Genomic DNA, 57,671 nt, shown 5'->3' on the forward strand with positions numbered 1-57,671 from the left:
AAGAGTGGGATTGGACAATAGAAAGTTCGAGATGATCAAATTTCGAACCATGGTCGTTCAGGCAAAGAGTCAATCCGAAACGACTTGGACGGTTCAAAACGATCCTAGAGTCACGAGCGTGGGAAAAATTCTTCGAAAACTTTCCTTAGATGAAACTCCTCAGTTTTTCAACGTACTTTTCGGAGATATGTCCGTTGTGGGGCCGAGACCGGAACGTCCTCATTTTGTGGAAAAGTTTAAAAACGATCACAGACATTATATGAGAAGACATGCCGTTAAAGCCGGAATAACGGGGCTTGCTCAGATAAAAGGACTTCGAGGGGACACTTCGATCGACGATCGGATTGCGGCCGACATCTATTACATAGAAAACTGGTCTCTTTGGCTCGACCTCAAGATTATTCTACTGACTCCTTTTAAAGGAATCATGGACAAAAACGCATACTAAAACAACTTTGGACGCAAGGGGAGAATCATGAACCTGAACGAAGATTCTTTGCAAAAAATCGCCGAACTCTCGCGTTTGAAAATCCGCCCTGAGGAAAAAGAAGCAACTCTTCGGGACTTCAACAAGATTTTGGAATACGTGGATCAAGTAAAAGGCCTGGACGTAAGTTCGATCGGAGACGACGAGATTTACTTTCGGCATGAGAATGCGATTCGTCCGGATCTTACGGGTCAACATCTTTCCCGGGAAGAAATCGAAAAGTTCGCGCCTTCCTTTCAAAACGGATATTTCGTCGTCCCTAAGGTGATCGAAACATGAACGAAATATTAAAAAAATCTTATACTGAGCTCAAATCCTCCTTAAGCTCGGGAAAAATTTCCGCGACTGAACTTGCAAAGGCTTGTATCGAAAGAATTAAGGAAGTGGACGGGTCCGTAAAAGCTTTTCTTTCTTTGGACGAAAAAAAATTCTGGATGCCGCTTCGGAAAGCGACGCGCGCAGAAAGTCGGGTAAATCTCTTTCCGAATTCGACGGAATGCCGGTCGCGATCAAAGACAATATTTGTATTCAAGACTCGATCACTTCCTGCGCCTCAAAAATATTAGAAAATTATAAATCTCCGTTTCATGCGACCGTGATCGAAAAACTGATCGCAAAGGGATTCGTGCTGATTCCGAGAGCGAATATGGACGAGTTCGCGATGGGAAGTTCCACGGAAAATTCCGCGTTTCAGACGACTCGAAATCCTTTCGACTTGGAGAGAATTCCGGGCGGTTCAAGCGGCGGCTCGGCGGCGGCAGTTGCGGCTTCGATGGTTCCATTGGCTCTCGGTTCCGACACGGGAGGATCGGTTCGTCAACCAGCTTCTCTTTGCGGACTATACGGTCTTAAACCTACTTATGGAACCGTTTCCCGTTACGGATTGGTAGCCTATGCTTCCAGTCTCGATCAGATCGGACCTTTTTCGAAAGAGCTACAAGGTTGCATCGATCTGTATTCGGTGATTTCCGGAAAAGACGAAAGAGATTCTACATCTCTTGGCCGTCCAGGTTTTTCCGTTTCCGAGGTTCTGGCACCCGATTTCAAAGGATTAAAAATCGGTATGATCAAAATGACTCCGGAGATACAACCCGAAGTCGCAAAGGCTTATGAAAAAGTCCTAAATCAATTGAAGGAGAAGGGGGCTACGTTAGTTGAACTTGATTTTTCCAAATTCGATTTTGCGATTCCGATCTATTACATCATTGCTACGGCGGAATGTTCTTCCAATCTTTCCCGTTTTGACGGGATTCGTTTCGGATCTAGAAAAGACAAAACCGGAAAACTCGAAGACCTTTTTGTGGATTCTAGAACGACAGGATTTGGTTCTGAAGTAAAACGAAGAATTTTACTCGGGACCTTTTCCCTTTCCGCGGGCTACTACGACGCGTATTACGGAACCGCGCAAAAGGCGAGGGTACTCATTCGTAAAGAATACGACTCGTTTTTCTCCAAAGTCGATTTTATCTTACAACCTACTTCTCCGACGACTGCTTTTAAGGTAGGAGAAAAAACGAAAGACCCGATTCAAATGTATAAGGCGGATATCTGGACCACGAGCGTGAATCTGGCGGGAATTCCCGCGATCAGTGTTCCGATGGGAACTGACGAGAAGGGACTTCCGATCGGACTGCAGATCACCGCTCCTCATTTCCAAGAAGGAAAACTTTTCGGAGCGGCTCAGGCTGTTAGCACATTGGAAAATTTGAATATTCAATTTCCGGAAAATATTGGATGAGCAATTTAACGGCAAGAGTTATCCCCTGTCTGGACATCAAGGATGGACGGGTAGTAAAGGGGGTGAACTTTGTCAACCTTGTGGATGCAGGTGATCCGGTGGAATCCGCTGCGATCTACGAGGAGAACTTAGCAGACGAACTCTGTTTTTTGGATATCACTGCCTCTTCCGACCGAAGAGAGATTCTACTGCATCTTGTGGAAAGAATCGCCGAAAAAATTTTTATTCCTTTTACGGTAGGAGGCGGAATCCGATCCGTAGCCGATGTCAAAGCTGTTTTGGAAAAAGGAGCGGATAAGGTTTCGATCAACACCGCTGCTTTTCAGAATCCGGAACTTCTAACGTATTCGTCCGAAATATATGGATCCCAATGTATCGTCTGCGCGATCGATGTGAAGTTTCGGAAAGAAAGGGATCGATACGAGATCTTCTTGCACGGAGGAAGAACGGAAACCGGAAGAGAGGCACTTGATTGGGCTCGGGAAGCTGTCGAAAGAGGAGCTGGTGAAATTTTACTTACGTCTATGGATCGGGACGGAACTAGAAACGGATTCGATATCAATCTTCTGAAAAGTTTTTCCTCGTCCCTTGAAATACCAATCATCGCTTCCGGTGGAGCGGGAAATCCGGAACACATGGTGGAAGCGATCTTAAGAGGAAAGGCAGACGCGGTTCTTGCGGCTTCCATATTTCATTTCGGAGAATATTCCATCCGCGAAACAAAAAGAGCCATGCAGGAAATGGGAATTTCCGTACGACTGGATTGAAGGAATGTTTATTTATCATTAAAAATTCATACTTTGAAAGTAACTTTTCAGTTGTGTCTCTTTTGAACGTATCTTTTTCAAGTACAAATGAGTTCCTACAATTTTAGAAAATTCGAATATTCCTGTTTTGTTTGTTATAAAGCGTTAATGACTGTTAGAACCTCTTCGAAGTATGCGTTTCTGGAAGCTGTGCTTGGGTGACTGCTAAACGATAGTTGGTAGTGATCCAAATCCTTAACGAGTTGTCTCTCGGCCGGTAATTTTGAAGACATCTTTGCACTTGTGGTAGTTACCATTCCGTCGTTTTTGCCCGCAAAACTAGGATTTCCGCTTTTCAAAAGATCGCAACCGATGATGAACACCGATCCCGAACCCGGATGTCCTTTACAAACACTCATTTCTCCGTAAAATGCGGTGATTCGCGAATCCTTAGAAGATTCTGCAAGAAGTTGTTCTAAATATGAGTTTGAAGCACCCACGATAATTTCGTTATCCGGGACCTGATACGATGTGCCTAACGCGTTTGTGTAAGCAAGATCCCTTCCACCCGCGGTTCCGGTCACAAAACCGATTAATTCCCCTAACGTTCCAAATTCTCCCTGATAACTAGAAGAGGCAAAAGGAGAACCCAAATACGGAGCGCCTAGGCTGACCATGAAATCGATCACGTCATTCGTGTTTTTGGGATGATAAAGGGCAGATCTACCGACAAGCCCACCCATGGAATGGGCGAGCAGAATTACCTTGTCGTCCGGAGTAAACACGGCGTTTAGTTTTTCAAGAAGTCTTCTGGCGTTATTTCCCACGTAGTCCGAGGTTCGATACGTGAAAACATAAAGTTCGTAAGAGGTTTGAACTCCGGAAATATTTTGAGAATACATTTCCAAGGCGTCGTCCCAAATTTTTCTGATATTTTCAACTTTCTTAGCTTTGCTTGTTGGGGGTTGAAAATTTCTTTCCTCGAAGTCCCAGCCGTGGATCAAAATGATTTTAGGCTTGTCTATTTTTAAATGCGGAGCGGCAATCACGAATTGATCCAACGTGAAACTACTTCTCGAAACAATTGAAGAGATCGAAACGAATTTGTAGAGTTCGTGATTCAGTTCGTCCCAAAACACGATTCCAAAATTTTTCAAAAATTCCTGCGTCGCTTTTTTTCCTTCGGTCTGATTTTTACAGAAGAAGAACTGGCCGAAACAAAGAAGAATCAAAAAAAGTCTACAAAAGAGTCGAGTTGGTTTCATATTCTTCTCACGATAAAACGAAGAGAAATGAGAAATGCAAGTGAAAATTTCTGAAATCAATCTGATTTTGGAAATTTAATTTGAATATAAGGTTCTATACTTAAGTATATTATGATTATTATATGTATTACTTAAGTTATTTTCGAAAGGAATTTGATTCGAAAGGGCATGCGATTACATTTGGCGAAGAGGGATTCTTTTTATATTTTATGTTCAGATGTTTTGGAAATATTAACTGTATAGGTTGTATCCGTATTGTTCAGCCCTGCAAAAGAAGGCTATTCTTTCTTGAAGTATAATCTATTATCATTTCTATTTCTAATTTGATACTTATTTTTGTTGAAGTGAGTGATTCTGAAAAACGTTTCGAATTCTTTTTTTGTCTTTAAAATGTTTTATCGACTACAATCCGACCTCGAATCCTGGAACTCTATGTTGAAATTGCAAGTTTAAAGATTCTTGGGAGAAGAGAGAATTTAGATAGAAAGATTATTTCCTTTTTTCTTGGAAGTTTTCTTTTTGGGGCGCGCCTGAGAAACTCAGGCACAACGCTTCCTTATCTTTATCGTTCCCAGGAAAAAATGATCTTTCAAGATCGCGATTCTTAAGAAAAACAAGAGCGTGTTCGATCAGGTCGTCGAGTTCCTCCGTTTCTTTGTCGGATTCGATATAATCGAAAGAAAGATGGGCAAGTTCGCAGCGTAGATAGTTCGTTAGCTTTTCTTGAGAGGTGTCCCGAAGAGAGAATTCGTGTAACCAATCTTTGAGGATCTTTTCTCCGGATTTGAAATTTATTTCCGGCTGAGCCGATTTTTCTATTCTACTGATTTCTTCGTCGAGTTTCCGGAGAACAAATGAATCATCTTCTTTGAAATTTCCATCGAGAATATTGTCTTCGATACGCCTTGCGTCCAATTTTTGGAAAAGAACAAAAGTCGCTCATATTGTTAGAATCTCCTGAAATTATGGAATAGAAATTGGTTATAATTTGTTGCAAGGATTCTTCCTGCAAGAAAAAGCTAAAATCCCCGAGTCGAGTGATTCAGCCACAATGCTATTCGGATAAAATCGACAAGATCAAATTTTTGAATTCGATACTTTCTCACATAAATAACGTGAGCAGGGTCGTAAGAAATCCATGATTTATCTTTCTGTAGGAAATTGGAATCTGAACTTTGTAAATCTATTCTTAAAATGTGGAACTACAACAAATCGTGATTTTACGAACAAATTCTAAAAGTAGGGATTTCTACTTTTAGAAAATTCTTTCTCATTTTTCTTACGCCGAACTCATGTTAAATAGAAAAAGTTGGTGGAATTCTTTAGAAAATCCTGTTAAAGATTGTGGAACAGAACGAAATTGAAGGATCTTAGAATATTATAAAAATTGAAACTATAGAACGAATGAGACTGCCGTTGTAAACATTTCTACTGCGTGTTGATGACGGTCAAAACCTCGCTGAAATAGGCATTCCTGGAAATCGTATTCACATGATTTCGGAACGAAAGTTGCGCATGATCAAAATCCTTAGAGAATTGTTTTGTTACCGGTAATTTGGAGGACATCTTAGCACTTGTAGAACTTACGATTCCATCGCTTTTGTTCGCAAAACTCGGATTTCCGTCCGATAAAAAACCGCAACCGATTGTATAAATTGCGTCCGAGCCTGGATGGTTGTTACAAACGCTCATTTCGCCGTAAAAGGCGATCACTTTCGAATCTTTGGAAGATTCCTGAAGGAGTCGTTCCAGATACGGATTAGAAGCTCCGTTTATGTACTCGTTCGGAATTGGGACCTGATACGATGTGCCTAACGCATTTGTATAAGCGAGATCTTTTCCACCTTCGCTTCCGGTCATAAACGCGATTAGGTCGCCTAACTTTCCGAAGCTGCCTTGGTAACTGCGGGAGGCGAAAGGAGAGCCCAAATAAGGAGTTCCCAGAGTTACGATCAGGTCGATCACGTCATTCGTGTTGTTTGTATGGTAAAGGGCGGATCTACCGACAAGTCCACCCATGGAATGAGCGAGCAAAATCACCTTGTCGTCCGGAGTAAACACTGCGTTTAGTTTATCGATGAGTCTTTTTCCATTGTTTTCCACGTAGTCTGAAGTTCGATACGTAAAAACATAAAGTTCATGAGAGGTTTGAACCCCGGAAATATTCTGAGAATACATTTCCAAAACGTCGTCCCAGGTTTCTCTCAGATTCGTTACCTTTTTGAATTTATCCGTAGGGGCTTGGGTATTATTTTCTTTAAAATCCCAGCCGTGGATCAAAATGATTTTGGGTTTGTTTTCTTTCAACTCGGGAGTTCCGATCGCGAACTGGTCCGCATTGAATTGACTTTTTAAAGTGAAAAAAGGAATCGGAACGAACTTATAGAGTTCATGATTGAATTCTCCCCAAAATAAGAAGGTCAAAGTTTGCAGGATTTCTTCCGATATATTTTTCTTTTTGGTTAGGTTCAGTTTTTCCTTGAGTTTATTCCAAGATAAATTGGCGCACGAAGTGAATAAGCTAAGGCAAAGAAAGAGTCCGAAAAATTTAGGGAGGATTTGAAATAATTTCATATCCTTCAAAGAAAAACGAAAGATTGAAAAATGCAAGAGATAATTCTTAAAGGATCAAAAGAGATTACGGAAGGAAAACGGGAAACGAAGTTTCAAAAAATCGAATGCTTCATTTACGATTTACGATTCGATCCAAAACGATTCCAGTTGCAACCGTGACGTTTAAGGAGGAAAGATTTCCGTGCATGGGAATTCGAAGGACAAAGTCCGATTTTTCCAACAGGATTCTTTTGACTCCTTCTCCTTCGTTACCCATGAGGATTACAAGCTCTTTGAGTTCCGGAAGTTTGGACCAGTTTTCTGTTCCTCGGTCGCTCGTGGACACGATCCAATAGCCGTTTTCTTTTAAGAGTTCCAGAGTGTTCGCAAGATTTTTAACCGTGAAAATTTTTAGAAACGAAAGTGCGCCCGAAGAAACTTTCTCTACTACAGGAGTGATCCCCGCCGATTCCCTTTCGGGGAGAATGATGTTCGTAATTCCGAAACACTCTGCGGTTCTCAGAATATTTCCTAAGTTTCCCGGATCTTGGATCCGATCCAAAATGAGAAAGGCTCCCGGTTTTTCAGAGAGATATTCTTCCAGATTTTTTTTGTCGGAAATTTGTTGTCTGGAAAAACTTTTGAGAGCGACTACTCCTTGGTGATTTTTTCCCGGAACGAGTGAGTCCAGTTTTGAACCGGAAATCCTATGAACTTTTACAAAGGAAGGAAGTCGGTTTAATATTTTTTCGACGATATCTGTTCCCGGATTTTCTTTTACATACAAATCGGTAAAGGGAAAAGAATGTTCCTTTCCTATATGGGCCTCCGTAAGTTCGATAAGAGTCCGTTTTCCAAAGATGTATTCCGGTCTGGCTATTTTCTCCTCCAGCGGATTCCGTCTTTCGTGTCCTCAATCAGAATTCCTTGGGCTAAAAGTTGATCTCGAATCGCGTCGGAACGCGCAAAGTTCTTATTCTTTCTTGCCGTTTGTCTTTCTTCGATAAGGGAATCTATTTCTGAATCGATTAGAAGATTCTTTGGGGATTCGAAGTTTAGAATTCCGAAAATACGATTATAATATGCAAGAATTTGAATGAATTCGATTCTTTGTTTGGAATCCGTTCGATTTGTATCGAGTAAAGAATTGATCTGCTTCAGGGATTCAAAGACGACCGCCAAGGCCTTGGAAATGTTTAGGTCGTCGGCCAAAGATTCCTCGAATTCTTTTTTCCAAGCTTGAGTAAGTGAAAAGGTGAATGCGAAAATAGAATCGATTTTCACATCCGGTTCCAAATCCAAAAGACGATCCAAACAATTCTGAATTTTGCGGATGTTTGCGGAAGCTTCTGCGATTCGGTCGGTGGAAAAATTCAGCTTAGAACGATAATGGGCCGAAATCAAAAGAAAACGAATGGCTTTCGGATCCAGGCCTTGTTGGACGAGATCCCGTAATGTGTAAAAGTTTCCTTTGCTCTTGGACATCTTTTGTCCTTCTACCAGCAGATGTTCGGAGTGAAGCCAGGTTCTCACAAAAGATTCTTCAGGAAAGGCCCCTTCGGATTGTGCCACTTCGTTTTCGTGGTGCGGAAACAAAAGATCGACTCCGCCCGTATGAATGTCCACTCCGCTTCCGTAAATCTTGCGGATCATCGCGGAACATTCCAAATGCCAGCCCGGTCTGCCGGTACCGACTGACGTTTTCCAAGAGGCTTCCCCTTTCAGTTTTGGGCTTTTCCAAAGAACGAAGTCTCTCACATCTTCCTTTTCATATTCGTCTGTGTCGTAGCGGGTTCCGGTTTTCATTCCGGACGTATCGATCTTGCTGAGTTTTCCGTAGCCTTTGAACTTTTGGATGGAGAAATAAAGGTTCCCGTCTTTTTCATAAACGAGTCCTTGATTCTGCAATCTTTGGATGATCTCGATCATCTCCGGAATCGAATCCGTGGCTTTGGGGTAATGTTCTAAAAATTCGGCGGAAACGGTTTTTAGATCTTCGAAGAAGGCTTCCGTCCAAGGGGTCGTAAATTCTTGGATGCTTTTTTGAGAGGAGATGGAATCGCGGATGATCTTGTCGTCGATATCCGTGATGTTCATCGTCATATCCACGCCGTATCCCAAAAGTTTGAGGGATCTACGCAGGACGTCTACGAAAAGAAACGCGCGTAGGTTTCCTATATGTGCGAAATTATAAACCGTAGGACCGCAGGAATAAACGGTCACTCGGTGTGGATTTGCGGGGGAGAATTTTTCTTTTTTACCCGAAAGGGAATTGTAAAACTGGACCTCTATCATTCGGGAAAGAAAATTTCCCTCACAAATTCTAGATTAGCTCCGTTCTGTTTATCATCTTTTAAGCCGGCTTCGTTCCCTTCTGTGGGATAAACTTGCATTCTTTTGTCGCAACTCAGATGATTGAAGAATGCGAATACGGATTTGGGATGTGAGATCTTATCGTCCATCCCGACGGAAACCAGGGTCGGAACCTTAATCTTTTTGGAGAAGTTTATACTATCATAATATGCTAAACTTTTCTTCATCGCTGTTTTTTTGGTTTTGGAGCTGTTCAGTTGGGCGGTCAGCTCCTTCATCCAACTTCTTTCGAGTTTGAGTTGAAGATCGTCTATATGACAGAAGTTAGGAGTTTCTAAGATCAAACCTTTGATCCGGTTCGTATAAGCCGCGCCGAAAACGGCAAGAGAGGCTCCCATGGATTTTCCGAAGAGAATGATCTTATCTCCGTCGATTCCGTCGGTGAGTCTTAAAAATTCAATAGTGCGAATCACGTCCAAATACAATCCTTTCATGTAGAAAGAATCCTTTCCGTCCAAACCTTTGGTGAAATAACCGGGAGTCCAATCCGGGTCGGGGATTTCCCCTTCTTTGAGCGGAGGGCGAACCAATTGAGAACCATGGCCTCTGAGATTGAGGATGAGCTGAGCGACTCCGTTTTCAGTAAGTCCTTTGATAATTGCGGGTCTGTCTATTCCGTAGTCGTGAAAATAAACTACCACTGGAAGATCTCCTCGTTTTCGAGGGATTACGAGAGTTCCGGTCAAGGTCGCATTCTGCCAGGATTGAAAGGAAATATCATAGATGGTTTCCTTGATAATCGAGCCTTTGAGGAGAGCTTTGGATTGTTTTTTAATTGGAAAGTTTTTTAAATCCCGGATTGCCTCGGACCAAAATTCGTCGAGGTTGGTAGGGCTGTGAAGCTCCGGATAAGTTTGAAAGCATTCGTCAAAACTGATCGCCATCTGGAAACATCGTTTTCACTTAACCGGTGGTGTAAAGTGTTCTTTTGAGGAATAAAGGGTTTGTAAGAGAAGTACCGCAATTGTCATCGGACCAACTCCTCCCGGAACCGGAGTGTAAAAGGAGGAATGATTTTTTGCCTTGGAAATTTCAATATCTCCCACGTTCCCTGGGTTGTAACCCGCATCCAAAAGAACCGCACCTTTGGAAATCCAATCGGCCTTGATGAACTCCGGTTTACCGACTGCTCCGACGACGATGTCCGCCTTACGAACGATCTCCGGAAGATTTTGGGTTTTGGAATGACAAAGTGTGACGGTCGCGTTCATTTCCGTGAGGAGCATTGCCATCGGTTTTCCCAAAATTGGAGAACGTCCTACGACAACCGCATTTTTTCCCGAAACATTGATGCCGTGTTCTTTCAGTAAAAGAACCATACCGTAGGGAGTACAAGGAAGATAGGTTTCCACTCCCATAGAAAGTTTTCCGAAAGAAAGAGTGGTGACTCCGTCCACGTCTTTGCGAAAAGAAATCCGGTCAAACGCTGCTCTTTCGTCGATTTGAGAGGGAGAAGGATGTTGGAGTAGGATCCCGTCAATGTTCGGGTCTGCGTTGAGTTTGTCTATGACTGAGAGCAATTCTTCCGTCGTGGTTTGTTCTCCCAATCGGATCATTTCCGAACCCATCCCCACGCCATGGCAGGCTTTGATTTTCATCGAAACATAGGTTTCGGAAGCGGGGTTGTTACCGACTAAGATCGTCGCGAGTTTTGGAATTCTAAGATTTTTTGTTTTTCGCTCTTCGATTTCACAGCGAATTTCATTTCTGATTTTTTCGGAGAGTTTTTTTCCATCTAAGAGAACCGGAGTCATACTTCTCAGGATTTAAGGAACCTCTTCTCTGTCAGGTAAAAAATATCCTTTTCGGTGAAACCGAAAGCGTAAAATGAGTCCATGTCTGAAACACCAATCGTCAGTAATCATGATTTAGAAAAACACGTAGATCGTAAAGTTGTCGTCCAAGGTTGGGTGCACGGAATCAGAGGAAGCAACGCGAGGCAGTTCATCTCGCTTAGAAACAGTGGAAGAATTTTACAGGTTCTCGCGGAAAAGGAAATATTAGGTGAAGAAGTTTTTCAAACTGTAAAACATCTCCGTCAGGAAACTTCCGTATCGGTCGAGGGAGCTTTGGTGAAAAACGAAAAATCACCGATCGGATTCGAACTTGTAATGGATCAGATTCGAATTATCGGGGAATCCGAAAATTATCCGATCACTCCGAAAGAACACGGGATCGATTTTCTAATCTCTCAGAGACATCTCTGGTTGCGTTCTTCCAAACAATTGGCTATCCTTCGGGTAAGAGACAATCTTTCCTTTGCGATCCGTAAATACTTCCACGAACGGGATTTTCTTTTGATCGATACACCGATTCTTACCGGGTCCGTAGGAGAAAGTGCCGGAACCTTATTTTCCACGGAATACTTCGATCTTGGAAATGCGTATCTCGCTCAGACGGGACAGCTCTATTTGGAAACGGCGATTTTTGCGCATAACAAAGTATTTTGTTACGGGCCGACTTTCCGAGCGGAAAAGAGTAAAACGAGAAGACATCTGACCGAGTTCTGGATGGTGGAAGCGGAGGTTGCATTTGCCGCTCATGCTGACAATTTAAAACTGCAGGAAGACTTCGTGAAAACCGTCATCAAGGAAACCGTACAGAATTCTTTACAAGATTTGAAAGTGTTGGAAAGAGATCCGACTCCATTGCTTGCGTACCTGGAAAAGGATTTTCCAGTGATCGATTATACAAAGGCGTTAGAAATTTTGAAACTTAAGGGAGAGGATATCGTTTGGGGAGATGATATCAATTCCGAAAGGGAGCAGATGCTTACAATGGAATTCGGAGGTCCGATTTTCATCCAAAAATATCCGAGAGAAGCAAAGGCGTTTTATATGAAGGTGAACCCGGATAATCCAAAGACAGTTTTAAACGCGGACTTAATCGCGCCTGACGGAGTGGGGGAGATTATCGGAGGATCGGAAAGGGAGGAGAATTACGAGAACATCATTCATAGACTCAAGGAGGAAAAACTTCCCGTGGAATCTTATGATTGGTATTTGGATTTGAGAAAATACGGTTCGGTTCCTCATTCCGGTTTTGGACTCGGTTCGGAAAGGATGATCGCATGGATCTGCGGACTTCAACACGTTCGAGAGTGTATCCCGTTTCCAAGGATGATGGAAAGATTGTATCCCTGATTTTTTTCAAGTATTTTCTTTTGGCCCATCCGATAAGAAAAAGAGAGGTATCGTATGGGCCAGAATTTAGCAGTATCCAATCCGTCTTCCATTGAAGAAACCGCTTGGGAATTATTCGAAACGGGTTCTTACGAGGAAGTGATCGAGATCGCAAAAAAGAATCCGAATCACGCTTTTTTAAATCATCTGAGTGGGATTGCCGGATTTGAATCTGGTTCGGACTGCGAAATAAATTATTTTCTCAAAGGCTCTTCTGTGTTAACTCCGCTGTTGGAAGCTTATCTTCTCAAGGAAGCGGGAAAGCTAAGAGAGGCCGCAAAAAAGTTTCATTCATATTTTAAATCTTCTTCCGTTCCAATTGCGTATTCAACGCTTAGAACCGGGATTTTCGTAAGCGAAAGCGCAGTGGATTTCAAAACGGTCTTGGATTTAATTTCCATTTACAAGACCCGTTTCTCGGACGATTTCTTTTGTAAGGCGGAGTTCTTTTCCAACTATCATCTTAGAAATTACAAAGAAGCAATTCAAGTTTTTGCGGAGAATGCAAAGCGTCTTTCTGAGGAAAGAGACGTTATGGGTGCATTGGGACTTGCTCTTGTTTATATTGGAAAATTCGACGAAGCGAAATCTGTTCTAGAGAAAATTCCCGGATATGAGGAACTTCCTACTTTTGACGAAAAGAAAAAAGAATTCTCCGAAAGGATAGCGAATATTCCCAAAATGGAAGCGAAACGAAAATCCCTTTCTATGCAGGAATTGATCGATTTAGGATTTGCTTATCTTTTTTCGGAAAACTTTCAGAAGGCGGAAGAAGTTTTCAGAGAATTGGTTGCCGTTCACGGTTAAACGGTCTTCTTTCCTTTTTTATTCATCTCTACATAATAGAGTGTCTAAAATTCTGCGTCTAAACGTGGAATTTGCGTTCAAATTAACGGTACTCTATTTTACAAAGATCGGTAAGAATCTTGGAGCGTGTCAGCGTGGGGCTGAAGTAAGAAAAAAGTTCTCCGCTTCGCGTCTACTTCAAGTTCACGGAATCTCGTTTTCATTTTGCAACTTGCGGAAAGCGAAACGTTTAATGACAACGCGCCACTCGCGGGAAATGATTTTACATCTCTGAAAGAATCCCCAATTTTAGAATATGAATGTTCGAGTCTTTCGATTTAAGTTGTTGTATTTGATCTTTTCCCTTTTTTCGGTGGAATCGTATTATTTTTTTTGAATGCTTTCCTGTTTGTGCGAAAAGGCGTGCTCGCATCCTATAAACAATCTTTGTTTCAGAGAAACAAAATAGATTGGCCCTCCGATTGTGAATACTCGGCTCGTTCGAAGGATCTTGTTGCCGAGAAAACAAAACTTCCCGCGGAGGTTTGTACGGACGCGATCGATTCTCTACAAAACGAATCGCCTAAGGATTGCGAATACAACAATGTCGCGTTGGGTGAGGACGGTAAAATCGATTTGTATCGCTATCGGGATTTTTTGGGTAGGGCGCCGATTCGATTTTTTTCGCCGGGGAAGGGGGAGTTCTTAGGTGAATTGTTATGCGACACTACGCTTATAATGAAAATCGAATCTACTTTTTATATGACGAACGCACGATTCCCGCTAAAACGAAACTTTTAAAATTTATCGCGTATGAGTTTTTATCGAACCGAAACGGCGAAGTTTCGGAGAAAATTCGGATGAAACGGTTGAGAAGCGATCGCTGGATTCGGTATTATAAACCGGAAACGAAAGAATGGATTGCGTTTTTCAAGTTTCGAGGAATGGGTGATTGCGGAACGTATTTTCGGTATCAACCATCGGAGCAAAATCTTCCCGTTCTTGTCGAAATTCGCGCAAAATTGGAATGTGATGGAACTGAAGCCTATTCCGCGGACGAGGTTCCGACTACATGGAAACAATATGAAGTTCCGTTCGATTGAAAAGAGTGATAAGAAAGCGAATTCGGCGTAAGAAAACGAAAAAGAATTTTCTAAAGTAGAAATTCCTACAATTTCAGAATTTGTTCGTAAAATCGCGATTTGTTGTAGCTCCCACATTTTAAAAATAAATTTACAAAGTTCAAATTCCAACTTCCTACAGAAAAATAAATCATGGATTTCTTACGACCCTGCTTATTGTTACATTAAGAAGTTGAATCGGATTATAGGGACAATCTAAATTTTGTCGTAGTTCCTGATTCATAGCTTCGTTTCGCAATAAAGAATCATGAGAACTTCTTCGCCGTATTAACGAAGAACAAAAATAAGTCGGTCACTTATGGCAAACATGAGTGTTTACAGAATCGATTTGTATAAAATAACCTAAATCTTATCGTAAGACAGTGTTCGCAACTCGGGCGTTTATCAATGCTCCTTACCAATGATCGAACTTACGACGTTGAAATTGGTAAGGAGGCCTGCACGTTCGTACAGTTCTTGAGTTTAGGCGTATGTCAATTGAGATTGACGATTCTCAATTGTAATCCGATTGGAGAGAAGGATTGCCTTGGATTCCAAGTTATATTCTTTGGCGAGAATTTCCTTTTTTTCTTTGGCTTCTCCTTTTAGTCTCGAAGCGCCTCTTTCTAAAAGAAATCCGATTAAAACCCGCGCGGTGGACTGAACCACCTCGAAGGCGATCTCGTCTCTTGTGGAGGAATTTTCGATAGCGGAATAGGATTCTACGATTTTTTCAAGAGTTTCTCTATTTTCGTTTAACAAGGGGGAAACACTGATTTTGGAGAATTCCTCCTCGAAATACTGACGTAAGTGTCCTTTCGCAGACATGCCGGATACGATCCCACCAATGGCCGCTACGATTTGGAGTTGTGTGGTTCCTTCGTAGATATTTGTGATTCTCACGTCTCTGTAGATTCTGGAAATGTCGTAGTCGTAGGTAAATCCCGCCCCTCCGTGGATCTGAAGGCCGTCATACGCGATCTTATTTGCAGCTTCTGTAATATAATATTTCGATAGTGGAGTGAAAAGATTTGCCAGCTTTTCCCATTTGCGAATCGTTTCGTCCTTTTTGATATCACGTTCGTTGATACCTTTTTCCTTCATTCTTTCCGACTTCCAGTGATAAAGGTCGATGGAACGGGATGCTTCCAGCAGAACGGCTCTCATTCCCGCGATTTCGCGATCCATAAAAGAAAGCATTCTACGAACGGCGGGGATATTTTGGATTGTCTTTCCGAACTGTTCTCTTTCGGAAGCGTATTTCTTCGCTTCCATATAAGCCGCTGTCGCGATTCCCATTGCTTGAGAGGCGATCGAAAGTCTTGCACCGTTCATCATCGCCATGGAATAACGAATCAAGCCGTAACCTTCTTCTCCGATGAGAATTCCCGGAGAATTTTCATAGACTACTTCGCAAGTCGGAGAACAATGAAGTCCCATCTTCTTTTCGATTCCTGCGATAAAGACGTCGGAACTTTTTACCAAGAAGAAGGAAAGACCGCGGGCTCCGCTCGTGGGTGTTCCGGTTCTTGCGAGAGTTAGAATTGCCGCCGGAATATCGCCGAATCCGCAACCGTGTGTGATAAAACGTTTGGCCCCTGTGAGTCTCCAGACTCCGTTTTCATCTTTTACTGCTTTGGTTTGAAGATTTGGGAGATCCGATCCGTAGTTTGGTTCGGTCAAGGCCATTGCTCCGAAAATTTCTCCGTTTGCCATTTTAGGAACGTATTCTTTCACCATTTCTTTGGAACCGAAACGTTCTATGGTTTCTGCGAGATTGAGACATCCTAGAGCGATTGCAAAGGAGCCGTCCGCTCTGGAAAATACTTCCATCATCATGGTTTGAACGGTTGCAGGAATTCCGAGTCCTCCGTGTTTTCTTCCGATGCTGTAGGGGAGAATTCCAGCGTCTTTGACTTGATTGATTCCTTTGGCCATCGAATTTGGAAACGTGACCTTTCCGGAAGAATATTTCAAACCTTCTATATCCATATCCTTCGCAAGAGGTGCGATTTGTTTGCCCGCGATATCCCCTCCGGACTCTAAAATAGATTTATAATATTCTAATGCGTCTTCGTAAGATCCGGGCGCCATCGAGAGAGATTCTTTTCCGGTTTTTTGATATTCTTTATGATCCTCAAAATCCCCTTCGAAACCGTCTATAATTTCCTTCCAGTTTACGATGGATTGGAAGTTTTCCTGTAAGTCTTGATTTTCTAAAAAGTAATTATTCTCGATCATTTCAAATCCTTTATGAATTTTTATTCAAATGCGTTTTGGTTTCTTTACCACTCAGGATTTGCGTTGTGCTCATGGAAATCGAAATTCTTTTATCGAACGGCGTTTGGATAATCGAAATCGATTTATTTTTGAATTTTTTATCCGTAGGAAGTCTTCGACAGGGATTTCGATTTTGAGAGGTGAAACCTCTTCTTATTTTACTCCACAAATTCGGTTTCTTGCAAGAAGAATCGGTATGTTCGAATGGAAGATTCTCTATAAAAAAAGTAGCTGAAAGGATGCGATTGTTTGAAAAGTTTCAGCCGACAGGGGTATTGATCAATGAGGTTAAAAAAAGTCTTTCTAAGAGACTTTCAAAATGGCAGGGTTTTTTCTTTCAATTCTTAAGGGGCGCTCGATAAAACTCAGTGTTTTGCTTCCTATCATAACCTTACCCCAGAAATTAAGAAGGTTTTTGGGATCATAAGGATCAAAAACTGATATTTTTCAAGGGTTTAGTGATTAGAGGTTAGATTTTAGTGGATAGAACTTTACATATAATAAAACGCAAGTGTTCAGACAAGAATCCTATTTTTTACTTGCAAAAAGTATGATTTTCTGATAGAGAAAAATCTCCCGAGTCTTCCCGCCTATTTCGCGACCCGTAGAAAGCGAAATTGCCAGCGAACAGCGGAGCATTACCGAGCGATCCCTAGAGAGCGAGGTTGAGTTTTGTAAGCGGCTCTCAACGAAGTTGAGAAAGAAAGCGAAATAGAGTTATTCTCCCCTCCACCCAAAAATCAGGGGAAACTCAGGCACAACGCTTCCTGAACTCAGCAAACACCTTCCTATGGGTCGGTGTTTAGGGCGCGTTGAAGAAACTCAGCAGAACGCTTCCCATGGGGCGCGTTCTGGGACGATCGTTTCACAGAAGATTGTCGTAATTCCGACAGATTTATCTTTAGATTCAAGTACTTGTGGTGCCCTTAGAAAGTGCGACACTTTAGTTTCTTATTCGCCCAAACTTCCTTAGGCCGAACTCATGTTAAGTTAATGTTTTTTGAATATTCAAAAAACATATTTCTCAGGAATCGGCGGTTTAAGCAAAGATAAAGTATTTTTGAGATAGCTTCTAATATCAATCCACTCGTTCAAGCAGTCGAAACACCAAAAAAATCAGAGACTATTCCTATTCCGGAAAGGATTCAAAACAAAGAGTACGCTCTTTCATAAAAGAATGAAATTGTCTATGAGCGACACAATCGTCTTCCGTACTGACAAAGTAGTCGTATCCCCCTCCCGTCATCTTGATTCTACAACATCCTTGAGCAGGCGGCTTGGAGGAAATTTCAGAGTTTCCTTTCAATTCTTTTTCTTTCACTTCCTTCGCAAACGAAGTTCCGCAAAAAAAAATTAAAACTATCAAAAACGACATAGACCTTTTGAATTCAAACCTTCTTTTTTTCATCGCAATCATAACCCGTAAAACCAAAACAATCTCATTTCAAGCTGTTTTTACCCTTTTTTAAGATGAAGTAACGTGCCGCTACCCCCTATGCTTTTTCCCATCACAAGATTTTCGAGCAAATAAAATCGATTGAATTCGGAAATAAATTGCAATTCTCATTTTTTTACTAATACTGAAGCATTAATTTAAATTCTCAGGAACCTTATTCTTATGAAAATTTTTACCCATTCTTTATGGAACTTGACGCAGTCTAAAATTCTTTTTTTATTTTTTATTCTTCTATCACCTAGTTGGATTTTCGCAGAAACGATCCTTTTCAAATCAGGAGAACGGGCCTATGCGACCGTAATTGATCAAGACGCGGAAACGGTAACCATCATTCGGGACGGGAAAAGGGGAAAATTAGGGAAATCTAAAATCCTTAAGATCATCTTCAAGGAAATTAAAGACGAGCAGGAAATCGCCAAAATCATCGAAACAGAAAAAAAGAAACTGAACAAAGAGGGCAAAAAAAGCGATAAGGAAGAACAACTCGATACCATTTATCTCGAACAGATGATTAAAGAGAATAGTTATAAAATTGTTCAGAAACGTCTGTTGTTATTGGAAAAATATCTGGAGGAAAGAGACGGAGATTGGGAAAATTATATTACGGCGAAAAGAAATCCGTGGGAACCCGTTTGGAAATCCGCGATTCTTCCCGGCTGGGGTCATAACGCGATGAAACGAAGCGGATGGGGCACGACGTATTCCACTTTGTTTTTCGTTTCTTTCCTTTCTTACTTCGGGTTGGACGCAGCTGAAAAAGATAGGGCGAAAGCTTACGATAAGAAGATCGAAAAGATCATAGAACAACAATTTACGACTGATCTCCTCCTCGGTTCCAACTCTTCTTCGACTTCCGTTTCCAGTTCGAATTTAAATTTGATCTTTCAATTCAACACCTTCAAAAGCTCTAATTCACTTAACTCGATCCGTTCGGACGAGGGAGATTATAAAAATGCAAAACATACGGCCGCCGCAGTCACAATCGGAATCTATCTCATTCAGCTAACACATGCTTATTTTACCGGAAAAACCTGGGCACAAAACAATCTAATTCAAACTCCTACGGGTGAAACCGTTTCAGAAGGTTTTGGAATCCGAGGAAATCCCATGGTTTCTAAGGAAATTGCAGGCGGAATGAGAAGTATCGATATCGGCGGTCAAATCCTTTATACACTCTCTTACTAGGATCGTTTAGAGAAACTCATACTCGCGCATTTCCTAAGGATCGTTCGGACGGTCTTCGAAAAAAAAACGATTTTGAATTTTATAATTTTCATATATTCAGAAAATATTATTCATTTTTTCCCTCTTCGAAACCAGGCCGTAGCTCCGATCGATCCACTGAGAATGATTCTTTTAAAAAAATGCAGATTTGCAATGATCGACCTCGCTTTGATGGGATTGCAATTTCAATTCTCAACTTGTGAAGTTGGCTATGAACCTTGTATTTCAAAAATAGAATTGCTGAAAAATTAATTCTCCATCCGTTTCTGTTTCATAAAAGCGGTCAATTGAAACAGTTTTGCTAATCGGAACTATAGAATCGTTCAACAACTCTAATGAAAATCTCCAAAAAAAATCAAGATTTACGGATAAAGTTCCTTTGTTTCGAAAGAATTACAAATTCAAAACTTAGGAACGGAATAACCTTTCGACACCAACCATTCCGGATTAAAAATTCGAGACTGGTATCTAGCTCCGGAATCGCATAATACAGTAACAATAGTATGACCGGGTCCGAGTTCTTTGGCGAGTTGTACTGCGGCGGCCACGTTGATTCCAGACGAACCTCCTAAAAAAAGTCCATCCTTATAAAGAAGCTGATAAACAACTTTCAGACACTCCTCATCCGTGATTCGAACCGCATCGTCCATAGGTGCCCCTTTCATGTTTTCGGTAATCCTTCCGTTTCCAATTCCCTCGGTAAAGGAACTACCTTCCGCAAAAACCTCACCCTTCTTTACGAAATTATAAATTCCCGATCCGTACGGATCGGCAACCACGGTTTTGATTTTGGAATTTTTTTCCTTTAAAAATAAGGAAACTCCCGCGTAAGTTCCCCCAGTTCCAAGAGAAGTGATCCACGCATCCAACTTTCCTTCTGTTTGTTTCCAAATCTCTGGGCCTGTGGTTTTATAATGCGCTTCCCGATTGGCAAGATTATCGAATTGATTGGCCCAAACCGCGTTGTCCATTTCTTGGGCGATCCTGCCCGAAACCTTTACGTAGTTATTCGGATCTTTATAAGGAACGGCTGGGACGGTTTTCACTTCTGCACCCAAGGTCCGTAAGAGATCGATTTTTTCCCGAGACTGTGTATCCGGAATGATAATTAATGTTTTATAACCCTTCGAGTTGCAAATATGAGTCAGTCCAATTCCTGTATTTCCTGCGGTTCCCTCTACCACCGTTCCACCGGCCTTCAAAAGCCCTTTTCTTTCGGAGTCTTCCACGATAAAAAGAGCGGCTCGATCCTTAACGGAACCTCCCGGATTTAAGAACTCCGCTTTTCCATAGATGTTACAACCGGTTTCCTCGCTGAAACTACGAAGTAAAATGAGCGGTGTATTTCCTACCGCATCGGAAAAATCTTTTTTAATGTTCATAACATTTACTTCCCATCCTGTAAATTTTATACCATCAAGTTTTAAAGCGTGAAGTTCAAAAAACGGACAGCCCTGCCCTTGCAAACAAAAACCGGATTAGACAAACGAATTGATCGCCACAAGTTCTAAATCAAATAGATTATCACTTATCGTCACTCTGTTCTTTGTAAGTGATAACAAAAACGTTTGCCTTCGAATAAAAATCCGATCTTAAAGTCTGTCCCAAAACTTTAGAACGTGAAAACTCCCTCAGGAATTGAACAAAAATAAAAACTCAGGCGCCTCACTTCTTCTATGTTTCTTGTGTCAAGCCCTTCCGTTATTTTTTTTACATAAGACCATATTGAGCTAATTTTCGATTCAGTAAAATGACAGAGACGGAAGGGCTTAACAAAGTCCGGTGATAAACCAGCACTCCTATCGAACGACCTAAACACCGACCCCATAGGAAGGCATAACCAACCCCACAAGTAATGGGATCTCAAGATCAATTTGTCGGAATTACGACAAAATCCCCCGTGAAACTTAGTTCCCACCCTTATTTTTGGGTGGGGGTGGAGGCGGAAAGACTCGGGAGATTTTTCTTTACCAGAAAATCATACTTTTTGCAAGTAAAAAGCCTCATTCTTGTCGGAACACTTGCATTTTATTGTATGTAAAGTTCTATCCACTAACCCTTTAATCACTAACACGTCGGAACACTTGAAAAATCTGCGTTTTTGATCCTTCTTATTCCAAAATCCTCCTTAACTTGTGGGGTTGGTTATGGCTATGACAGATAACGCGTTAGGCATCAGTTCAACAAAACGATTGTAACTTACAGCTTTTGGAAATTCGGATTTTAAATTCTTTTTTATTTCTATCAGATAATAATTTTTAAATTCTCTATAATGAGAAAGATGAAAATAGACAACAATCGTTGCTACTTCACTCAGGCTTAACTGAAATTTTCGGTTTCTTTTTCGAACCACCGGACAAAAGTATTTTCACGTTCCAGTTTATTTTTTGTTGTGTACAATAATCGTCTATCGCACAAAATATCTCTGTCAGATCCATATTTAACCCTTTTCTTGCTGGAAAATTTTGGTTCAATATGGATCTGGCGTTTTGAGTACAAGATCTTTCTCTGTTTTCCTTCTTACGACCCTGCTCACGTTAGAATAAATACTCAACCTTTCAAAGTGAAATCGAAAGGTTGAGTTACAACAAAGATTCTTTATATTAAACTTATCTTATGGAAAGAATCCCACTAAACGTCGCTCCCCCTCCTGGTAGTGGAAGTACAAGTGGCTCTGTCATTCCAACGAAGAAACCATCGTTTGGTATGTTCGGTAAATGACACCATGTATCTGTGTTTGGATTATAACGAAGTGTAGTTTGTACGAGTCCAGTATTTCTTCCAGTCGCAATCACTACGGAACCGTCTCCTTCTAGATAAGCCCCGTGTTCTGTTCGTGGTCCGGGCATAGATAACATTGTCCAATTATTTGTGTTGGGATTATAAATCTCAATCGTTTGTCTATAGACCCCATTCGAATCCCCTCCCACAACCAATAAACGACCGTCCTGTAGTAGGGTTGCCGTATGTGCGTTTCGAGATTGGTTTAAAGACGGACCGTCCACCCATTGATCGGTCTGAGGATTATAAATTAAAGTAGAGCTGAAACTGGAACTGTCCGTACCTGTGTTACCAAGCCCGCCGACAACCATCACTCGACCATCATTCAAACGAGTTGCTGTATGGTAAATTCTTGCCGGTTGAATCGGTCCCGTTTCGGTCCATTGTCCAGTAGCAGGATTATAAATTTCTGATCTTGTATCTCCTATAAAAAGAGTCCCTCCACTTGCAAGAAGCCTACCATCTGCAAGCACAGTCAATATATGTCCGCCTCGGGGCGTATTCATGGAATTCGCATTTATATGCCGAGTATCGCTAATGAGTTCTCCGGTTACGGGATCAAAAGTCTGTACTCCCGCAGTATCTAGAATTTCCGTAGTGTCCATTTCATACTCACTTAAATCAAATCCTCCTGAAATCAAAACCCTAGTGGGAGAAATTGCCGCAGCGGCCGGTTTATATCTATTCAGATTTAATCGAGGCCCAAAACTCCACGCCGCTCCATTTGCTATTGGAAAAAAATAGCTCAGTATGTCTGTAGTGGATACGACTATACCATTGTCTAACGCGGTAAGAGTTTGAGATGAGGTGGGAAATTCATTTCTGGACCATTCGCGTAAATTCGTTGTACAAGCACTAGTAGCCGATTCTGTAGCTGGAGTTTCCACAGGAGGAAGACTTGGTAGACTATTTTCTGGCTGTCCAGCGGCTGACTGGCCTCCTTTAGAGTTATCCGTAGAAGTTGTTGTAGTTTGTTGATTAAGAAATGGTAATAAGTTATCTTTTCCAGCTTCATGTTTACAATTCAAAATAATTGTAACTAATAAAAATATAATAAATATTTTTCTTTGTATCATAATCATTCCTTAGCAAGTGATACTTTATCTACGGTTGCATATTTCGTTTTATGCCACTTTAGTAATGAAATTGGTGTAATTTTTATAGTCAAGGTAACTTTTTTAAAAGCCCGTTTAAATGTAACATAAGTCAAAGTAGTAAGTCCTAACTCTGATATGTATGTAGTCGTCCCTGAAAAAGTGATCTCCTAATTAAAATGGTTGCACCAAAGAGAAATTTGAAAAAGGCGCACGCGAAAAAGAGCAATTTGATCCAGAAACAAAAAGAAAGCTCGGAATAGCTTTCTGAAATTACAACCGGCAGCGGATAGGATGGCATTGATACGATCTCCTTCTTGACCTTTCAGAAAGTTCCGATCCATCTTGTGACCCTGTTTCAAATGAGAAATGATCGGTTCAATGGCGGCTCTTCTGTTCATCCATTTCCTTTGCCAACGAGACATTTTCTTTCTGCTTTTATTGGAAAGGTGAACTTCCACATCGACCGGATGATGATCGTTTCCTTTGTAACCTTGATCCACATAACACTCCTTAGGTCGAAAGCCGGTTATCTTTTCCATCTGGTTGATGGCATTCTTCAAAGTATGACCGTCATACGGATTACCGTGCAAGGCTTGAACGCCAACAATCCAATTGGATTTACTGGTAGTAACTAAACTTGTCTTACAACCGAATTTCATACTTCTTATGAATTTTACCTTTAGAGATACACTCCACTTCCGGAGCATGAACGCTGTAGATTTTACCTTTACTATTTTTTTCTTGCGTTAGAATCTTCTCGGAAATTTCTAAAAGAGATTGAAGTCGTTTATTAGGATTTTCTACTTTTCGCTCTATGTCGCGTTTTACTCGAGCTAAATACGTTTTTAAACGTTTCGTTTCTTTCTTGGCCCGTTTACTTTGTTTTGCATGTGAATAACGTCCTTGTTTAATGAGTGCTAATTTACTCTTTCGTTTATAACTTTGTCTTAGTTTGATGCCTTCTTTTACGGCTTATTCAACTAACGTGTGTCTGGCTTTATGATACAGCTTCGCATCCGTTGGAAAAGTGATCGCTTTCTCCTGAACCGTCGTATCTACATTCACTCTCGTAAATTCTTGATGCGTTATCTGACCTTCTCGTTGTCCTAACAAGATTGTCTCTTCTAAGAATTTCTCTACACCTTCACTGCCGATTCGTTTTCTCCATTTTACTAAACTCGTCGGATCACAAGGAAAATCGTGTTCGAAATATTCATTCCCGCAGAAATATTGCCAATAGGGATTCTCTAAATATTTTTCTACTACACCTTCATCCGATACGTTATACGCGTATTTCAAGTAATGCAGGCCGACTAACAAGCGAATCGGCAATCCAGGTCGACCCGTTTTCTCTGTGTAGTGCTTCCCAAATTCTTTCTCAAATTTTCCCCAGTCTATCTTCTTCGCTAATTGATACAACGGATGTTTATGATCGAGTATCTGGTCTAATCTATTTCGAAAAAGTTCACTTTGATTCTGGCGTTGCGAGGTTGTTTCTGGTTTCATTTTCACCGGGTTTTGGATGCGCTTCTGCTTCTTTCCGGTGATTTTGTTTTTTATTCTTTCCCTTTGGATAGCGTTTTATTCACGTTATTCGTATTTTTAACCCTTTTTCAGGGACGACTATGTAGTTGGTAAAAATAATTTAAAGATTGGATATTTTAGGATAATCAGTGTTATTTTGCTGGGAAAATAGAGTTTTTAACGTGAGTTCGGCGTAAGAAATCCATGATTCATTTTTTCTATTGAAATTTGAACTTTAAATCTATTCTTAAAATGTGGGAACTACGACAAATCGCGATTTTACGAACGAATTTTAAAAGTAGGGACTCCTACTTTTAGAAAGTTCTTTCTGATTTTCTTATACCGAATTCACGTTAATTTAGAGAAAGAATCTAATTCGAATCAGAAAACCGTTTTCTCTTTCTATTTTCAATTCTCCCCGTAGTTGAAAACAAAGCGCTTCGATGAGACTCATTCCGAGAGAATCCCCGTTTAGAGATTCTTTTATCTCGGATTTGTTGCCGATGCCGTTATCTCCGACCTCTAAGATTAAATATCCCGAATCGGATTTTCGAAACAAGATCGTAATTTTGCCTTCTCGATTTTCTGGAAATGCATGTTTGAAGGAATTGGAAAATACTTCGTTTATGATAAGTCCACAGGGAATCGCCTTTTCGATGGGAAGTAAGATCTCTTCTACATTACAATCGAATTGAATACTTCTGTCGTTCGGACCGTAAGATAGAAAAAGGTGATTCACTAAAGAATTGATATAGTCCTTTGCGTAGATGAATTTGTAAGAATTTTTCAGAAATAAATAATCCTGAACTATTCCCATCGCCTGAATCCGATTCATCGCGGATTCGATCGCTTTTTTAGCCGATTCCGACTTTGTCTTTTGTTGTTCTAAGTTCATCATTCCAAGAATCAACTGGATATTATTTTTCACCCTATGCTGAATTTCTCGAAATAGAGTTTCCTTCTCGTTCAAAGACTTCGTAAGTTCTGCTTCGGTAGCCGTGCGAATTGCGATCTCATTCTGAAGCTTTTTATTCGTCTTCTTTTGGAGAAGAATGAGTTCTTTTTGTTTTTTAATTCCATATCCGAGTTTTTTAAAAATCGTTATCACCAAAAACGTAAAAACTCCGCATAAGAAAGTGAAGTTGGAGCCAATTACAAAAATCTGAAAGGGAGTTACGGACGGTTCGGTCCAGATTTGATAATGAGCGAAAAAAATGCCCGAAAAAACGCAGATCGACACGGCACCCCAACCCCAAAACGCAAAAGTCTGGCTTAAAAGAATTCCACAAAAAGCCGGAACTAAAAATAACCAAAGAATTCCTCCACTTCCTAATCCTATCTTTGTGTAAAGTAAACAGCCTATGGTAAAAACCAAGGACAAGAAAAAATAAGACTTAGGTCTGTAGAATCGATTAGGCAATAATAAAAGAAACCATACGAGAAGAAGTGCAAGAGTATCTAAAATAACCACTTCTCCGAGCTTTTGTTGCCAGGCTAAATACACGCTCGGGATATAGATTAAAAAACCAAAACAGGAAGCGAAAATCAAAAGAACATGAATGATGTTTCTCTTCCAGGCGTTCGGATGTGTGGAATTGGGAGAAGGGAGTTTGAAGAATTCTTTCAAAGGGGAAACAAAGCTCCTAGTTGTTTCATATGATTCTTGAAGATTCGTATCTTTTCGATTGTAAGATAATAAATGTTCCAATTCGGCTTTGGAAAAGTCATTCTCATCTTATTTTTATCTTGAGTTTTTTTAGAATATGCGAGCATATGCTCATTATTTCGAGAAGAAAGGGTTATAGATCGAGAAGATTTATTTTTACCGTACATCTTTCCGGATCGGTCGCAAATATGTAATCCTATTCAGAACAATCCTCCGATCCAGTATACAATAAAATTCCGAAGAACCCGGGGAGTTCATCAAAAATGAAAGAGTCAGGTTTCGAAATCAAAAAAGTTTCCTGTTTGTTTACCTTGCTTCTGTTTGGAATTTCAATAGGGATCTTTATTTCCGCTTGTTCTGGGGAAAAAAAAGATGAGGTCGAAGGTTTCGCTCACGTATTGATGATTGATAACTCCTTTTCTCCGCCGATGCAAAAAATTCCAGTCGGAGGAGTCATTGAGTTTGTTAATTCGGGAAACAACCCGCATAACGCGATCGCTGTGGATAAAAATTGGTCCACGGAAAAATCCTTCGGAAGTATCGTAATGCCTCGTGGTTCCAAGACAAAAGTTACCTTTCTTCAGGAAGGAGTATTTCCTTATTTTTGTTCCTTTCACGCGACTTCCGACGGAAAGAACGGAATGGTCGGAGATGTTGTAGTGGGAAATGTTCCTTACAACCCCGCCGCTAAATCTGGCAAATCCTGGAAGAACGTCGCTCAATTTTCTGGAATCACACGCAAGGTTCCTTCTTCTTATCCTACGATTCAGAATGCCGTAGACGCTGCAAATCCGGGTGATCTCATTTTGATTAGCGAGGGTGTTTATTTGGAAGAAGTGACCGTTACTACGCCTTCCATTACGATTCGCGGTGTGGATCGGAATAAGGTCGTCATTGACGGTCAGTTTCAAAGAGGGAATGGAATTATGGTCGTTGCGGCAGACGGAGTTGTGATCGAGAATATGACCGCGAGAAACGCTACGTTGAACGGTTTTTATTGGACCGGAGTAAAGGGTTTCAGAGGCTCTTACTTAACTGCGCATAATAACGGGGACTACGGAATTTATGCGTTCGACTCTAGGAACGGTGTGATCGAACATTCCTACGCATCCGGTTCTCCCGATTCCGGAATTTATATCGGTCAGTGTTATCCCTGTAAGGCGATTCTTTACGACGTCGTTTCCGAACACAACGGTCTTGGTTATTCCGGGACGAACTCTGGCGGTGAACTTTATCTCATCAGTTCCGTTTGGAAGAATAACATCGTGGGAGTTGCGCCGAACACTCTCGATAGGGAACTTCTTCCTCCCGAAAGAGAGACCACCATCATAGGAAACTTAATCTATAATAACAATAATCCTAAGGCTCCGATTGCGGCTTTAGAATATCCTTCTTTTGGAAACGGCATTTTGATCGCTGGGGGAATTTCGAATATCGTCCGAAAGAACGTAGTAATCAATCATGAGAACAACGGGATTGTAATCCTTCCTAATTTGGACGAAAACTTTTGGATTTCGCATAACAACGTAGTTCGGGATAATATCGTCTACAATTCGGGAAGAGCAGATATCGCTCTTGTCGGACCGATGAGCACAGGAAACTGTTTTTCCGGAAACGAGTACAGAACCGAACTTCCCGCCTTTTTGGAGAAGTGGAACGGTTGCGATTCTTTTCTTAGACTTCCAATGGGCGGAGATCTTTCCATGATGCTCGGTGCTCTTGGATTGATGGTGCAGGCTTCCGACGGAAACTTTCCTTCCGGAAATTATAAGGAACAACCGATTCCAGGTCCTCAAATGAATATGCCTAATGGAAGTGCGGCTCCGGTGAGACCTGCGTTAACCGCTTTTGAAGATTTCAATTTGGATTCGAATAAAATTACTCTTCCGGAAGAAACGGAAAAAATTTTGAAATCGATCCCGAGAAAACCTTCCCCATCGACTGGTGCGATCACTCTGGTAAAACCGAGAAGTTTTTTTTCGTTTTTTATCATTGGCTGGGATTTTTACTTCCGTTTGCGATTTATATCTGTTGGACTTCCATGTCTCTGTTCGATCTTAAGGATCGGATCGATTTGGATCGGAACAAAAAGTTGTCCTGGGTCGCCGCGATCACTCTGATTCCAATTTTGAGTTCCGGGATTTATCTTCTTGGAGGGGGGAGCAAATATCCGAACTGGTTTAAAAGAACCTTGGTTTTGGGAGGATTTATCGTCTTTTTTCTGCTTTTGGTTTACACCGGAATCTCTTTGATGAACGGCGTTGGAACCAAAACAATAAGTTAAGAATTTTAGAATATTAGAAAGTTTTTATAGGAGAAAGATATGGAACAAGCTGTCGTCGGTGGGCCCGGTTTTTTCGCTTTATTATTCAATTTTTACGGGTACTACTTTCCCTTTATCCTCTATACTCTTTTGGCGCCTTTGGCACTTGTGGATCTCGTAAAAAGAGAGGACGTGGATTCCAAGATCGGTTCGATATGGACCGGAGTGATTCTTCTGGTTCCGGTTATAGGAGCTGGAGCGTATCTCGTTGTGGGAGGATCTAAGGTCCCTACTTGGTTGAAAAATACTCTTGTTTACGGAGGAGTGGGGTTTTTGGCGCTGATCATTCTTGTCACATCGGTCGCTAAATTCTAAAAGAAATTGAATCGCAAACAATTTCTCAAATGGATCGGAATCGGAGGGGCCGGTTTAGCGGCTGGAGCCGGGATCAGTTCTATCGGTGAAAAAGATGGAAACGGAGGCTTGCTCTGTAAAGTTCGACCTGGAATCGTAGGGGTCAATCGGGAAACCTCGATTCCGGGAAATCCCGGAAGCAATTCTTACGGGAGCATGTTGCATCCTCCCTTTCAAGTCGATCCGGATTTCTTAAATCGGATGGAGTTAAGAAATTTGGAAGTTTCTTCCGATCCGATTTTAAAACAACATTTAAGTATCGTAGAAATGCCTTTGACGGTTGCGCATAACACAGTCGTCGAGGCTTGGACTTTTAACGGAGTTGTTCCCGGGCCGACTGTTCGAGCCAAACTCGGACAGAAGATGGAGATTACTTTAAGAAACGATTCTGAACATTCTCATTCGATTCATTTTCACGGAAGCCACGATCCTAATGAAGATGGTTGGGAGCCGGTCGTAACCGGCGGGGAAAAACTTATAAACTTACCGCAGGGCCGATCGGATTTCATCCGTATCACTGTCATGTTCCTCCACTTGCAAGTCACATGGCCAAAGGACTTTATGGAGGTTTGATCGTGGATCCTCCCGGGGGGCGTCCGTTTGCTCACGAGTTTATGTTGATTCTTTCCGGGTGGGATCTTAAAGATAAAGGAAGGAATGATATCTTCTGTTGGAACGGGATGGCAGGTTTTTATGATCGATATCCGATCAAGGTCCCAGTTGGACAAAAGGTTCGTCTTTATATCGCGAACATGTGCGAATACGAACCCGTTGCATCTTTTCACTTACACGCTCAAACTTTCGATGTATTTCGAACTGGAACAAGGTTGATTCCGGACGATCATACGGATGTTGTAACTCTCGGGCAAACGGAACGAGTCATCATTGAATTTACACTTCCCAAAAGGGGGAGATATATGTTTCATCCCCATCAGACGGAGATGGCGAGGAATGGAGCCATGGGTTGGATCGTAGCGATATGACATATAACGTGTTTAGGGAAATGTTTTGAAAGAAAGAATTCTGTTTATCTTCGTTTTGACTTTCGGAATCGGGCTCGGTTTTTTCGGTTGGAAAGAATGGAAATCCAAATCGAAAACTATGGAACCGATCTTTATAGAAAAATGGTCTTCTTCTACTTTGAAGAATACGGAAAATTTGGAAATCCTTTTGAGCTCCATTCCGGGAAAGTTGAAACTCGTTTACTTCGGGTTTTCGCATTGTCCTGACATGTGTCCAAGGGCAATTCTAGATATGTCCGCTGCGGTTAAGGAACTGGGCGAGGATGGAAAGAATCTGACGCCCGTATTTATCAGCGTGGATCCGGAGAGGGATTCTCCCGAATTACTTGCAAAATATGTAAAACGGTTTCCGGGTGAAAGATTGATCGCTTTGACTGGAGAAAAAACGAAGCTTGATTTACTCCAGAATGAATTCGGCGTGGTTTCGAAAAAGGTAAGCGTTCCTCAATGGAAAGACGGTTATACCGTGGACCATACCATTTTTCTGTATGTCCTAGATGATCAAAGTAGAATTCTTGCTACCTTTCCCGGAGGGATGGACGGAAAAACTCTTGCGGAAGGGATTCGGAAATTCTTATAAACAAAAGCATATTAGATGTCAGTGGTTAGGGTTTTAAGTCAAAATCTATCCTGTTTTCCATTCAACCCCACGTGTGGGTTTCAAGATGTTAGTTATTAGGAATTAGTGGTTAGGGTTTTAAGTCAAAATCTATCCTGTTTTCCATTCAACCCCACGTGTGGGTTTCAAGATGTTAGTTATTAGGAATTAGTGGTTAGGGTTTTAAGTCAAAATCCATTCTGTTTTCCATTCAACCCCACGTGTGTGGGGAAAAGATCATTACGCAAGCGTCACAAATCCAAGAAAACGGTTCAACCCCACGTGTGTGGGGAAAAGTGGGAAAAGTTTCCCGAAATACAGCTTCTAATCCTGGTTCAACCCCACGTGTGTGGGGAAAAGATTCTCTCAAGCCGTTACTAGCCTCTCCTCAACGGTTCAACCCCACGTGTGTGGGGAAAAGACCTGAGAAAACTCCGGCAGAAAAAGAAATTCCGGTTCAACCCCACGTGTGTGGGGAAAAGAATCTCAACAAGGTCATCCAGGATCGTGTTCGCGGTTCAACCCCACGTGTGTGGGGAAAAGCATCCGATCCTATGGACGGAAACATTCGGTCACGGTTCAACCCCACGTGTGTGGGGAAAAGGGAACATTTTCAACAGATTCTATTCAAGATTTTCGGTTCAACCCCACGTGTGTGGGGAAAAGTAAAGAGCCGAAAAGAAAAATGTCCCAAGGCGCGGTTCAACCCCACGTGTGTGGGGAAAAGTCCCATTGGGTTCGTTTGATCACTCGTAAAATCTTCTTTCGGTTCAACCCCACGTGTGTGGGGAAAAGTCGATTCTATTTCATTCATCCAGTTATTCTCCGGTTCAACCCCACGTGTGTGGGGAAAAGTCTAAAACTGCGCTGAAATTAGTTTTGCGGGCGGTTCAACCCCACGTGTGTGGGGAAAAGATCTCTTTTTTTACTTCGAGCCTGTGGCAACCGGTTCAACCCCACGTGTGTGGGGAAAAGCGGATTTTCGCAGTAAATTCCTAAAAAAGAAGGTTCAACCCCACGTGTGTGGGGAAAAGTGCACGGCGACTGGACTTGGCCAAGCGCTTGTCGGTTCAACCCCACGTGTGTGGGGAAAAGTGGCCATTTGAAAGCATTGATTCAAAAATTTTCGGTTCAACCCCACGTGTGTGGGGAAAAGGAGAAGTGGCTGAGTGGTCTAAAGCAGCGGTCTGGTTCAACCCCACGTGTGTGGGGAAAAGGTCGGTTCTATTCGTTGTAGTAATAGACGTGATGGTTCAACCCCACGTGTGTGGGGAAAAGTTTGCCGTTCTAAAGAAGATTGTGGACAATGTCTGGTTCAACCCCACGTGTGTGGGGAAAAGCGGTAACGGAAGCAAGAATTATGAAAACCCTTTGGTTCAACCCCACGTGTGTGGGGAAAAGCGTTTTAGGATTAGCGGTAAATGAGAGAGCTTGGTTCAACCCCACGTGTGTGGGGAAAAGGGAAAGATCCGGATAGACAACAACCTTTGCAAGGTTCAACCCCACGTGTGTGGGGAAAAGTTTGTTTCATCTTTTGAAGGGTTGGGAGTAGGGGTTCAACCCCACGTGTGTGGGGAAAAGGAATAAAAAACCCAAATGCAATCATGATTCTGCGGTTCAACCCCACGTGTGTGGGGAAAAGGCTAAAGATTAGTTTAGTAGTTTCTGTAATTTCGACAAGATAAAATTGCCCAATTGGTTGTATTTTGCAGAACTTGCCGATGATATCGGCGGACTGAATTCCGAGATCAAGCCTTTTTCAATTTGACATACTTTGAAAGAAAACCAATTAGTGAATCGCTGAATTATATTTCTGCGGGAGTTTTATCGTAGAACGCAAACCCAACCGCCGCTAAAATTAAAAAGAAACTCACCACATGATTCCATCTGATCTTTTCCTTTAAAATCAAGGAAGCAAATAAGATGAAAATGGAGATAGTGATGATCTCTTGTAGGATTTTAAGTTGAAAGGCGCTGTAACCTTCCTCTCCGTAGCCGATTCGATTGGCGGGAACCATCAAGACATATTCGAAAAGTGCGATTCCCCAGCTGAGTAAAATTGTTAAAGGAAGATTCCATCCGTGAAAAAACTTCAAATGACCATACCAAGCGAAGGTCATAAATAGATTGGAGCAAACGAGAAGAAAGAAGGTTTTCATAAAAGAATAAAAATTTACGGAGCTATGGATAGGCAATTCGGATTTGAGAAAAGAGCCCCGAAAGACTCGGGGTTTTTAAATGCGGGCTCTAGACTCCGGGTAGTGTAACTTGTTACGACAAAAGGAGAAATTCTAAGCCGGTTGTGTTTTTTTGTAAAATTCGAAAAAGTAAGATTTCGCCGGTTGAACTTACAGAAAAATCCGGCTCTGGTACGTTTGAATTAAATTATAAAATTAAGGACCAAACGGATAAAAAAGACCCCGGAGAATTCCGAGGTTTGAAGTGGGTTTTAGACTTCGGGTAGTATAACAGAAACGTTAGAGGGCCTCGATGAAAGGCCCTCTTCGGCAAGGTGCTAAATTACTCGGAACGTACCTCTATCTTTTTCGTGAGAGGTTTTCTTTTAGGGAGAGTCAGGTTTAGGACTCCATTTTTATAAACCGCCGAGATGTGATCTTCTTCTATGGATTCGGCGAGAGTGAAGGTTCTTTTGTACTCTCCCGTACGAAATTCCGAATATCTGAGTTCTCCGGAAATATCTTTTTCGGAAGTTTTACCGGAGATGGTCAGTTGATCCTTTTCCAACTGTACTTGAACGTCTTTTTCTTCCACACCCGGAAGGTCTGCGAATAGATAGATGTTTTCTTCGTCGGAGTAGACGTCCACTCTCGGAGTGAGAATTCTCATTCTTTCTTTTTTCGTTTCCTGAGAAGCATAGTTTTCGGGAACGGTACGGCTTTCTTGATTTAGAACTGCGTTTGTCATAGTGATTCTCCTAAAAAAGATTACTTGGTTTGAATTTGGATTTTACGCGGTTTCACGCTTTCCCGAACGGGAAGTGTGAGGATCAAAACTCCGTTTTTAAATTCTGCAACGGTTTTTTCCGAATCTACTTCCGTGGGAAGCTCCAGTGTTCTATGGAATTTTCCATGGAATCTTTCTGCACGATTTACTCCTTGAGTGGATTTTGGAGCGTTTGTCGGTGTTTCCCCATTTAAATGCAGTTGATTTCCACTTATGGTAATTTCCAAATTCTCCGGTTCGACTCCTGGTATGAGTGCGGTAATCGTCACCGCATCGACTCCTTTGTGGATATTCAAAGCTGGATAGGCGCTTCCGCCGTGGAGTAAAAACGGGTCCCAAAGGCTGGAAAACTGATTCTGTAGTTTATGAAGATCTTCAAAGATTCTAAATTCATTCATGATTCTGGTACCTCTTTTGGCAATCTGAATATTAGAGTGCTAAAATGTTAAAAAAGTTCCAGCATTTTTTTAAAAAATTAGCAATCTTTTTTATCGAGTGCCAGGGCGGGGGAGGGGAATTAAATTGTGAGATTCGGTGATTTCTTGTATCAAAAGTCAAAGTCCGCGAATTTAAAAGTCGATTCCCGATTGGGCATGATCGGAAGGGAATTCGTTTCATGAAATTGTCTGAACTCTTCCGTAAAAAAGCAGGGAGGCGGGTTTGTAGGAATTTCCTTGTTCTTGTAGTAATATGATTATTTATATTTTACGACGAATATATCAGTCGTTCCATATCTAGGGGCCCCATTTATTCCTCTGTTTGTGTTTCCGATAACGTAGAGGTTTCTTTTCGGATCGAGTCTGATTTCTTTCCCGATTACATTCGCTTCAAAGCTACCAATCCGTTCTATCCATTTACTTTGTCCGGATGAATTATGCTTTGTAAGGAATGTATCTGTATCTCCTAACGAATCATCCCCTCCGTCTAAGATATTTCCATTGGTAAAACCAGTTGTAAAAATATTTCCGCTTTTGTCGGTAATGATCGAACTGATTGTGGTACGTTTTGCTAAACTACTGGTTGGGCCGAATTGACGAATCCATTGTAAGGTGCCGTGTGAATCGTATTTGGCTATGGTTCCGAGTTCATTCACTCCGCCTAACGTTGTTTCGAATCGCCCGTTGCTTGATCCGCTTATCAATATATTTCCAAATGGATCTGTGGTTATGGAAGCTTCATTAAAGAACTTGCCAGTAGAACCGAGTTGAGCAAAAAATCGCCCGTTGCCATTGCTGTCGTATTTAAGAATAAAAATGTCCCGGATTCCGATACTGGGGAGTGTATTTGTCTCATAGTTTGCGTTTCCGATACCGGTTATATAAATACCGCCTGTAGGTTTATCGAAAACGATTCCTTGCGAAGAACTTTCCGCTCTTGCGACTCCAATTTGACGGACCCAGTCCTCGTCTCCGTTGCTTTTAAACTTAATGATAAATCCGTTTGATCCGGTCAGAGGACCTCCAAAAGGTCCGTCTGTATGTCCAACTATATAAATATTTCCGAACGAATCTAATGTCATTTTACTGGGAAATATTCCATGATTTGCAATACCCTTTTGTTTAAACCAGATTTGATTTCCACCGGAATCGAATTTGATTAGAAACATATCTTCTATTCCCGTGAGTGCTCCCGGATAATTTCTGTTTGTATTGCCAGTTACATACACGTTATCGTTCGTATCGACTGCAATATCCCTTACAGACAAAGTTGTGTTTGCGTTTCCAATTTGTTTCGTCCAGATCGGATTCATTTGAGAATCATATTTTCCAAGGATGATATCCTGGATTCCGAAGACTCCCGCCGCATTGTAAACACCTTCGTCCGTATCTCCTGCGATATAGATCGAACCTTTTTCGTCCACGACTAAGCTGTTGCCGATCGTTCTTGCGTTAGGCGCTCCGATTGACAGGGTCCGTTCTAATTCAAATGTTTTCGAATCATCTTCGAGGTCGGCGGATTCGGAAAAAACGTTATCGATTGCTTCAATTTTTGCGATTCCTCGAACTAAAAGTTGAATCCAAGAGTCGTTTGTTCCCGGAGCTGGCACGCCTACTATCTTAGCCGGAGTGCAAGCTTGAAGGAGTATAAAAAGAAAAATGCAAATGCGATTCATGATATTTTTTCCCAATTTCCAAACGTTATTTTCGACCGAAACCTTCGAGGCTTTTTGAGACAGAAATTTTCCAGGGAATAGGATGTTTTCCCCTACGCGGGTAGAATCTATTTGGTGTTTTTTAAGAAACGAATCACCTTACAATGAGACATCCTATCATTTACTTTTCTTTTCATTGCGTATTTTCCTACCGCTTTCTCGTTTCATGGCCTTAGCCTCCGTTTGTAAATTGAGAACGTAAGTTGTTCTTTCTAAAAGTGATTCAACTGAGGTTTGTTTGGAAATTGGAAGGATACAAACTTGAGGTCTGTTCAACAGTTGAACAAAATTCCTTGACAGGATTCCTTTGCGTTTTTTTTATGAATCAGGATTTTCCAATTCTGGGACTGACCCGGCGAAGCTATACTCGAAGCTTCCGTTAGAGTTCCTTCTTCCGAATCTCCTTCTTTTTGGGTGTTCCTTATGGATGATGCACTGAGACACAAACTTCTGAGAATCTTGGAAGCAAACCCCGAAGTCAATCAAAGAGAAATTTCCGAGATTTTAGGAATTAGTTTAGGTAAGGTAAACTATTGTCTGAAGGCTTTGATGGATAAGGGCTGGATTAAGGCAAAAAACTTTAAAAATAGTAATAACAAATTTGCTTACACGTATTTTTTAACCCCGATGGGAATCGAAGAAAAAGCCCGTATTACGGTTCGTTATTTGAAGATGAAAATACAGGAATACGAACAAATCCAGAAAGAAATCGAGGAGTTAAAGAAGGAAGTCGGGGAAGAATAAGGCGATGGAAAAAGACGCAAAAATTTACATTGCCGGTCATAGAGGACTTGTCGGTTCTGCTATCGAGCGAGTTTTGAGAAAAGAAGGTTACAAGAATATTATTGGGAAATCTCACGCGGAATTGGAGCTTACTGAGCAACCGAAAGTGAATGAATTTTTTGAAAATCAGAAACCTGAATATGTTTTCCTTGCCGCCGCAAAAGTAGGCGGAATTCACGCGAACAATACTTATCCGGCGGAATTCATTTTTTCTAATCTTCAAATTCAGAATAATATCATAGACGCTTGTTATCGGTTTAAGGTGAAGAAGCTCGTTTTCTTGGGGTCCTCCTGTATTTATCCGAAGTTCGCCAAACAGCCGATGGACGAAGGTCAATTGTTGGATGGTAAACTTGAACCGACTAATGAACCCTATGCGATCGCAAAGATTGCAGGAATCGTAATGTGTCAGAGTTACAATCGTCAATACGGCACGAATTTTATTTCCGTTATGCCGACCAATCTTTACGGTCCGGGCGACAATTATCATCCTGAGAATTCTCACGTTCTCCCAGCTTTGATTCGTAGATTCTACGAAGCTAAAATTAAGAATCTCCCCGAAGTGGTCGTATGGGGAACGGGAAAACCATTAAGGGAATTCTTATATTCGGATGATATGGCCCGAGCCTGTGTCTTTTTAATGGAGAATTATGACGTTACCGGTGATGCGAAGGGCGGGGAACATATCAATGTAGGTAGCGGCATTGAGGTAAGCATTCGAGAATTGGCTGAAACGGTGAAAGAAGTAGTAGGTTATCAAGGACTTCTGACTTTCGATCTTACGAAACCAGATGGTACTCCTCGTAAACTTTTAGACGTTTCCAAACTTCATAAGATGGGTTGGAGACACCAAGTGGAATTAAAAGAGGGGATTCGGTTGGCGTTTGAGGATTTTAAAACGGCAATGTAAGGGATGTAGCCAACATTTGATTTTAGTAATAGGTTCGGGTATAGTTGGGAGTTGGATCGCGTATCAACTTTGTAAAAATACCAATTCAGATATTTATTTGTGTGATTCGTCCGAAAATCGAGGAGACGGCATAAGTGGGAGAAATTCGGGAGTTCTACATTCCGGAATTTATTATGCCGAAGATTCAAGAAAATTAAAACATTGTCTTAGAGGGTATGAGTTATCTTTAGAGTTTTTCAATCAATTGAATGTTCCTTATAATATCTGCGGTAAAATTATTACAACTGGAGTTAGAGAAGATCTTTCCGTTGAGTTGCAAAAAAAAGAAAAATTAGAGGAACTTTATAATAAATCTATTCGATACGGTATTCGTGGTACAAGTTATATAAAAAATCTTTCTTTAGAATATCCTTCTCTTTTGGGAGAAAACGCGCTTCACCTTCCAAAAACGGGAGTGGTGGACGTTCCTCTTTATTTGAAAGCGTTATGGAAAGAATGCGAAAATTCCGGAGTTACTTTTATCAAGGGAAAACGTTTTATTTTTCAGGAAGGAGAACCTTTCTTGTGTGATAGGCAATCGGGCCTTATGGAAAAAATCGAAGCCGATTGTATTGTAAACGCTGGCGGGCTTTATTCAGATGAGCTTTTGCAACAGTTGAACGAGTTAAAATACGAAATTCGTCCGAATAAAGGTGAGTATTACCGTTTAAGAAGAGAACTTCCATTTAAAAAGTTGGTTTATCCGCTTCCCTCTCATACAAGCACTGCATTAGGTGTTCATTATACGTTTCATCTAAACGGAGAGTCGTATGCAGGTCCAAATTCCAATTGGGCTGAATCCAAAACGGATTATAAATTTCAAACGCCAAGAGATGTCTTTTTTAATTCTTTAAAAAATATTACTAATTATTACACTGAGGAAGATTTAATCCAAGGTTATGTAGGATTAAGGCCTAGATTATTTATTAATAGTAAACCGATCACTGATTTTGTAATAGAAAGATATCCAGAAAATCGCCCCTGGATTCATTTGCTTGGTATTGAAAGTCCTGGGTTGACTTCTTCTCCTGCAATCGGTGAAGAAGTCTCTCTATTAGTCAAATCACTGATTTAGTAACTTTTTCTTTATTCAAAAGAGGAAACATATGTTAGATCACTACAATGCGTATATTGGCCGTCTTCAATCGGTACTTGTTCCGGAAAGAGCATCGGAAATAGAGCGTCTTGCATTTTCATTGAAGGACGCTTGGGAGACTAAAAAACAAGTTTTCTTCTGCGGTAACGGTGGAAGTGCTGGAAATGCAATTCATCTAGCGAATGATTTTAATTATGGTATTGATAAAAAGAATGGAATTGGGCTTCGTGTAGAGGCTTTGCCTGCAAATGCGGCGGTTATTACTTGTCTTGCGAATGACGAAGGATACGATACCATTTTTTCTCAACAATTGGAAGTAAAAGCAAACCAAGGTGACATTTTGGTCGTTCTTTCTGGGAGCGGTAATTCACCTAACGTAGTAAAGGCGCTTGAAGTCGGAAATAAAATTGGAATGGTCACGTATGCAATTTTAGGATTTTCGGGAGGTAAGTGCAAGGAGTTGGCAAAATATCCAATTCATTTTCCGATCAATGATATGCAAATATCAGAAGACCTACAAGTAATTGTAGGTCATATGTGTATGCAGTGGCTGTGCGGGGCAAAGTAAATTAGAATGAAAGCTTTAGTTACCGGCGGAGCCGGGTTCATTGGAAGTCATCTCGTAGATCTTCTATTAGAAAATAAATTTGAGGTTACCGTTCTTGACAATTTTAGCACTGGAAGAGCTTTAAATTTAGGTCACGTAAAAGAGAATATTGATTTAGTGGAATGTGATCTATCGATTCAAGGAGATTGGATCAAAAAGTTTCAGTCAATTGATTGTGTATTTCATCTTGCGGCACTCGCGGATATTGTTCCTAGTATTCAAAATCCGGAGGGTTATTTTCAATCTAATGTAACCGGTACTTTAAATGTTCTCCAAGCGAGTAGGCACTATGGCGTGAAGAGGTTTGTTTATTCTGCTTCTTCCTCGTGTTATGGGATTCCGAAACTTTATCCAACTCCTGAGACTTCACCGATTCAACCTCAATATCCGTATGCCCTTACAAAAAGGATGGGAGAGGAGTTGGTCATGCACTGGGCTCAAGTTTATAAATTTCCAGCTTTGTCTTTGAGATTTTTTAACGTTTACGGGCCTAGATCTAGAACCTCAGGAACCTACGGTGCGGTCTTTGGTGTTTTTTTAGCTCAAAAGTTAGCAGGTAAACCATACACAGTTGTAGGCGATGGAAAACAAACTCGGGATTTTACTTATGTGCGAGATGTTGTGGAAGCAGTTTTTGCAGCCGCCCAAAGTGATAAAGTAGGTGAAATCTATAATGTTGGAAGTGGTGCGACGGTTTCAGTAAATCGAATTGTAGAACTTTTGAAGGGAGAAGTTACTTACATCCCGAAGCGACCTGGTGAACCCGACAGTACCTTTGCCGATATTACGAAGATTAAAAAAGATCTTAAGTGGTTCCCGAAAATATCGATCGAAGCAGGTATTGCGGAATTAATTAAAAATATAGATTATTGGAGAGAAGCTCCAGTATGGACGCCTGACAAAATAGAAAAAGCGACATCCGATTGGTTTAAGTATCTTGGCGGAACCAATTCATAAAAACGAAATTAATGTTTTGATCCTTGCGGCAGGGCTTGGAACCAGACTTAAACCCCTTACGGATCGTTGGCCGAAATGTTTGATGCCGATTTCCGGGAAACCTTTACTTGAAATTTGGTTGGATCAAATCTCTCAATTAAAGATTTCTAAAGTGTTGGTAAATCTTCACTATTTAAGTGAGGTTGTTTCTTCTTTTTTAAAAAGACCGAAATATAAGGATTGGGTCAAATCCGTTTACGAGCCCGAGTTATTAGGTACGGCGGGGACTCTTCGGAAAAACTATGATTTTTTTAAAGGGAAAACTACCCTTCTGATTCATGGAGATAATCTATGTCTTTGCGATTTTAAATCCTTTGTAGGATTTCATTTTTTGAAAAGACCTAAGTTTTCTCTGATAACGATGATGACGTTTCGAACTGATTCTCCCAAAAGTTGTGGGATTGTGGAACTCGACGATGACGGTATGGTTCAAAAATTTCACGAAAAAGTAGAGAACCCCCCGGGGGATCTTGCAAATGCCGCCATCTATTTGATTGAACCGGAAGTTTTAGATTGGATTCGAGAAAGGAAATACGTGACTGATTTTAGCAATCAGGTGTTACCACAGTTTTTAGGTAGAATCGCTACTTGGGAAAACAAAGGTATAATGCGCGATATTGGAAATTCAAAGGCTTTGGCACAAGCTCAAAAGGAAGTCACTTTTCCAGAAAAGGATAATTTGGATGAATGGGAAAGCGAATTTATATCGAACTCGATTCATCAATCAATTCAATCAATATTATGATTCCGAATTCGCATAAGATAATATCCGTCGGGGACATTTCCCAACTTAGTGAAAGTCCATTAGAGGAGTCTTTAGTTCTTTGTTATGGACATTTTAATGTTATACATCCAGGGCATATTCGATTTTTACAATATGCTAAAAGTCTTGGAAAAAAGCTAAAAGTAGCGGTTCTTGGAGATCAGAGTATTACGGAATCCCAAAGAAGTAAATATTTTCATCAGATGGAAAGAGCGGAGGGTGTCGCTTCTTTGCATTTTGTGGATTTAGTTTACGTATTGGATAAAATTTCTTTGGAAGATTTATCGATTCGAATTAGACCTTCCGTTTTAGTTTTGGGTAAAGAGTTTGAAAATACCCATCGTGAAGACATCAAAGCAGCTGTTTCTACTGTTGAAGAGCAAAAAGGGAAGGTGATCTTTCATGCTGGAGAGATTCATTATGCGAGCGCCGATTTACTACACGGTAATCAACAGGACTTGGAGTTTGAAAGAAAACAATTGTTCCTTCAAGCCTGTAAGAGACAAGGGGTGAGACTTTCTAATCTTCTACAGCAAATTAGTAAGTTTTCAAATTCGAAAATCCTTGTTGTTGGCGATACAATCGTTGATCAATATGTTGCGTGTGACGCAATCGGGATGAGTGCCGAAGCCCCCGTTCTTGTCGTAAGAGAACTGGAAACAAAAGAATTCGTAGGCGGTGCGGGTATTGTAGCGGCTCATGTAAAAGCATTGGGTGCTAATTGCACATTTTTATCCGTGGTAGGCGAGGACGAGAATGCAAATTTAGTATATAAAAATTTGCGAGAACAAGGAATTGACGTACAGTTAATAAGTGATAACAGTCGTCCAACTACTTTCAAAATTCGTTATATGGTGGAGAATCAAAAACTATTTCGTGTTAGCCGTTTAAAAGAACATTCTTTATCTAAAAAAATAGAAGATCAGTTGATTGAGAAGATCAAAACGGACGCAAAAAACTATGACGGAATTCTTATATGCGATTTTGTTTATGGTGTTATTACTCCGAGAATTCTCTCGGAAATTCAGTCGATAGCGAATAAAAATGAGATTCTACTTTTCGGAGATTTACAGTGTAGCAGTCAAGTTGGTAATGTAGCTAAATTTGAAGAATTCAATTTAATTTGTCCTACGGAGCGAGAGGCAAGAATTGCTCTTGGTAATCATGAAGACGGAGTGGAATGGATTGCAAATACTCTTTTGGAGAAAACACGTTCCAAAAATCTACTAATTAAACTAGGTGCTGAGGGATTTATCGCTTATTCGAATGATTCTTTCGGAAATTTTATAAGAAAAGAACACTTTCCTGCTCTAGTGTCGAATCCTGTCGATGTGGCCGGTGCCGGAGATTCCTTGTTGGCTGCTATTGCAGTTAGTATGTGTTCCGGTGCAAATTTAATGGAGGCGTCCGCGATCGGTTCTTGTATGGCGGCGCTTGCGGTTCAAACGGTAGGGAATATACCCGTCTCTCATCAAAAAGTGGAAAATTATATTATGAACTTGGAGTAACTATGATGGCTCAAGATATTAAAAGTATTTATATAACCGGTGGTGCGGGTTACGTCGGAGCAATGCTCGTACCTCGTCTACTTAACGAAGGATATAAAGTGACAGTCCTAGATCTTATGATCTATGGTGAAGATGTTCTTAAAGAACATCCTAACCTAACAAAGATTCAAGGGGATATTCGAGATCAAAATGTCTTGAATCAAACAATTCCGGGTCATGATTCTGTCATTCATCTTGCATGTATTTCCAACGATCCTAGTTTTGAATTGAATCCTGATTTAGGAAAATCGATCAACTTAGACGCATTTAGACCGCTTGTAGAGATTAGCAAAAAAAACAGAGTGAAAAGATTTATTTATGCTTCTTCTTCTTCCGTTTATGGAATTAAAGATGAACCAAATGTTACGGAAGATTTTTCATTGGAACCTCTTACCGATTATTCTAAGTTCAAAGCGGATTGCGAAAAGATTCTCGCAGAATACCAAACCGATGATTTTACGACGGTTACAATCCGACCCGCAACAGTTTGTGGATATTCCCCTAGACAAAGGTTGGATGTTGTGGTAAATATTTTAACCAATCTTGCTTATCATAAAAGAGAGATTAGCGTATTTGGAGGAGCACAACTTCGTCCGAACATTCATATCGATGATATGGTAGATGCGTATTTGGTTTTATTACGCGCTCCAAAAGAAAAGGTAGCTGGAGAAATATATAACGCCGGTTACTTAAACTTTACAGTTTCTGAAATTGCTAATATGGTGAAAGAAGTTGTCGGAGAAGATGTAAAGTTAGTTACAACTCCTACAAACGATAATCGATCTTACCATATTTCCTCCGATAAGATTTATAATCAGTTGGGATTTCGTGCAAATCGCTCCATCAAGCTTGCGGCAGAAGATTTAAAGAAAGCTTTTGATTCTGGCCTTCTTCCAAATTCTCTGACTGATGAAAAATATTTTAATATAAAACGTATGCAATCTCTAAGTTTAAGGTAAGTTAAAATGCAAGTAAGATATTCATATTTAAAACAACAATTTGAAAATTGCGATGATCTTTGGGATGAATTAAAAAGGTTTGTTCCGACAGGAGATTTTACTTTAGGGAAACCTTTAATTGAATTTGAAAATCAATTCTCTAAGTTAATCGGTGCAAAGTATGCGATAGGAGTGAATTCGGGTACGGATGCTATTAAACTTTCCTTAAAAGCTCTCGGCGTAGGATTTGGCGACGAAGTGATTACAACGGCAAATACATTTGTAGCAACAGTAGGAGCGATTGCTGAGCTCGGAGCTATTCCGGTGTTCGTAGATTGCGATGATACTTTTTGTATGAATGTAGACTTGTTGGAAAAAGTCATTAGTAAAAAAACTAAAGCTATAGTTCCTGTTCATTTCACGGGTTATATGACTGATATGAGAAAATTGATGCCGATTGCAAAAAAATATAACCTACCTGTAGTAGAAGATGCTTGTCAGTCTATCCTAGGGGCAATCGAGAACAAAAAAGCTGGGACTTGGGGAAATACGGGAGCTTTTTCTCTTCATCCTTTAAAAAATCTGAATGTTTGGTCGGATGGAGGTGTTATTGTTACGGATGACGAGGAACTTGCAAAAAATCTACGATTACTTAGAAATCACGGTTTGATCGATCGTGATAACGTTGAAATTTTAGGATGTAATTCTAGGTTAGATACCATACAAGCTGTTGTTGGCAATTGGCTTATTCCTAATGCGGTAGCTATTTCAAATAAACGTATTGAAAATGCGAATTATTATGATCAACATTTAAAAAATATTCCTCAAATTACCCTTCCCCCAAGACCCAAGGATTTTAGAATTGTTTATCATTTATATATTGTTTTTGCAGAAAATCGAGATCATCTCTTAGATTATTGTATAAAAAAGGGAATAGAGGCTAAGGTACATTATCCGATTCCAATTTATAGACAAAAGGCACTAGCAGCCTATGGGTATAAAGAAGGTGATTTTCCTGTAACGGACGCACATACGAAAAAGATTATTACGTTCCCTTGTGATCAACATCTTTCAAAGGAAGAAATTGATTATGTTGTTTCTACTGTAAAAGAATTCTATTCTAAGTAAATGATCTGATGGTAAACATTCCTTATATAAATTTAGTTGAGCAGTGGAAAAACGAACGAGAAGAATTACTTCCGGTTCTTGATTCCGTTTTAGGTTCTGGTCAGTACATTGGTGGTCAAGAAGTAGCAAAGTTTGAAGAGGATGTTGCAAAGTTCTGCGGAGTGAAATACGCGGTTGCTTTAAATAGTGGAACTGATGCGCTCGTATGTGGGCTTTTGGAACTTGGTATTCAATCGGGTGACGAAGTAATTACTCCGCCAAACTCTTTTATTGCTTCTACAGCTTCGATTGTTCATCTAAAAGCGAAACCAGTATTTGTCGATGTAGGAGAAGACCAGAATTTAGATCCGGAAAAATTAGAAAAGGCTATCACGTCTAAAACAAAAGCGATTATGCCTGTTCATTTAACTGGCCGAGTTGCCGCGATGAATGAAATTATGAGGATTGCAGACAAATATTCTATACCCGTAATTGAAGATGCAGCACAATCTATTGGTTCTAAATATGATGGTAAGCTGAGTGGTTCTATTGGTAAAATTGGATGTTTCTCTACCCATCCATTAAAGAATTTAAATGCTTGCGGCGATGGTGGATTTTTGACAACAAACGATGAGAAAATTTATAATTCTGTAAGTAAGGTTAGAAATCATGGTTTAATCGATAGGAATACTGTCGGTGAATTTGGTTTTGTAACGAGAATGGATGCAATCCAGGCGGCGATTTTAAATTTCCGTTTAACGCGTTTACCGCAAGTTATTGAAAAAAGGCGTCAGAATGCACAACTCTATAAAACTTTATTGGATAAGAAAAATGTATTTATCCCAGAAGATAAACCTTTAGAATTTAATACTTATCATACTTTCGTAATTCAGGTTGAAAGAAGAGATGAGTTAAAAGATTATTTATTTTCATTAGGTATTGAGACTTCTATTCATTATCCGATTCCGATACATCTTCAACCGGCAAGTAAAAATCTTGGTTATAAAAAAGGAGATTTTCCTATTACGGAAAAGCAAGCGGATCGAATTTTAACTTTACCTGTTCATCAATATTTGAAAGAAGCTGATTTACATAAAATTGCTCAAGCTGTTAATCATTTTTACGAATCGTAAATGAAGATAGGAATTGATTTAGATAACACGATTATATCATACGATAAATCGTTTGTCTTTGTGGGTAAAAAGATAGGTTTAATTCCGGAAAATTGGCTTGGAACTAAGCTAGAAGTTCGAAAGTTTTTACGAGAATCTAAGGATGGAGAAAATAAGTGGCAACGATTACAAGGAAAGGTCTACGGACGTTATATTCATTGTGCTGAGCTGTATCCTGGTGTTTATCGATTCTTATGGAGATGCAAAAAAAAAGGAATTCCGGTAGATGTAGTAAGTCATAAAACAGAATACGGACATTATGATGAAGAAAACATATCTTTAAGAGCAGCTGCTTTAAAATTCCTTATTGAAAATGGACTCTATCAAGCTGATAAAACTGGTTTTGTGCAAAATGTTTATTTTCATGATACACAAGAAGAGAAAATAAAAAAAATAGAAAGAGAAAATTATTCTTATTTTATCGATGATTTAAAAGAAATATTAATTCATCCTTTATTGGCAAAGATTCAAAAGAAGTTTTTTTTTGATCCTCATCAAACTTCTTACGATTTTGAAGAAGGGAATGTTAATCAAGTAAGTTATTGGAATGAAATAGAACACTCTATCTTGGGAAAATACAATCAGGAAGATTTGGTTTATTTTAAAAGTGAATTCAATTTACCTGAATTAAAAAATGCATATTGGTGCGAAGGACAGGGTAATTCCAGGATAGCGTATTTAGAAACGTTAGATTCAGACAAATTTGCTCTAAAACTTTATCCGTCTGATTCTGATCATAATAGACTGAATTCAGAATTTTTTGGGTTTAGACTTCTACATGAAAATTTAATTAAAAATGTTCCTGAACCAATTTTTTATAATAAAAAACTCAATTGCGGTATATATAGTTGGGTTGAAGGTGAGAAAATTATATCTTCATCTAAAATGGGATTGGATGCAATGCTTGATATGATGAAGAATTTAAGTTGGATTGCAAAATCTGAATTACCTAACGAAATAAGCAGAGCTTCTGCTTCTTGTTTTTCAGGTATAGATATAGAGAATCAGATTCAACGTAGATTGAAATTACTCTACCCTGCAACCGAATTTCATTCAGATTTGAAATCTTTTTTAGAAATGGACTTAATACCCTTTAAAGATTTTTTAATTGAATGGGTAAAAAAGAAATGGGGTGGAGAAGAAAGTTATAATTCACCCATACCTAAAGAGTTTTTAATTTTGAGTCCTTCTGATTTCGGATTTCATAATATGCTAAAAAATAAAAATGGAGAATTTATTTTTTTAGATTTTGAATACTTCGGTTGGGATGATCCTGTTAAATTGATAGTAGATGTGTCTTTTCATCCTGCTATGAATTTACAAGAAGATGAAAGAAGTTATTGGAAAAAAGGCATGTTTGTTATTTTCGGAGATTTTCTGGAGAAGAAATATGAAGTTACCTGGGCTATGTATTCATTGTGTTGGTGTTTGATTCTATTGAATGAATTTAGAAAAGATATATGGATAAGAAGAGTTTTAGCAAATAGTAACAAACAAAACCATAAAGCTGAAATCTTAGCAAAACAGTTAAGCAAGTCAATTTATTTATTCAAATATATTCAAAAGAATTTTTATGCTCAGATTGAAAAAGGTTAAAGCTATAATATGGATGATCGTTCTAAACAATTAAGAAAACTTATAGTTGAAATGATGGAATCAGAAAAAAGAGGGCATATTGGTCCAGCTTTATCATTAATTGAAATATTACGAGTTCTTTATGATGATATATTGAAATATGATCCTAAAAAACCCAATTGGGAGGATCGAGATAGGTTGATTCTTAGTAAAGGTCATGGTTGTTTGGCTTTGTATTCTATTCTTGCAGATAAGGGTTTTTTTCCTCTTGATGTTTTAAAAACATTTGGCAAACCAGATTCAATACTTGGAGGGCATCCAGAAAGAGGAAAGGTCCCAGGCGTAGAGGCCTCAACAGGAGCTTTAGGACATGGTTTGTCGATTGGGGTTGGGATAGCGATTGCTGCAAAAATTAAAAAGAAAGATCATAGAGTTTTTGTAATTACAGGGGATGGAGAAATTAACGAAGGTTCTGTCTGGGAAGCAGCGTTATGTGCTGCTAAACATTCCTTATCAAATTTAACCGTAATCATAGATTATAATAAATTACAATCTTATGGTTTAACTGAAGAAGTTTTGAATCTTGAACCTTTAACGGATAAATGGAAAAGTTTTGGTTTCGCTATTGAAGAAGTAGATGGTCACAATATTAAAGAATTGAAAAGTTTATTTAGTAAATTGCCATTAAATAAAACAAAGCCGACTGCTATTATAGCACATACAATAAAAGGGAAAGGCTTTTCTATGGCCGAGGGAAACCCCCAGTGGCATCATAAGAATAAAATAACTCCTGAAGAATTCTCCATAATGTATGAAAGTTTAAACTAAAAGGTTAAAATATTATTATGCGCAATACTAGCTTAAAAAGTGTTTATCAATTGGCATTGCAAGATCCAAGGGTTGTATATATAGGTTCTGATTTAGGTGCAGGTGTATTAGATGAAATGAAACAAAATATTCCTGCCCGTTTTTATATGGAAGGGGTAAGCGAGCAGCATATCGTTGGTATGTCTGCAGGAATGGCGATGGAAGGTTATATCCCTTATGTGAATACGATTGCTACTTTTCTTACTAGGAGATGTTTTGAGCAGGTTGCAGTAGATTTATGTTTACATGATTTACCTGTTCGTTTGATTGCAAATGGAGGAGGAGTTGTTTATGCTCCTCTTGGACCTACGCATTTGGCGGTTGAAGATATAGCAATTCTTCGTGCCCTACCGAATATGACAATTATCGCTCCGTGTGATGCTGAAGAGATGAAAAGGTTGATGCCTTTGACAGTGGATTGGCCCCATCCAATTTATATCCGATTGGCAAAGGGTGGAGATAGGGTAATCAGTAAACCGGAGCTTGGTTTTGAAATTGGAAAAGCCATTGTCATGAAAGAAGGTAAGGATGGTTTGTTCGTAACAACCGGAGTTATGACTCAGCTTGCTTTAGAAGCCATTCAGCAATTGGAAACTGAAGGGGTGAGTTGTGGAGTGATTCATATGCATACGATAAAACCTTTGGATGGAGATACTCTTAAAAAGTGGATTCCGAGAGTTTCCGGCGTGGTTACCGTAGAAGAACATACTCGAATTGGTGGTTTGGGAAGCGCGGTTCTTGAATTTTGCAATGAAGAGATTCCGAATGAGACAGGAAAAATTAGAAGGATAGGTCTACCGGATCGATTTTCTGAAAAGTATGGAAGTCAGGAGTCTTTGTTAAATCACTTTGGAATTAACAAAGATGCTTTAGTGAAAACTATGAAGGATGCGATTGGTATTAAGAAATGATAATGTTTCTTTTACATTTTAGATTTTCTTTTTCAAAATTCGCGATGGATTTTTTGCACTTAAAATACTAAAAGGCAATTCAAAAATCGTTTAGATTTAAAAAAACGTAAAAGTTCCTATTTAAGAGCTTTAAACTATTTGGAATGTGGGAATTCTTACAAATTTGGATCGAAAAAGAGATTTAAAACTCCAAAACGAATGTAATGTTACGTAACCTGTTGGAGCTCCTGCATTTTTTGAGAAACTTGCCGAATGATTAAAATCCATTTTGTAAGGTCTCTGGAAAACCTCTATAAAAAGGATTTTAGATGCAACAAGTGCCAAACGGCAGTTTAAAGCAGAGATTTTTTATAAAGAAATCGTTGTTTAGGGATTTTAAATACGAAAGTATAATAAATTAGAAAAATATGTTTTTATCTGAGTATGAACAACAAATAACAGATGAGTATGTTCGAAATGGTTATACTATTCAAAAAACTGCCGATCTAGGTTCGTTGGATTGGATCAGAGAAAGTATAGCGGATATAGTCAGGAATATTTTGGGTTTATCTAAAGAAGAGCCATCCGATATTCTTCTAAATCAAATTCATAAAAAGGTTTCCGTGAGCGAGTTGAATCCATTTCGTTTGAAGGTGATTCAATCCATGAATTCCTTAAAAGACTTTCGTTATCATTATTATAAAGTAGCTAAACCTTATTTAGAAACGTTAGTCGGAAACGAATTATCCATGCAATTAAGAGTAAACTTAAGCATTCAATTTCCGAACGACGACAGTTCACTTCTTCCGGTTCATTCCGATACTTGGTCTGGAGATTCTCCGTATGAGATTGTAGTTTGGTTGCCAATCGTAGATTGTTATAAAACAAAATCCATGTATTTGCTTCCACCTAAGTCGTCCAAAAAGTTAATCTCGGATTTTAAGAATCAGTCCGGAGTGAGCAGCGAAAATTTATTTCAATCGATTTCAAAAGACGTTCAGTGGCTGGAAGTTAACTACGGAGAAGTTCTTTTATTTGATCAAGGTTATCCTCATGGAAATCGAGTCAATGAGGAATCCGATACACGATGGTCTATGAATTGTAGGTTTAAATCTGTATTTACTCCTTACGGAGATAAAAAGTTAGGGGAATTTTTTGAGCCGATCACCCTTCGTGCGGCTTCCAAAATCGGAATGGAATATCAGTTTCCAAAAGTGAAATGAAAGGTGTGAGAGGTTATATATTTAGTCGGCCGTTTTTGGGAGAAAGAGTTCCACAACATGTGCAGAATATTGTCATTAGGGATTATTGCCAGAGAAACGGCCTACACTATTTACTGAGCGCGACCGAATATGCAATGGAAGGTTGCCATTTAATTTTGGAACAAGTCTTAGATGAATTAGTGAATCTAGAAGGAATAATCCTCTATAGTTTATTTCAACTTCCTATCGATTCTGGAAATAGAAAACGTTTTTACGATCGTATCCTTTCATCTAATAAGATTTGTTACTTTGCAGTAGAAGGCTTAAAGTTAAGCGATCAAGAAGAGATGGAACGTATTGAAAATCTTTGGAAAATTAAACTTATATTGCCTGATTGTTTGAATTATTAATTTATGAATCATTCCGTTATTCATGCGGTTAAAGCTTTAATTTATAGGGATGATCGTCGTATTTTATTGCAGCAACGCGATTTTACACCAGGAATCATATTTCAAGGTTATTGGACTTTTTTCGGCGGTCAAGTCGAGTCTGGTGAAAATCTAAAAGATGCATTGCAGCGGGAATTGGAAGAAGAGCTTGGATGTCTTCCTGGGAGTATTGATGACGAGTTGTTTCAATGGCAATGGAGGGACAAATCTATGGTTCATTGGAATCATTGTTTACCGGTTTATCTTGAAGTAAAAGAAGATGTTCTCATTTTAAACGAAGGTCTCGGCATGAAATGGTTTCTATGGGAAGAGTTACATGAAAGTTTACCATTAGTTCCAGGTATTAGCGAAGATCTTTATAGAATTAAAAGTTTCTTAGATAAAATTTTTCTCGTTAGATGATAAAGAATGGGAAAGCTTAAGAGTATAGTTACACCGCTTCACAAAGCGACTCAGAGAGATTATCTGGCCCGTATGCAGGATCATAAGGTAGAATGTATGATCAAGGCGAAAGAATACGGTTTTGATTATTGGGATGGAGATCGCCGTTTCGGATACGGCGGATATAAATATATTCCCGGCAGATGGAAGCCAGTTGCAGAAACTTTGATTCAAGATTACAACCTTAAATCTGGATCCAAGGTTTTAGATGTGGGATGTGGAAAAGGCTTTTTACTCTATGAAATGCTATTGATCGAGCCTGGGTTAAAAGTTGTAGGTTTTGATTCTTCAGTTTATGGGCTTGGAAATGCAAAAGAAGAAGTAAAACCGTATCTCTTTTCATACAAGGCTCAGGATCCTTATCCGTTTGGGGATAAAGAATTTGATTTAGTCATCTCTCTTGGTACCTTTCATAATTTAAAGCTATTTGAGTTGAAATCCGCTCTGAAAGAAATGGAAAGAGTTGGTAGAAACGGTTATTTGATGTTAGAAAGTTATCGAAATGAAAAAGAGCTTTTTAACTTAGAATGCTGGGCTTTAACTGCGGAATCTTTATTAGAAGTTTCCGAATGGATTTGGTTATACCGTGAGTTTGGTTATACCGGAGATTACGAGTTTATATTTTTTGAATAAATGAAATTTTAGATGAATTAAATTTTTGAAATTTTATTTAGAATTCCGACTCACAAAGATTATAGACCGGATATCGACGGACTGAGAGCGATAGCCATTTTGTCGGTTGTGATTTATCACACGATTCCTTATCGATTTAAAGGCGGGTTTATAGGCGTAGATATATTTTTTGTCATATCCGGATATTAGATATCGAGTATTATTTTTAAAAGCTTAAAGTCAGAAACCTTTAGTTTTAAGGATTTTTATCTTAAAAGAATTAAAAGAATATTTCCCGCTCTAATTGCGTTATTCGTTTTTATTTTGTTATGCGGATATTTATATCTTTTAGCGGAAGATCTAAAACGTTGAGCAAACATGTTATTTTTGGTATTTTGTTTGTATCAAATATTGTTTATTGGTCTGAAGCCAGTTATTTTGATTCTGGGATTAAATACTACTTCATCTATGGTTAGCGGTCGAAGAGCAGTTTTACATTTTATGGCCGGTTGTTTTGTTTTTCATTCATAAATATAAGAAGGATTTTCTTAAATTCTTTTGTGCATTCTGGATCGTTTCTTTTTCCATAAATATTTATTTGACCGGAAAGGACCTTACCTCCGCGTTTTTTCTTCCCCATGGAAGATTTTGGGAATTGATGACGGGAAGCTTTCTCGGTTATATCGCAATTTTCTATAAGGATCGATTCGATTATAAATTTAATAACTTATTTCGCAATATCCGATCCATAATCGGTATTTTTTTGATCGGAATCGCTTTCTATTGTATCGATCAGGAGAAAGCGTTTCCCGGATGGTGGGCATTGATGCCTTCGATAGGCGCTCTTTTGTTGATTTCCGCCGATAATGGACAGTAATACTGGGTAACAGATTATTCGTCGTCATAGGTCTTATCAGTTCATTGCGATCTGATTTTAAAAGTAAATCCTTCCATAGTTGTTCTTTCCGCATATTGGCCGGGTTATTTTTTTCCTCAAGAGATTACTTTTGAAAAAGATATGGGTCGTTTCAAGGAATCGATTTATTCCTTAAAACGAAGCGGGGTTTCTGATATTGTATTACTTGGGGTCCGTTACCCGAATGGGAAAATCGCGGACTACTCGATACTTTAATAAAAAGGATTGTCTTTCAAAATGAGAGGGCCATTCCCTTACGGATTCAACCGAAGAATATTAAGAATATAATCGAATTGGATAAAAAATTTAGAGAATTGGCGGCTGAGGCGGAAATTGCTTATCTGTCCCCACTCCAACGCTTTGTGCAATAGAGAAGGTTGTCTAACGCGCACCGGTGAAGGTGTCGATTCTCTGATTTCATTTGATCACGGACACTTAACCCGATCTGGTTCTGAATTTTTAGTCAAACTAATTTTTTCGGAGTTAATTCGGTTTTTTTAGAACTTATGTTCAATAATTTGAATACCTATTTTAGGAAAAGAGAATGTTTCAATTTGATTTGAATGAAAGTTATATTTTTTTGTAAAAAATTTAAAAATAGGTTTGGCGCAAAAAAAAATTAGAATTTCAAATTTCTTTTATATATTAGAATAATTTGTAATTATCCCAATGATTTATAAAATTAAATAAATTTTCATTTTGAAAAAAATACAGAATATTTGAGATAAGTTTTAGTAATTCCTATGAGTAGTAGAAAAACATATTGAGGTACTTTAATGCACTGCAGACTTTGTAAAAGTAATAATTTAGCATCTCTGATAGATTTTGGAAATCAACCGATAGTCCATAAACTTACGAAAGCTCAAGAAGTTTTCTCAGAAAAATCCCCCTATTTGCGCCTAAGCAAATTTTACCCATTTCATTTAGTCTATTGTGTTAATTGTGGGTTTATTCAAATTGAAAATCCAATAGACCCAAATATATTATATGAAAACTATTTTACAGTAAGCGGTTGGAAAAGCCAACCACATGTACCGAGGCTCGTAGAAGTAATGGAATCAATTTTTTGTTTAGGAGAATTTGATAAGATTCTTGAAATCGGTTGTAACGATGGTAGTTTCTTTGATTATTTAAGAGAAAGACGTTATTCTAATCTTGTTGGGATAGAGCCTACGCTTGATTCTTTTCAGATAGCAAAAGAGAAAGGTCATAATGTTTTTCATAAATTTTGGAATTATGAATATGCGAAAAATTTTGTTTCTACTGAAGGGAAATTCGATTTAGTGATTACACGTCAGGTATTGGAACATATTTCAAATTTAGAAGACTTTATGCAAGCGATTCATTTGTCATTGAAAGAAAATGGAGGGCTTATCATTGAAATACCTGATAGCCAATGGAATCTTGACTATTTAGATTATTCTCTTTGGGAAGAACATGTGAATTATTTCACGATTGAATCGCTTAGGAATTTATTAGCTCTGAATGGATTTCAAATCATACATAGCGAAACTACTTTATTTTCGGGAAAAGCGCTTATCGTATATTGCGAGAAATCCACAAGAAATACAACTGGAGTAAAAAATTCTCACAATGATAAAATAATAAATTACGGAAAAATATATCCTAAATTCAAATCTTCTTTACAAAAATATTTGGATTCTTATAAAAATGTGGCAGTTTATGGATGTGGGGCCAGATCTTGTAACTTTGTAAACTTCCTTGGAATCAAGGATCATATTAAATTCTTTATAGATGATCAAAAGGAAAAGCAGAACGCCTTTGTCCCTGGTTGTGGATTAGAAATTTTAAATTCAGAAAACATTTTCGATAAGGCTAAGCATATTCTTTTAGGTGTAAATACTGAAAATGAGTTTAAGGTTTTAAAAAAGAAGGGTTTAATGAATAGTACTATGAGTTATCATTCCATACTTCCGCCCAGTAAATTATTGCCCGACTTTTGGAAAGAAATGATTTATGGTCAACTACAGTCTGCAAACTAAAGTTTCCGAGGAAGTATATCATTCTACTGAAAGTCTTTTGGGCATTCAGAAAGGAGATATTCAGAAATTAATCGAAATTGCCAAAAAAACCAAACGTCAAAGAGCGAGAATTTGTTCCCATTTCAACAGAGATGAACAGTTGCAGGAAATGTTTATTGTTCATCCTAAGGGGGCGTATGTTCGGCCTCATAAACATTTAGGAAAGCCCGAATCTATGATGATTTTGGAGGGCGAGGTTGATTTTATTACGTTTGATGATAATGGTAAAATAGAAAATGCAATGAATATGGGCGCTTATCACACCGGTAAAATTTTTTATGATAGTATGCGTTCTTCCGTTTATCACACTTTACTGATTCGATCGGAATGGTTGGTATTTTTAGAAATAACAAAAGGGCCTTTTCGAAAAGAAGATACAATTTTTGCACCTTGGAGCCCGGAAGAGAACGATACAAAAAACGTTTGTGAATTTATGAATAAGATAGATCAGAGATTAAAATGAATCATTTTTATTTGAGAAAAGATTGTAGGCTTTGTAAATCTAAGGATTTGGTCAATGTATTATCGTTGACCCCGACGGCGTTATGCGACGCGTATGTAAAAGAAAAGAAAGAACAAGATGTCTATTCTTTGGATCTTTTTCAATGTAAAAGCTGCAATTTTGTGCAGATAGAATGTGTAGTCGATCCAGAAATTATATACAGAGATTACATCTATGTAACTACGAGTTCTTCCGGATTGAGCAATCATTTTGAAAATTATGCGAGAGAAGTTTTTGAGAAACTCAACCTAAAGGCAGATAGTCTAGTCGTAGATATTGGAAGTAACGATGGCACTTTACTTAGCCATTTTAAAGCAAGGAAGGCAAAAGTACTAGGAATAGAGCCTTCGATTAAAACTGCTGAAGATGCGACTCAGGGTGGAATTGAAACTTTACCGGATTTTTTTGACCCTTCTCTTGCAAAAAAAATAAAAGAAAAAGTAGGGCAAGCTGATTTAATTACGATCAATAATTTATACGCGAACATAGACGATTTGCATTCCTTTACGGAAGGATTGGAATTTCTTTTATCACCAAACGGAGTCATTGTGATTGAGTCTTCTTATTTAGGTGATATGGTGGACAATATGGTGTTTGATTTCATTTATCATGAACATTTGTCTTATTTTTCAATATTACCTCTTATGAAATTTTTCGATTCATTCGGCTTGAGATTGATTCACTTACAACACGTTGGAACTAAGGGTGGGTCATTTCGGTACTATTGGGCGAGAAAAAGTTCAAATCACTCTGTTTCGACGGACGTTGAAAAGTTTGTAAAAATTGAAAAAGAAAAGAATATGACCGAGGTTTATTTTAAGAATTATGCGAACCGTATAGATAAAGTAAAAACGGAATTGATACAAGAACTCGAAAAATCGAAAGGAAAAAGGAAAATTATCGGGTACGGTGCATCGGCGACTTCCACTACATTGATTTATCATTTTGGATTGGAAAAATATGTAGATTATCTCGTTGATGATAATCCGGGAAAAATTGATACTTATAGTCCAGGCTTGCATATTCCGGTAAAACATCCGGATGTTCTCAATTCCGAAGGAGATGCGGTTTTAATTGTCTTGGCTTGGCGGTACTTTGATTTGATTCGATCTAAATTAAAAAATCATAAACTCACTTTGATATGTCCGCTTCCAGAGTTTAAGAAAGCGGAATTTTGAATGATGAATGATTGTTCTTTAGTGGTAGGTGGATCGAAAGGAATCGGTTTAGAAATTGCTAAATCATTTTCAGAACGAGGAGATGAGACTTACGTTTTATCTCGTAATAAAGGAAAATGGCATGGGAATCACATAGAAGCTGATTTATCAAACGAAGGAAATTTAAATCATGTGCTTCATTACATCCGAAATAATAAGATTCGATTTAAGTATATAGTATTTGCTCAGAAGAATAGGTCTTTACCCGATGACTTAGATTATGAGTTGATGATACAACTTAAATCTGTCAAGATTCTCGTCGAAGGAATTACTCCTTTGATGGAAGGAGGGGCCTTTGTTTTCATAGGCTCACCCGCTGGCAGATTTATTGTAAGGGAGCAGCCGTTAGGTTATCATTTAAGCAAAGCAGCGTTAGAGCATTTGACAAAATATTATGCAGTAAATTTAGGTAAACTTGGTATTAGATTTAATTGTATTTTACCTGGAACGGTACTGAAAGAATCAAATAGGGAATTTTATCAAGCGAACGAAGATGTTTCTAATTTATTGAAAAAAATTACTCCTCTTCGAATGTTGGGAGAAGCAATGGACATTGTGAATGCGGTGGATTTTTTCTCTAGCGAAAAATCTAGGTACATTACCGGACAAGTTATTTTTATAGATGGGGGACAGTCGCTTGAAGGTCAGGAATCCTTAGCAAGAGGATTGATTCTTTTCGACTAATAATTTATGGAAATACCGTTTGTTGATTTTTATAATAAAAATAATATATCTCCGGTCAGTCAAAATATAACAGACTTAGAAAAGCATTCCTACAGACGTGAGTCCCTATATATTTCTTTAGGAATATTGCCAAGGTACATAAATAATAGAAAAATTATAGAGTTCGGACCGGGCAGTGGACACAACGCAGTTTACACTGCGAGTTTGAATCCTAAATTATATACCCTTGTAGATGGAAGTAGGGTCGGTTACAGGGCGACTAAAGAAAGGTTTAAAGATCAAGATAATATTGAAGTGATTCATGCTTTATTTCAAGATTTCAGTTCTGAAATTCAATATGATATGGTAATTGCAGAGGGTTGCCTTCCTCATCAAGCAGAACCGTTACTTCTTATGAATCATATCTGTAAGTTCGTTGATAAAAAAGGGATTTTTTTAATAACTACGTCGAATGGTGTTTCCTATCTTTCTGAAACGCTTCGTAGGTTAATGCGGGATAGGTTTTTATCTCCCAACGAGATGACAAAAAAGCAGCTAGATCTATTAATTCCGATTTATCAGCCCCATTTAAAAACTTTGCTTAATATGAGTAGACCAGTCGAGGACTGGATACTGGATAGTATC

General features: G+C 39.3%; 50 protein-coding genes, 5 pseudogenes and 1 CRISPR repeat array (2 of these 56 cut by a window edge). Of the genes and pseudogenes, 37 read left to right on the plus strand and 18 right to left on the minus strand.

The genetic code is table 11. From position 1 onward, the window contains the following. The 4 genes and pseudogenes from LEP1GSC062_RS16260 to hisF form a co-directional block, all read left to right on the plus strand. On the plus strand, window positions 1-448 hold the 3' end of the coding sequence (locus tag LEP1GSC062_RS16260; protein WP_020984871.1) for an undecaprenyl-phosphate glucose phosphotransferase. 968 nt of this gene lie to the left of the window's left edge; 448 of the gene's 1,416 nt are visible here — the last part of the coding sequence; its start codon lies beyond the left edge, outside the window; it ends in the stop codon at window positions 446-448. Window positions 449-475: 27 nt separating this feature from the next. Beyond that, window positions 476-766 carry an Asp-tRNA(Asn)/Glu-tRNA(Gln) amidotransferase subunit GatC gene (gene gatC / locus LEP1GSC062_RS16265; protein WP_002747825.1) on the plus strand — a complete coding sequence of 97 codons (291 nt, stop codon included), beginning with the start codon at window positions 476-478 and terminating at the stop codon, window positions 764-766. Next, window positions 763-2,225: pseudogene (gene gatA, locus LEP1GSC062_RS16275) on the plus strand (Asp-tRNA(Asn)/Glu-tRNA(Gln) amidotransferase subunit GatA). The gene gatC and the pseudogene gatA overlap by 4 nt, the downstream one beginning before the upstream one ends. Then, window positions 2,222-2,992, plus strand: coding sequence for an imidazole glycerol phosphate synthase subunit HisF (gene hisF, locus LEP1GSC062_RS16280; RefSeq protein ID WP_010578875.1), 771 nt, complete (start codon window positions 2,222-2,224; stop codon window positions 2,990-2,992). The pseudogene gatA and the gene hisF overlap by 4 nt, the downstream one beginning before the upstream one ends. 134 nt (window positions 2,993-3,126) lie before the next feature. On the opposite strand, the gene LEP1GSC062_RS16285 is transcribed toward hisF, so the two are convergent. The 7 genes from LEP1GSC062_RS16285 to folD all read right to left on the minus strand — a co-directional run bounded on the left by LEP1GSC062_RS16285 (window position 3,127) and on the right by folD (window position 10,916). After that, window positions 3,127-4,236, minus strand: coding sequence for an esterase/lipase family protein (locus tag LEP1GSC062_RS16285; RefSeq protein WP_010578876.1), 1,110 nt, complete (start codon window positions 4,234-4,236; stop codon window positions 3,127-3,129). Between the two features lie 489 nt (window positions 4,237-4,725). Further along, entirely contained in the window at window positions 4,726-5,151 is a 426-nt protein-coding gene (locus tag LEP1GSC062_RS23365) for a hypothetical protein (RefSeq protein WP_020984984.1), read from the minus strand. 513 nt (window positions 5,152-5,664) lie between these two features. Continuing rightward, window positions 5,665-6,810, minus strand: a complete 1,146-nt coding sequence (locus LEP1GSC062_RS16295) for an esterase/lipase family protein (protein ID WP_170875510.1) — start codon at window positions 6,808-6,810, stop codon at window positions 5,665-5,667. Window positions 6,811-6,919: 109 nt separating this feature from the next. After that, complete coding sequence (rlmB, locus tag LEP1GSC062_RS16300; protein ID WP_039942420.1) at window positions 6,920-7,681, minus strand: 23S rRNA (guanosine(2251)-2'-O)-methyltransferase RlmB; 762 nt, start codon at window positions 7,679-7,681, stop codon at window positions 6,920-6,922. Further along, entirely contained in the window at window positions 7,666-9,084 is a 1,419-nt protein-coding gene (gene cysS / locus LEP1GSC062_RS16305; protein ID WP_010578880.1) for a cysteine--tRNA ligase, read from the minus strand. The genes rlmB and cysS overlap by 16 nt, the downstream gene beginning before the upstream one ends. Beyond that, window positions 9,081-10,046, minus strand: a complete 966-nt coding sequence (locus LEP1GSC062_RS16310) for an acetylxylan esterase (protein WP_010578881.1) — start codon at window positions 10,044-10,046, stop codon at window positions 9,081-9,083. The genes cysS and LEP1GSC062_RS16310 overlap by 4 nt, the downstream gene beginning before the upstream one ends. 15 nt (window positions 10,047-10,061) lie before the next feature. Beyond that, complete coding sequence (gene folD, locus LEP1GSC062_RS16315; RefSeq protein WP_010578882.1) at window positions 10,062-10,916, minus strand: bifunctional methylenetetrahydrofolate dehydrogenase/methenyltetrahydrofolate cyclohydrolase FolD; 855 nt, start codon at window positions 10,914-10,916, stop codon at window positions 10,062-10,064. An 81-nt stretch (window positions 10,917-10,997) separates the two neighbouring features. On the opposite strand from folD, the gene asnS reads away from it, so the two are divergent. The 4 genes from asnS to LEP1GSC062_RS25040 all read left to right on the plus strand — a co-directional run bounded on the left by asnS (window position 10,998) and on the right by LEP1GSC062_RS25040 (window position 14,233). Continuing rightward, window positions 10,998-12,305, plus strand: coding sequence for an asparagine--tRNA ligase (gene asnS / locus LEP1GSC062_RS16320; RefSeq protein ID WP_010578883.1), 1,308 nt, complete (start codon window positions 10,998-11,000; stop codon window positions 12,303-12,305). A 54-nt stretch (window positions 12,306-12,359) separates the two neighbouring features. After that, entirely contained in the window at window positions 12,360-13,151 is a 792-nt protein-coding gene (locus tag LEP1GSC062_RS16325) for a tetratricopeptide repeat protein (protein WP_010578884.1), read from the plus strand. A gap of 402 nt (window positions 13,152-13,553) precedes the next feature. Then, window positions 13,554-13,931 carry a hypothetical protein gene (locus LEP1GSC062_RS25035; protein ID WP_020984900.1) on the plus strand — a complete coding sequence of 126 codons (378 nt, stop codon included), beginning with the start codon at window positions 13,554-13,556 and terminating at the stop codon, window positions 13,929-13,931. Between the two features lie 59 nt (window positions 13,932-13,990). Continuing rightward, window positions 13,991-14,233 (plus strand): hypothetical protein, encoded by a 243-nt coding sequence (locus tag LEP1GSC062_RS25040; RefSeq protein WP_020984890.1) that lies wholly within the window; start codon window positions 13,991-13,993, stop codon window positions 14,231-14,233. Between the two features lie 501 nt (window positions 14,234-14,734). On the opposite strand, the gene LEP1GSC062_RS16335 is transcribed toward LEP1GSC062_RS25040, so the two are convergent. Both LEP1GSC062_RS16335 and LEP1GSC062_RS16345 read right to left on the minus strand, forming a co-directional pair. After that, a complete protein-coding gene (locus LEP1GSC062_RS16335) occupies window positions 14,735-16,492 on the minus strand; it encodes an acyl-CoA dehydrogenase family protein (RefSeq protein ID WP_010578885.1) in 1,758 nt (585 codons plus the stop codon). 1,168 nt (window positions 16,493-17,660) lie between these two features. Then, complete coding sequence (locus LEP1GSC062_RS16345; protein ID WP_425268438.1) at window positions 17,661-17,939, minus strand: LIC_11321 family protein; 279 nt, start codon at window positions 17,937-17,939, stop codon at window positions 17,661-17,663. Window positions 17,940-18,149: 210 nt separating this feature from the next. Between LEP1GSC062_RS16345 and LEP1GSC062_RS16350 the strand changes: the two genes are divergently transcribed. Next, window positions 18,150-19,172, plus strand: coding sequence for an LA_0442/LA_0875 N-terminal domain-containing protein (locus tag LEP1GSC062_RS16350; RefSeq protein ID WP_020984906.1), 1,023 nt, complete (start codon window positions 18,150-18,152; stop codon window positions 19,170-19,172). A gap of 440 nt (window positions 19,173-19,612) precedes the next feature. On the opposite strand, the gene LEP1GSC062_RS16360 is transcribed toward LEP1GSC062_RS16350, so the two are convergent. The 5 genes and pseudogenes from LEP1GSC062_RS16360 to LEP1GSC062_RS16385 form a co-directional block, all read right to left on the minus strand. Continuing rightward, window positions 19,613-20,593, minus strand: coding sequence for a cysteine synthase A (locus tag LEP1GSC062_RS16360; protein ID WP_010578891.1), 981 nt, complete (start codon window positions 20,591-20,593; stop codon window positions 19,613-19,615). A 767-nt stretch (window positions 20,594-21,360) separates the two neighbouring features. Continuing rightward, window positions 21,361-21,649, minus strand: a pseudogene (locus LEP1GSC062_RS24125) (IS982 family transposase); the annotation flags it as partial. A 171-nt stretch (window positions 21,650-21,820) separates the two neighbouring features. Then, on the minus strand, window positions 21,821-23,068 hold the full coding sequence (locus LEP1GSC062_RS16370; RefSeq protein ID WP_010578423.1) for a Kelch repeat-containing protein: 1,248 nt from the start codon (window positions 23,066-23,068) through the stop codon (window positions 21,821-21,823). Between the two features lie 188 nt (window positions 23,069-23,256). Then, window positions 23,257-24,595 (minus strand): annotated as a pseudogene (locus LEP1GSC062_RS22245) (IS5 family transposase). A 376-nt stretch (window positions 24,596-24,971) separates the two neighbouring features. Beyond that, the gene (locus tag LEP1GSC062_RS16385) at window positions 24,972-26,240 is read right to left on the minus strand and encodes a sensor histidine kinase (protein WP_010578422.1); all 1,269 of its coding nucleotides are present in this window, start codon (window positions 26,238-26,240) and stop codon (window positions 24,972-24,974) included. 302 nt (window positions 26,241-26,542) lie between these two features. Here LEP1GSC062_RS16385 and LEP1GSC062_RS16395 point away from each other — a divergent pair. The 4 genes and pseudogenes from LEP1GSC062_RS16395 (at window position 26,543) to LEP1GSC062_RS16410 (ending at window position 30,558) form a co-directional block, all read left to right on the plus strand. Continuing rightward, window positions 26,543-28,563: pseudogene (locus tag LEP1GSC062_RS16395) on the plus strand (right-handed parallel beta-helix repeat-containing protein). A gap of 39 nt (window positions 28,564-28,602) precedes the next feature. Further along, a complete protein-coding gene (locus LEP1GSC062_RS16400) occupies window positions 28,603-28,917 on the plus strand; it encodes a PLDc N-terminal domain-containing protein (RefSeq protein ID WP_010578421.1) in 315 nt (104 codons plus the stop codon). 6 nt (window positions 28,918-28,923) lie between these two features. Beyond that, a pseudogene (locus tag LEP1GSC062_RS16405) lies at window positions 28,924-29,939 on the plus strand (multicopper oxidase domain-containing protein). A 25-nt stretch (window positions 29,940-29,964) separates the two neighbouring features. After that, on the plus strand, window positions 29,965-30,558 hold the full coding sequence (locus LEP1GSC062_RS16410; RefSeq protein WP_010578420.1) for an SCO family protein: 594 nt from the start codon (window positions 29,965-29,967) through the stop codon (window positions 30,556-30,558). Between the two features lie 225 nt (window positions 30,559-30,783). Then, window positions 30,784-32,218: direct repeats of the CRISPR family, unit length 29 nt; unit sequence CGGTTCAACCCCACGTGTGTGGGGAAAAG. Window positions 32,219-32,381: 163 nt separating this feature from the next. Here LEP1GSC062_RS16410 and LEP1GSC062_RS16415 read toward each other — a convergent pair. From LEP1GSC062_RS16415 to LEP1GSC062_RS16430, 4 genes are all read right to left on the minus strand, one after another. Then, complete coding sequence (locus tag LEP1GSC062_RS16415; protein ID WP_020985008.1) at window positions 32,382-32,735, minus strand: DMT family protein; 354 nt, start codon at window positions 32,733-32,735, stop codon at window positions 32,382-32,384. A 361-nt stretch (window positions 32,736-33,096) separates the two neighbouring features. Next, entirely contained in the window at window positions 33,097-33,501 is a 405-nt protein-coding gene (locus tag LEP1GSC062_RS16420) for an Hsp20/alpha crystallin family protein (RefSeq protein WP_010578416.1), read from the minus strand. Window positions 33,502-33,521: 20 nt separating this feature from the next. Further along, entirely contained in the window at window positions 33,522-33,938 is a 417-nt protein-coding gene (locus LEP1GSC062_RS16425; RefSeq protein ID WP_010578415.1) for an Hsp20/alpha crystallin family protein, read from the minus strand. 296 nt (window positions 33,939-34,234) lie between these two features. Continuing rightward, complete coding sequence (locus LEP1GSC062_RS16430; RefSeq protein WP_010578414.1) at window positions 34,235-35,653, minus strand: SBBP repeat beta-propeller lipoprotein, LipL53 family; 1,419 nt, start codon at window positions 35,651-35,653, stop codon at window positions 34,235-34,237. A gap of 462 nt (window positions 35,654-36,115) precedes the next feature. On the opposite strand from LEP1GSC062_RS16430, the gene LEP1GSC062_RS16435 reads away from it, so the two are divergent. The 24 genes from LEP1GSC062_RS16435 to LEP1GSC062_RS16545 form a co-directional block, all read left to right on the plus strand. After that, window positions 36,116-36,436: a MarR family EPS-associated transcriptional regulator gene (locus LEP1GSC062_RS16435; protein WP_020985020.1), complete on the plus strand. Its 321-nt coding sequence runs from the start codon at window positions 36,116-36,118 to the stop codon at window positions 36,434-36,436. A gap of 4 nt (window positions 36,437-36,440) precedes the next feature. After that, window positions 36,441-37,385, plus strand: a complete 945-nt coding sequence (locus tag LEP1GSC062_RS16440) for a GDP-L-fucose synthase family protein (protein ID WP_010578412.1) — start codon at window positions 36,441-36,443, stop codon at window positions 37,383-37,385. Between the two features lie 16 nt (window positions 37,386-37,401). Beyond that, entirely contained in the window at window positions 37,402-38,499 is a 1,098-nt protein-coding gene (locus tag LEP1GSC062_RS16445) for an NAD(P)/FAD-dependent oxidoreductase (RefSeq protein WP_020984893.1), read from the plus strand. 31 nt (window positions 38,500-38,530) lie between these two features. Next, window positions 38,531-39,088, plus strand: coding sequence for an SIS domain-containing protein (locus LEP1GSC062_RS16450; RefSeq protein ID WP_010578411.1), 558 nt, complete (start codon window positions 38,531-38,533; stop codon window positions 39,086-39,088). 6 nt (window positions 39,089-39,094) lie between these two features. Continuing rightward, window positions 39,095-40,084 carry an SDR family oxidoreductase gene (locus LEP1GSC062_RS16455; protein ID WP_010578410.1) on the plus strand — a complete coding sequence of 330 codons (990 nt, stop codon included), beginning with the start codon at window positions 39,095-39,097 and terminating at the stop codon, window positions 40,082-40,084. Next, window positions 40,065-40,868, plus strand: coding sequence for a nucleotidyltransferase family protein (locus LEP1GSC062_RS16460; RefSeq protein ID WP_020984930.1), 804 nt, complete (start codon window positions 40,065-40,067; stop codon window positions 40,866-40,868). The genes LEP1GSC062_RS16455 and LEP1GSC062_RS16460 overlap by 20 nt, the downstream gene beginning before the upstream one ends. Beyond that, the gene (locus LEP1GSC062_RS16465; RefSeq protein ID WP_020984935.1) at window positions 40,865-42,394 is read left to right on the plus strand and encodes a PfkB family carbohydrate kinase; all 1,530 of its coding nucleotides are present in this window, start codon (window positions 40,865-40,867) and stop codon (window positions 42,392-42,394) included. Before LEP1GSC062_RS16460 ends, LEP1GSC062_RS16465 begins: the two co-directional genes overlap by 4 nt. A 5-nt stretch (window positions 42,395-42,399) precedes the next feature. Continuing rightward, window positions 42,400-43,392 (plus strand): NAD-dependent epimerase/dehydratase family protein, encoded by a 993-nt coding sequence (locus LEP1GSC062_RS16470; RefSeq protein ID WP_010578407.1) that lies wholly within the window; start codon window positions 42,400-42,402, stop codon window positions 43,390-43,392. 6 nt (window positions 43,393-43,398) lie between these two features. After that, window positions 43,399-44,499 carry a DegT/DnrJ/EryC1/StrS family aminotransferase gene (locus tag LEP1GSC062_RS16475; protein WP_010578406.1) on the plus strand — a complete coding sequence of 367 codons (1,101 nt, stop codon included), beginning with the start codon at window positions 43,399-43,401 and terminating at the stop codon, window positions 44,497-44,499. A gap of 8 nt (window positions 44,500-44,507) precedes the next feature. Then, complete coding sequence (locus tag LEP1GSC062_RS16480; protein ID WP_010578405.1) at window positions 44,508-45,611, plus strand: DegT/DnrJ/EryC1/StrS family aminotransferase; 1,104 nt, start codon at window positions 44,508-44,510, stop codon at window positions 45,609-45,611. Beyond that, the gene (locus tag LEP1GSC062_RS16485; RefSeq protein ID WP_020984976.1) at window positions 45,612-47,246 is read left to right on the plus strand and encodes a phosphotransferase; all 1,635 of its coding nucleotides are present in this window, start codon (window positions 45,612-45,614) and stop codon (window positions 47,244-47,246) included. A gap of 9 nt (window positions 47,247-47,255) precedes the next feature. Then, window positions 47,256-48,053: a transketolase gene (locus LEP1GSC062_RS16490; RefSeq protein ID WP_010578402.1), complete on the plus strand. Its 798-nt coding sequence runs from the start codon at window positions 47,256-47,258 to the stop codon at window positions 48,051-48,053. Between the two features lie 17 nt (window positions 48,054-48,070). Continuing rightward, window positions 48,071-49,003, plus strand: a complete 933-nt coding sequence (locus LEP1GSC062_RS16495; RefSeq protein ID WP_020984841.1) for a transketolase family protein — start codon at window positions 48,071-48,073, stop codon at window positions 49,001-49,003. Window positions 49,004-49,410: 407 nt separating this feature from the next. Then, window positions 49,411-50,205, plus strand: coding sequence for a sporadic carbohydrate cluster 2OG-Fe(II) oxygenase (locus tag LEP1GSC062_RS16500; protein WP_010578401.1), 795 nt, complete (start codon window positions 49,411-49,413; stop codon window positions 50,203-50,205). Continuing rightward, entirely contained in the window at window positions 50,202-50,594 is a 393-nt protein-coding gene (locus tag LEP1GSC062_RS16505) for an LIC12192 family sporadic carbohydrate cluster protein (RefSeq protein ID WP_010578400.1), read from the plus strand. Before LEP1GSC062_RS16500 ends, LEP1GSC062_RS16505 begins: the two co-directional genes overlap by 4 nt. Before the next feature lie 3 nt (window positions 50,595-50,597). Further along, entirely contained in the window at window positions 50,598-51,035 is a 438-nt protein-coding gene (locus LEP1GSC062_RS16510) for an NUDIX hydrolase (RefSeq protein ID WP_010578399.1), read from the plus strand. A gap of 6 nt (window positions 51,036-51,041) precedes the next feature. Beyond that, entirely contained in the window at window positions 51,042-51,707 is a 666-nt protein-coding gene (locus tag LEP1GSC062_RS16515; protein WP_020984860.1) for a class I SAM-dependent methyltransferase, read from the plus strand. A 108-nt stretch (window positions 51,708-51,815) separates the two neighbouring features. Further along, window positions 51,816-51,896, plus strand: a complete 81-nt coding sequence (locus LEP1GSC062_RS25615) for a hypothetical protein (RefSeq protein WP_341853180.1) — start codon at window positions 51,816-51,818, stop codon at window positions 51,894-51,896. A 304-nt stretch (window positions 51,897-52,200) separates the two neighbouring features. After that, window positions 52,201-52,563 (plus strand): hypothetical protein, encoded by a 363-nt coding sequence (locus LEP1GSC062_RS25045; RefSeq protein WP_010578397.1) that lies wholly within the window; start codon window positions 52,201-52,203, stop codon window positions 52,561-52,563. Window positions 52,564-53,378: 815 nt separating this feature from the next. Beyond that, the gene (locus LEP1GSC062_RS16525) at window positions 53,379-54,605 is read left to right on the plus strand and encodes a class I SAM-dependent methyltransferase (RefSeq protein WP_039942433.1); all 1,227 of its coding nucleotides are present in this window, start codon (window positions 53,379-53,381) and stop codon (window positions 54,603-54,605) included. After that, on the plus strand, window positions 54,580-55,107 hold the full coding sequence (locus LEP1GSC062_RS16530) for a WbuC family cupin fold metalloprotein (RefSeq protein WP_020985012.1): 528 nt from the start codon (window positions 54,580-54,582) through the stop codon (window positions 55,105-55,107). The genes LEP1GSC062_RS16525 and LEP1GSC062_RS16530 overlap by 26 nt, the downstream gene beginning before the upstream one ends. Further along, window positions 55,104-56,324, plus strand: coding sequence for a class I SAM-dependent methyltransferase (locus LEP1GSC062_RS16535; RefSeq protein ID WP_010578396.1), 1,221 nt, complete (start codon window positions 55,104-55,106; stop codon window positions 56,322-56,324). The genes LEP1GSC062_RS16530 and LEP1GSC062_RS16535 overlap by 4 nt, the downstream gene beginning before the upstream one ends. After that, window positions 56,325-57,047 (plus strand): SDR family NAD(P)-dependent oxidoreductase, encoded by a 723-nt coding sequence (locus LEP1GSC062_RS16540; RefSeq protein ID WP_010578395.1) that lies wholly within the window; start codon window positions 56,325-56,327, stop codon window positions 57,045-57,047. 6 nt (window positions 57,048-57,053) lie between these two features. Continuing rightward, a protein-coding gene (locus tag LEP1GSC062_RS16545; RefSeq protein WP_010578394.1) for a class I SAM-dependent methyltransferase crosses the window boundary here: on the plus strand, window positions 57,054-57,671 show its 5' portion. The gene runs 501 nt beyond the window's last position; the window shows 618 of its 1,119 coding nt (coding positions 1-618); the start codon lies at window positions 57,054-57,056; the stop codon falls past the right edge of the window.

This window comes from Leptospira alexanderi serovar Manhao 3 str. L 60 (assembly GCF_000243815.2).
Classification (GTDB): domain Bacteria; phylum Spirochaetota; class Leptospiria; order Leptospirales; family Leptospiraceae; genus Leptospira; species Leptospira alexanderi.

Excerpts from the sequence above, each read along its gene's own strand:
- LEP1GSC062_RS16490 (WP_010578402.1), top strand. The coding sequence starts at position 47,256 with ATGGATGATCGTTCTAAACAATTAAGAAAACTTATAGTTGAAATGATG.
- LEP1GSC062_RS16345 (WP_425268438.1), bottom strand. The coding sequence starts at position 17,939 with ATGAAAAAAAGAAGGTTTGAATTCAAAAGGTCTATGTCGTTTTTGATA.
- LEP1GSC062_RS16450 (WP_010578411.1), top strand. The coding sequence starts at position 38,531 with ATGTTAGATCACTACAATGCGTATATTGGCCGTCTTCAATCGGTACTT.
- LEP1GSC062_RS16510 (WP_010578399.1), top strand. The coding sequence starts at position 50,598 with ATGAATCATTCCGTTATTCATGCGGTTAAAGCTTTAATTTATAGGGAT.
- LEP1GSC062_RS16495 (WP_020984841.1), top strand. The coding sequence starts at position 48,071 with ATGCGCAATACTAGCTTAAAAAGTGTTTATCAATTGGCATTGCAAGAT.
- LEP1GSC062_RS16435 (WP_020985020.1), top strand. The coding sequence starts at position 36,116 with ATGGATGATGCACTGAGACACAAACTTCTGAGAATCTTGGAAGCAAAC.
- LEP1GSC062_RS16515 (WP_020984860.1), top strand. The coding sequence starts at position 51,042 with ATGGGAAAGCTTAAGAGTATAGTTACACCGCTTCACAAAGCGACTCAG.
- LEP1GSC062_RS16400 (WP_010578421.1), top strand. The coding sequence starts at position 28,603 with ATGGAACAAGCTGTCGTCGGTGGGCCCGGTTTTTTCGCTTTATTATTC.
- LEP1GSC062_RS16420 (WP_010578416.1), bottom strand. The coding sequence starts at position 33,501 with ATGACAAACGCAGTTCTAAATCAAGAAAGCCGTACCGTTCCCGAAAAC.
- LEP1GSC062_RS16440 (WP_010578412.1), top strand. The coding sequence starts at position 36,441 with ATGGAAAAAGACGCAAAAATTTACATTGCCGGTCATAGAGGACTTGTC.
- LEP1GSC062_RS16505 (WP_010578400.1), top strand. The coding sequence starts at position 50,202 with ATGAAAGGTGTGAGAGGTTATATATTTAGTCGGCCGTTTTTGGGAGAA.
- LEP1GSC062_RS16295 (WP_170875510.1), bottom strand. The coding sequence starts at position 6,810 with ATGAAATTATTTCAAATCCTCCCTAAATTTTTCGGACTCTTTCTTTGC.
- LEP1GSC062_RS16500 (WP_010578401.1), top strand. The coding sequence starts at position 49,411 with ATGTTTTTATCTGAGTATGAACAACAAATAACAGATGAGTATGTTCGA.
- LEP1GSC062_RS16480 (WP_010578405.1), top strand. The coding sequence starts at position 44,508 with ATGGTAAACATTCCTTATATAAATTTAGTTGAGCAGTGGAAAAACGAA.
- LEP1GSC062_RS16525 (WP_039942433.1), top strand. The coding sequence starts at position 53,379 with ATGCACTGCAGACTTTGTAAAAGTAATAATTTAGCATCTCTGATAGAT.
- LEP1GSC062_RS16455 (WP_010578410.1), top strand. The coding sequence starts at position 39,095 with ATGAAAGCTTTAGTTACCGGCGGAGCCGGGTTCATTGGAAGTCATCTC.
- hisF (WP_010578875.1), top strand. The coding sequence starts at position 2,222 with ATGAGCAATTTAACGGCAAGAGTTATCCCCTGTCTGGACATCAAGGAT.
- LEP1GSC062_RS16310 (WP_010578881.1), bottom strand. The coding sequence starts at position 10,046 with ATGGCGATCAGTTTTGACGAATGCTTTCAAACTTATCCGGAGCTTCAC.
- LEP1GSC062_RS16350 (WP_020984906.1), top strand. The coding sequence starts at position 18,150 with ATGAAAATTTTTACCCATTCTTTATGGAACTTGACGCAGTCTAAAATT.
- LEP1GSC062_RS16485 (WP_020984976.1), top strand. The coding sequence starts at position 45,612 with ATGAAGATAGGAATTGATTTAGATAACACGATTATATCATACGATAAA.
- LEP1GSC062_RS16370 (WP_010578423.1), bottom strand. The coding sequence starts at position 23,068 with ATGATACAAAGAAAAATATTTATTATATTTTTATTAGTTACAATTATT.
- LEP1GSC062_RS16325 (WP_010578884.1), top strand. The coding sequence starts at position 12,360 with ATGGGCCAGAATTTAGCAGTATCCAATCCGTCTTCCATTGAAGAAACC.
- LEP1GSC062_RS16475 (WP_010578406.1), top strand. The coding sequence starts at position 43,399 with ATGCAAGTAAGATATTCATATTTAAAACAACAATTTGAAAATTGCGAT.
- LEP1GSC062_RS16415 (WP_020985008.1), bottom strand. The coding sequence starts at position 32,735 with ATGAAAACCTTCTTTCTTCTCGTTTGCTCCAATCTATTTATGACCTTC.
- gatC (WP_002747825.1), top strand. The coding sequence starts at position 476 with ATGAACCTGAACGAAGATTCTTTGCAAAAAATCGCCGAACTCTCGCGT.
- LEP1GSC062_RS16530 (WP_020985012.1), top strand. The coding sequence starts at position 54,580 with ATGGTCAACTACAGTCTGCAAACTAAAGTTTCCGAGGAAGTATATCAT.
- LEP1GSC062_RS16540 (WP_010578395.1), top strand. The coding sequence starts at position 56,325 with ATGATGAATGATTGTTCTTTAGTGGTAGGTGGATCGAAAGGAATCGGT.
- LEP1GSC062_RS16285 (WP_010578876.1), bottom strand. The coding sequence starts at position 4,236 with ATGAAACCAACTCGACTCTTTTGTAGACTTTTTTTGATTCTTCTTTGT.
- LEP1GSC062_RS16335 (WP_010578885.1), bottom strand. The coding sequence starts at position 16,492 with ATGATCGAGAATAATTACTTTTTAGAAAATCAAGACTTACAGGAAAAC.
- LEP1GSC062_RS16470 (WP_010578407.1), top strand. The coding sequence starts at position 42,400 with ATGGCTCAAGATATTAAAAGTATTTATATAACCGGTGGTGCGGGTTAC.
- LEP1GSC062_RS25040 (WP_020984890.1), top strand. The coding sequence starts at position 13,991 with ATGAAACGGTTGAGAAGCGATCGCTGGATTCGGTATTATAAACCGGAA.
- cysS (WP_010578880.1), bottom strand. The coding sequence starts at position 9,084 with ATGATAGAGGTCCAGTTTTACAATTCCCTTTCGGGTAAAAAAGAAAAA.
- asnS (WP_010578883.1), top strand. The coding sequence starts at position 10,998 with ATGTCTGAAACACCAATCGTCAGTAATCATGATTTAGAAAAACACGTA.
- LEP1GSC062_RS16425 (WP_010578415.1), bottom strand. The coding sequence starts at position 33,938 with ATGAATGAATTTAGAATCTTTGAAGATCTTCATAAACTACAGAATCAG.
- LEP1GSC062_RS16430 (WP_010578414.1), bottom strand. The coding sequence starts at position 35,653 with ATGAATCGCATTTGCATTTTTCTTTTTATACTCCTTCAAGCTTGCACT.
- LEP1GSC062_RS16535 (WP_010578396.1), top strand. The coding sequence starts at position 55,104 with ATGAATCATTTTTATTTGAGAAAAGATTGTAGGCTTTGTAAATCTAAG.
- LEP1GSC062_RS16465 (WP_020984935.1), top strand. The coding sequence starts at position 40,865 with ATGATTCCGAATTCGCATAAGATAATATCCGTCGGGGACATTTCCCAA.
- LEP1GSC062_RS16360 (WP_010578891.1), bottom strand. The coding sequence starts at position 20,593 with ATGAACATTAAAAAAGATTTTTCCGATGCGGTAGGAAATACACCGCTC.
- folD (WP_010578882.1), bottom strand. The coding sequence starts at position 10,916 with ATGACTCCGGTTCTCTTAGATGGAAAAAAACTCTCCGAAAAAATCAGA.